Below are 57671 nucleotides of genomic sequence, written 5' to 3' on the forward strand. Positions count from 1 at the left end.
AGGCACCTGCCGGCCACGCACAATGAACGGGTCATCGCCGCGCTCACACCGTACGTGGCGGACGCGGCCCACGCGGTCCGGCTGGTCGGCGCGCTGCAACGTTCCCGGGAGCGGATCGTCACCACCCGCGAGGAGGAGCGCCGCCGCCTCCGCCGCGACCTGCACGACGGTCTCGGCCAGTCACTCAGCGGGATGGCGATGTCCATCAACATGGCCAGGCACTCCCTGCGCGTCTCCCCCGAGACGGCCGAGCGCATGCTCGGCGAGCTGCGCTCCGGGATGGACAGCGTCACCAGCGACATCAGACACCTGGTGTACGGCCTGCGACCGCCCGCCCTGGATGAGCTGGGCCTGGCCGGGGCGGTGGCGGAGATGGCGGGCCCCGGCGTCACCGTGGAGGTCAGGGGCGAGCCGACGGGGCTGCCTGCCGCCATCGAGGTGGCGGCGTACCGGATCGCGCAGGAGGCGCTGACCAACACCCGCAAGCACGCCGGCGCCACGACGGTGCGGTTGTCGCTGGAACGCGGCGAGGACTCCTTGAGCATCCGGGTGCACGACGACGGGGTCGGCGTCCCCGCGGAGCATCGCTCGGGGATCGGGCTGGCGTCGATGCGCGAGCGAGCCGCCGAACTCGGTGGGACATGCATGATCACGACACCTCCCGAAGGGGGCACCATGGTCGAAGCCGTACTTCCGGTGAACTTGAATGTGGAGATCTGACCACCGATGATTTCTTACAGCCTGCGAACGATGGTGAGTATTGCCCTATGACGTTGGCCCAGGTAGCTCTAGCCTTGCGCCTGCAATGCTGACATTTCGTGCTCTCGGACCGTTCCAGGCGCGCCACAACGGCACGCTGCTCGATCTCGGCGGCCAGCGCCAGATGGCGGTGCTGGCCCGGCTCCTCGTAGCCGGTGGCCGCGCCGTCCCGGTCGCCATGCTCATCGACGAGCTGTGGCCTGGCGAGCCTCCCGCCCAAGCCCTGTCGACCATCCAGGGATACGTGTCGCGGCTGCGGCGCGCCCTGGAACCCGGCCGCGCGCCGCGGGAGGAGGCCGAGGTGCTGGTCTCCGCCCCGCCGGGGTACGCGCTGCGCGCCTCCGCGGACCAGGTGGACACCTGGACGTTCGAAAACGCGGTCAAGACCGGTGGCGAGCCCGCCGAGGTGTGGGATCGCCTGGAGGCCGCCCTCGCGCTCTGGCGGGGTCCGGCCCTGGCCGAGTTCTCCGACCTGCCGTGGGCGGTGACCGAGGCGGGCCGGTTGGAGGAGCTGCGGCTGATCGCGGTCGAACGCCGTGCCGACGCGGGACTCCTCCTCGGCCACTCCGGCGCCCTGGTCGCCGACCTGGAGGCGCACGCCTCGGCGCACCCGCTGCGGGAGGAGGCCTGGCGGCTGCTCGCGCTGGCCCTGTACCGCAACGGCAGGCAGGGGGACGCGCTGGGAGCGCTCCGGCGGGCCAGGGGGATGCTCCGCGACGAGCTCGGCCTCGACCTCGGCGCCGCCCTGCAGCGCCTGGAGTCCGACATGCTGGCCCAGGCCGTTCACCTCGACCCGCCCACGGAGCCGGTCGCCACGCGTGCGGCGGAACCGGCGGCGCCGCGCGCGACGACCACCGAAGAGCGGGCACGGGCGCTGCCCGGGCTACGGATCGTGGTGGTGGACGACCAGGCACTGGTCCGCACCGGCCTGCGCGTGGTACTGGACAGCGAGCCCGGCTTCGAGATCGTCGGGGAGGCGGAGAACGGCGAGCAGGCGATCGCCGTGGTCCGGGAGACCGCTCCGGACCTGGTGCTGATGGACATCCAGATGCCCAGGCTGGACGGGCTGACCGCCGCGCGGCGGATTCTGGCCGACGAGACACCGCCGAAGGTCGTCATGATGACCACCTTCGGCACGGACGACAACCTCTACGCGGCACTGCGCGCGGGGGTGAGCGGGTTCGTCCTCAAGACGTCGGCGCCCGAGCAGCTCATCACCGCCATACGAGCCGCGCAGGCAGGGGACGCGCTGATCGATCCCGCCGTCACCACCCGCCTGATCGCGGCCTTCGCCGGGCGCACCAACCCGTCCGCGCCGCCCGGCCTGGCCGGTCTCGGCGACGCGGACCTCGACCTGATGAAGCTGGTCGCCAGAGGGCTGACCAACCGGCAGATCGCGGCGACCCTGGCGGTCTCCGAGCACTCGGTCTCGCAGTCGGTGGTCAAGCTGCTGGACCACCTCGGGCTGTTCGACCGTGCCCAGCTCGTCGTCACCGCGTACGAGTCCGGGCTGGTCAACCCCGGCGACGTGGGCAGATAGCGATGCACCCGCGGGCACGGGAGCACGGCCGGGTGCTCGACGGCGTCGGCGGCGTGCCCAGGCGGGCCGTCGACGCGCTCACCGTGACCGCGGGCCTCCCCATCGAGCCCGCCGTTCCGCTCGCGCGCGCCCTGCTGCGCTCGCCACGGCGGCTCGCCGCCGTGGCGATGGCCGTCCTCTCCGTTGGGCTTATCGCGGGCGGGGTGGTACTCCACCTCGATCTGCCGCCCGACTGGCAGCCGGAACCGACCATCGTGTCCCAGTTGGCAACGGGGCTGATGTTTCCCGTGGTGGGTGCCTTCCTGCTGGCCCATCGCTCGCGTCCGGCCACGGCATGGCTGATGTGCGTGGGCGGCCTGATGTGCGCTGTCAACTTCTTCTCCTCGTCGGCCATGTTCACCCTCGCGGCGGCGGGCGACCTGGCCGGCGCCGGCTACCTCCGCTGGTTCATGATCGCGGGAAGAACGGGTGCGTTCATGCTGGCGGTCCTGCTCCCGCTCTACTCCCCCGACGGCCGGCTGCCCTCACGGCGCTGGCGGCCGGTGCTGGTGGTCGCCGTGCTCGTGTTGGTGACGGACACACTGCTCAACCTCATCCGTCCGGCACCGGACCCGGCGAGCTACCCCTGGCCGCGGATCATCCCCAACCCGCTCGCAGTGGATGTCCTGGCTCCCTACAACCTGGCGGCACGCCAGGTGACCTCTTTCCTGATCTTGGCCCTCGTGGTCCTGGCGCTGGTCTCCCTGGTGCTGCGTTTCCGGCGGGCCGACCCCGTGCTGCGCCGCCAGATCGCCTGGCCGCTGTTCGCGTTCGCCGTCCACGTCGCCTGCCTGCTCGCCGGACCCGACTGGTTGCTGGCCTCCATGATCTGGGCCGGGCTGGTCCCCGTGGCCATCGCCTTCTCGGTGCTGCGCTACCGGCTCTACGGCATCGACACCGTGGTCAGCCGCGCCTTCGTCGCCGCCGGGCTGATCGCCGCGGTCAGCGTCATCTACGCGGTCGGCGCGGTCGCCGGACTGGCCCTGTCGGGATATGACCGGATCAGCGGCCTGGTGGCGGCCCTGCTCGCCGGAGTGATCTTCCATCCGCTCCGGCACAGGCTCAGGGGCCTGGTGGACCGGCTCATGTACGGCACGCACGGCGACCCGCGGGCGCTCGCCGCGCGCCTGGCCAGGGAGGTCCGCGAGACCGAGCCGACCAACGCGCTCGCCGCCGTCGCCGCGGTGGTCAAGGACGGGCTGAGCGTCACCGGGGTCGCGGTCGAGGTGTACGAGCCCGGCGCCAGGCAGATACAGGTCGGCCTGCTGGGCACGGCGCCACGCGGCGTACCGCTGGTCTGGCACGGCGAGCCGGTCGGGCTGCTGCTGCTGGGCTCCCCCGGCCCCCGCAGGTTCGCCGCGGCGCACAACGATCGCCTGATCGCGGTGACCGCGCCGTACGTGGCCGACGTGGTGCACGCGGTGCGGATGACCGCCGACCTGCAGCACTCCCGGGAGCGCATCCTCACCGCCCGCGAGGAGGAGCGCCGCCGCCTGCGCAGGGACCTGCACGACGGGCTCGGCCACGCGCTGACCGACATGGCGATGGCCATCAACATGGCCAGGATCAGCCTGCGCACCGCCCCCGACTCCGCCGACCGGCTCCTGGCGGAGCTGCGCGACGGCATGGACACGGTCAGCGAGGAGATCAGGGAACTGGTGTACGGCCTGCGACCGCCCACCCTCGACGAGCTGGGCCTGGCGGGGGCCGTACGGGCCCTCGTCCAGGAGGGCACGCCGCAGGTCGCCGTGGAGACCGAGGGCAACCTTTCCGACCTGCCCGCGGCGGCCGAGGTGGCCGCCTACCGCATCGCACAGGAGGGGCTCACCAACGTCCGCAAGCACGCTAAGGCCAGCTCCGCGGTCATCTCGCTGCGACTCGGTGAGGCGCTGGTGGTGCGTGTCCAGGACGACGGGCACGGGCTGCCCACCGGCCCCCGCTCGGGGGTCGGGATGCTCTCCATGCGCGAGCGCGCCGCCGAACTGGGCGGGACCTGCGTGATCGGGGCGGCCCCCGGCGGCGGCACGGTCGTGGAAGCCGTGCTGCCGATCGCAGCCGGCCACCTGTAAACCTTTTACCCCTCTCGGGGCTCTAACTCCGTTAGAGAATTGACCCGAGGAGATCTTCTTGAAGTACTGGGCACTGGCCGTCGGCGCCGCGTTCGCCGTGTCTGCCACCGCTGCTCCCGCGCTCGCCGGGTCCACCGGAGTCACCGCCCCCGCGACGGCATCACCTCGGACGACCTCATCCCCGGCGGCTCCCGTGGCGGGCGCCGTCTACTTCCGCCACGGCGGCAGCGGGGTCGAGGTGCTGACCCACCGGGGAGGCTGGAGTCGCCTGACCGCCGGAGACGGGGCGTTCTCCGGCCAGTTCGCGGTCGCACCCGACGGCGGCAAGGTCGCCTGGATCGACGACAAGAGCAGGCTGCACGTCAAGTCGGCCACCGGGGACAGGGTGATCGCCAAGAACGCCGCCTACGGCAGTCCCTGCCTGACCCCCGCCTGGACCGCCGACGGCAAGCGGATCGCCTATCCGGTGCGCGGCACGGCCACGGCCACGACCGTGGCCGTGGCCGGCACCGACGGCAAGGACTGGTTCAACGCCGGCAAGACCCTCGGCCCCTGTCACCTGACCTGGTCGGCCGATGGCAGGACTCTCGCCGGGTACGCGGGCGACGTCAACGGCGTCTACCTCCTGGACACCAGATGGCGCAGATCCAACCGCACTCCCGGTATCAAGCTCGCCAACCACGTGGAGAGCCTGTCGCCCGACAGCCGCAGGGTGGTGGTCAACGCCATCGGCGCGAACGCCCCGGGCGGTGACGGTTCCTGGCCCCTGTCGTTCTCCCCGTCGATCTACGACACCAAGACCGGGGCGAAGATCACCATCCCGGTCAAGGGGCGGCTACTGGGCGCGCGTTACCTGCGCGACGGCCGCCTGGCGGTCCGCGTCAAGGGCACGACCGCCAACACGATCGTGATCCTCTCCCACTCGGGCAGGGAGCTCCAGCGGGTGACCGAGCCCGCGAGGGCGAGGAACCTCGGGCTGCTCGGCATCCTCGACTGACATCTCTCCGCTGATCCCCGGGCACGTCCCAATAGGATGGGCGCGTGGCTCAACTCCGTATCGCCCTGGCCCAGAGCAACCCCGCCGTCGGTGACCTGGCCGCCAACACCGACAGGCTCGTCGAGTGGACCCGGCGCGCCGCAGACCGCGGCGCGCACCTGGTCGTCTTCACCGAGATGTTCCTGACCGGTTATCCCGTCGAGGACCTGGTGCTGCGTACCTCGTTCGTGGAGGCGTCGATCTCCGCGATCGAGGAGGCCGCGCGGCGGCTGGACGAGGCGGGACTCGGCGAGACCCCGGTGGTCGTCGGCTACGTGGACCGCGCGAGGCTCGCCCCGCGCGTCGGTCAGCCCAAGGGCGCACCGCTCGACGCGGCGGCGCTGCTGCACCGGGGCCGGGTGGTCGTCAAGACCGCCAAGCACCACCTGCCCAACTACGGCGTCTTCGACGAGTACCGCTACTTCGTCCGCGGCGACCGGCTGCCGATCTTCCGGCTGCACGGCGTCGACGTGGCGATCGCGGTCTGCGAGGACCTCTGGCAGGAGGGCGGCCCCGTCGCGGTGGCGGCCGAGGCCGGGGCCGGGCTGCTGGTGGTGCCGAACGCCTCGCCGTACGAGAAGGAGAAGGACGACGTGCGGCTGGCGCTGGTGGCCAGGCGCGCCCGCGAGGCCGGTTGCGCCCTCGCCTACGTCAACCAGGTCGGCGGCCAGGACGAGCTGGTCTTCGACGGTGACTCGCTCATCGTCTCCGCCTCCGGCGAGCTCATCGCGCGCGCGGCGCGCTTCTCCGAGGAGCTGCTGGTCACCGACCTGGAGCTGCCCGAGGCCAGATACGGGGGGCTCGGGGAGTTCCAGGTGGACGCCGGAGACAACAGCGTGATCACGGTGGAGCGTCTGGAGCTGTCGCTTCGCCCCCTGGAGCCGTACGAGCCGGAGCCCCCCACGATCTCCGAGCACCTCGACGACACCGCCGAGATCTACTCGGCGCTGGTCCTCGCGGTCCGTGACTACGTCGCCAAGAACGGCTTCGGGTCGGTCATCCTGGGCCTGTCCGGCGGCATCGACTCTGCGCTGACCGCCACGATCGCCTCCGACGCCCTCGGACCCGACCGGGTGCACGCGGTGCTGATGCCCTCCCGCTACTCCTCCGACCACTCGCTGAGCGATGCTCAGGAGCTGGTCGACCGGCAGGGGATCAACGCCAGGACCGTGCCGATCGCCGACATCGTCAGCGGCTTCGAGAAGGAGATCGAGCTCTCCGGCCTGGCCGCGGAGAACCTCCAGGCCCGGGTGCGCGGCATGCTCCTGATGAGCCTGTCCAACCAGCACGGCCATCTCGTCCTCACCACCGGCAACAAGAGCGAACTGGCCACCGGCTACTCCACCCTCTACGGCGACTCCGCGGGCGGCTTCGCGCCCATCAAGGACGTGCTCAAGACCCTGGTCTGGGAGCTGTCGCGCTGGCGCAACGCCCAGGCGGGCCGCTCGGGCGAGTTCCTGCACGGGTTCGCGGTGCCGCCGATCCCGGAGAACTCGATCGAGAAGGAACCCAGCGCGGAACTCCGCCCCGACCAGCGCGACACCGACTCCCTTCCCGAGTACGAGGTCCTGGACCGGCTGCTGGACGACTACGTCGAGAAGGACATGGGCTCGGCCGAGCTGATCGCCGCCGGACACGATCCCGCACTGGTCGCCCGGGTGATCCGCCTGGTCGACCTGGCCGAGTACAAGCGCCGCCAGTATCCCCCGGGCCCCAAGATCACCCCCAAGAACTTCGGCCGCGACCGCCGCCTGCCCATCACCAACCGCTGGCGCGAGAAGAGCTGACGAGGTCTGGGAACGTTTCTGGGTATCACACTCCCCTGCCAGGAGAATGATCAGTACAGTCGACAGGGTGCGTCATGTCGCGGGATGCGTTCTGTTACTTCTACTGGTGGCCGGCTGCACAAACAGCAGCCCCACCCTCGACGAGGCCGCCCAGGTGCTGGCCCAGGACATGAAGAAGCTCGAACCCTTCTATCCGACGACAAACAAGAAAACGGTCGACAGGACCGGCAAGGGGAACGATGATTTCTCAAACTGCTCAAAGAGCGATACCGCGCTTCGCCTGTATCAAATCAGCGGCGATTTCGGCGAAGACATTCAGTCCACACCTGCCGAGCGAGCCGACCTGTTTGGACGACCTTTACGTGACAAGATAAAAGAGATCGGCTACGAAATAGATCGAAATTCCAGCTGGGCACAGCCCGGCCGAAGCGTGGGAATACTTCGAAAGAACGATCCAGGAATCACCCTTATTGTTCTCGTACAAGCCTCCAAGCCTAATATAGAAATCATCGGAAAGACCGACTGCTTATCAGCGCCCAGCCCATTAGAGCGAGGTCTTCAATAGGTGAGCCCGCTCCCGGAGCTGTAACGCGTTCTGCCGTAGATTGCGTGCGGCACTCTGACATTGATCGGTGAGGCGAGCGATCTCTGACCGCTTTCGAACAAGGTCATCGTCAAAACGTTGAGCAGCAGGGCCCGCCCAAATCCGACCGTCACCAACCGAACTGGTCTTGATGCGATCAAGAAGCATTTCAAGATTCTTCATATAGCCATCAAACCTGTCAGCCAGCATTTCCTTCGCCTCAGCCTGGCGCATCAACTCAGTCGGCTCCATTATCACTACCCCCCACGTGCTTTGAGCGCGGACTTCAAGACCGGGGTCAACTGACCAGAGAACACTGCCCTGAGCTGACCTAGGTCGGAATCGCCGATAGCCGGATTCCCATGGAATTGGCGAGAAACATTGAAAGCGGATACTTGAGCGTCAACGAGGGCGTCGAAAAAGTCCGAGGCATCCCCCGCTCTCGTATCGTCGAAGAAGTCCTCGATGAAATCTTTCAAAGGATTCTTCTGAGTTATATCGAGCGCCTTGCCGAATGATGTATCACGTACTACGCCATTAATGAATTTACCACCGACCCCTGCAGTGAGAATATCCAGCGGAAGCACCAGAAGCTCTGTAATGATCTTATCGGTTTCATCTGCGGAAAGATCAGCCGCGTGTAGTCCACTGAACAACATCGACGCTAAGGCCCCCGATGTCACCGCTTTTCTATAGAAGCGATCACGCTGTTCCTGTCGAGCACCCTCCGTCGAGGCATCACCAAAAGGATGCTCTTTACCCAGGTCAAGGCTCCATAGAAACTTACCGTAGCCGTTCTTAAGCGGCACCAGCGCTCCAGGACTCTGCAATAACCCTCCAAAAAAACTGGCGATTCTTCCAGAGTCAACACCTTTCCACTCTTTACCTGCAGCGGCATCTACAACATCATCTTCTTGATTCCAGACCGCGATAAGTTCGGGAAAGTACTGTGAGATGTGTGTGGCGAGTATCTGGCCGACCGGAGACGGGGCGGACAGCGCAGGCCAGAAGTTCCTCCTGCTGTAGAGATCGATGATGTTGAGCCAGGAGTCACGGCGGAGGGTCGTGTCTCCCGCCCCCGGAGCCAGTGCCCCGTCCAGAGCGGTGGCGAGTAGTTGCTCGAAGTCCGTGCCTTCGAGACCGTTGACCACCTCGGGCCGTAACAGCAACGTCGCGTTCTCAGCTGAGACCAGAAATCGCTGGGTCGCTCCCACATCCTGGCTCAGCGCCTTGGCCAGCCAGTAGATGTTCCAATCCTTTCCCGACACGCGTGAGCCGCTGTACTGGAGCAGCTTGGCGCCGGCCGCGAGGACGAACTCGCGCGACTGTCGGGCCAGGCCGAGCAGTGCCGCCATGTCGCCTACGGGGAGGCCACCCAGGGCGTGGTCGCGCAGACCTCGGGGAAGGGTACCTGCCGCATCCGCCGAGGCGAACGCCTCGGCCAGCGGTTTCAGATCCTTGCCCGCCTTCTTCAGGTTCCCGGGGCTGTAACCGCGCGGGTCGTTCTGGTTCCGCGAGCTCACGGCGGCGAAGATCGCTCCGAAGGTGGCGCTGCCAAGCGTTGTCAGCAGCCCCGTCGAGTAGGCGGCGTCGATGGTCTTGCCCTGCCCCTCCCGGAGCGCCGCCTGGACCATCGCCCAGTTCTGAACGCTGGGATCCTTCAGATAGTCGTGCCATGCCGCCAGGGTCTGTTTTCCGGCGAGTGCCCCGGCTTGCTGGGACGTGGTGGCGTCACCGAAAGCGAATTCGGCAGTCTTGAGGCCGCTTTTCGGTGCTGTGTCCTCGACGCGCTCGATCGTCTGGGTCCGCCAGGTCAGGTCCCGCTGCGCCTCGTCGAGAAACCGTCCGACGTTGTCCAGTACCTCCGCACCGGGACCTGCCGGCCAGTTGATGCCCGCTTCGGCGATGGAGGCGGCCAGCGAGGGTCTCAACACCCGGCCCCGTTGCGCGGCATCGCCCATGGCGGTGATCAGGCGTCGCGCCCCCGCCGGATCAATGCCGACAAACTCCACCATTTCGCCTGGTCTCCTCGGATAGAGACGCTGGGATAACAAAGCCTCAACATGTTACCCCGACTTCCCTACAACCGAGAGTGTGAAGAAAACAGCGAAAACAGTTAGCAGACAAATCGGAAGTCAATTCAATGAGTTCCGAGGGAAGCTTCCGGTCGGGGCGACCGACAACTACTTTGAGTAGTGATTCAACTACAGCAGACAGCGGGAGACAGGAGTCCGCGATGCCCCCTTCGCGTGAGCTCGACAGCGCGTCCAGCCCACTCGCCTTCTTCGCCATGGAGCTACGCCGCCTGCGCGAGCAGGCCGAGCTGACACAGGAACAGCTCGCCCAGGAGATCTCCTACTCGACCGCGCTGGTCAGCATGGTGGAGACCGGGAAACGCAACCCGTCCCGCGACTTCACCAGACGTTGCGACGAGAGGCTCAACAGTGGCGGACTGCTCATGCGGATCTGGCCGCTGCTGGCCAATACCGCCTACTCCACGCAATTCCAACCCTGGTTGGAGATCGAACTCCATGCCCATGCATTACGGACCTGGCAGCCGCTTCTGGTTCCCGGACTGCTGCAGACCGCCGACTACGCCCGCGCGATCCTCAGCGCCGAGCCGGGGGTAACCGCCGAGCGGGTCGAGGAACTCGTCACCGGACGTTTGGACCGCCAGAAGGTACTGAGGAGAGAAAATCCGTTACTGCTCTGGGCGGTGATCGGCGAAGAGGCTCTACACCTCCGTATAGGCGGGCCAGAGGTCATGCGCGACCAAATCGCTGCACTGATCACCGCGACAGAGAATAATCACATCTCTGTACAAGTCGTCCCCAGAGGACTGGATGGCCCCAGTAGAGCGATTGTGGGCTTGGAAGGAGGATTCCTCATTGCCAGTGCCGAGGGCAGCCCGGATAGTGTATTCGTGGAATCCGCCGCCGCAGGACACGTCACAGACCACCCGCGGGACGTAACGGCGATCTGCAAACGTTACGAAGCGATCCGCTCGGAAGCCCTGCCCGTGCGGACCAGCGTTGACCTCTTAGCGAAGGTGGTAAAGGAATGGCAGCAGACCTGACCGGCGCGACCTGGCACAAATCCTCTCTTAGTGGTTCCAGCGGCAGTGACTGCGTCGAGGTGGCCGTCGTGGACGTCTCCGGCACGGACCACAAGGCGGATCTCGGCCCCCTGCACGTGATCCGCGACTCCAAGAATCCCGAAGGCCCCAAACTGTTCTTCACCCAGTCCGAATGGGACGCCTTCGTCGGCGGCGTCAAGCTCGGCGAGTTCGACCACTGACGAGCACGCGCGAGGCTCCCGGTGCACCGCGTACGGGGGGCCTCACCACGACACTCGTAGGGTCGGCAAGCTGGGGATTCCTATCGGTTCGCGCTGAGGTTCACATCGCGGCGCCGGGTCGCGGGTCAGGTGCGATAGGCCAATGTGGTCACGCTCGCCACGAGAGTAAAACGGGTTAGATCGAGAATTTTCCGGGGTTCCGGGGCCGAGGTGAGGAGGCATGTCCGGCGTCATCGGACCAGAACAGCTGCGATCTCTCGATCGCGGCCCCGTTGAGAGAGCGACGGATCTCAGGGTCACAGAGAGCCCCCTCGTGGACGCAGAGGAGTTTCAGCCGGGGCCGAGGCCTGCCAGGAGGTGGTCGACGATTTGTTCGGTCAGGTCGGGGGAGAGTTCGCCGCCCTCGCCCTCGGTGCGGATGTACCACATGACGGTGCCGACCAGGGTCGCCATCGCGATGCGAACGTCGAGGTCGGCCCGGAGTTCGCCGGTGGCGATGCCGCGCCGCAGCAGGGCGGCGATCGCCGCCCTGCGCGGCTCGATGGTCGCCTGGCGGATGCGCTCCACCAGACGCGGGTGCCGCTCGGCCTCGTTCATCGCGATGTTCATCACGCAGCGGCTGCGCGCGTCGCACGCGTCGCGCTGGAAGACTCGCATGTAGGTGATCAGATCCTCACGGACCGAGACGCCCTCCGGTGCGGGAAACGGCCTCTTGAGGGTCGCCAGCGCGTCGACGAGCAGGTCCTCCTTGTTGGACCAGCGTCGGTAGATGGTGGTCTTGCCGACCCCCGCGCGAGCTGCGATGCCCTCGATCGACAGTTCGGAGAGGCCGATGCTCTCCCCGATCAGATCCAGGGTCGCGTCGATGATGGCCTTCTCCGCCCTGGCGCTGCGGGGACGGCCCGCGGGGCGGGTCGTCTGAGCCGGGGCCGGCTGGACCTCGGCCATCTGGGTCTCGTCGGTGGTCGTCATCGCACACCTACACTACTGCCGGTTCCTTGTCGCGATCGATACCCTGCGGGGCGGGGGTCGCGGAGGACGTGCCGGGCAGCCACCTGAGCACCACCAGGGCTCCCACCAGCGCGATGGCCGCGGAGACGAGGGCGGTGATGTGCATGCCCTCGACGAAGGCGAGCTTCGCCGGTTCGATCAGCGCCGCACCTCGCTCGCCGAGGCCCTGGGCCACGCCGAGCGTTCCGGTCAGCGACTCCCCGGCGACGTGCCTGAGCTGCTCGGGCAGACCGGTCAGCGCGGGGGCGATCTGGTCGCGGTAGGTGGCCGAGAGCAGCGAGCCGAGAAGCGCGACCCCGAGCGCGCCGGCCACCTGGCGGACGGTGTTGCTCATGGCCGAACCGACACCCGCCTTCTCCCTGGGAAGCGCCTCCATGATCGCGGTCGTCGCCGGGGGCATGATGTTGGCCATCGCCGCGCCCTGGACGAAAAACACGATCTCCAGCACGAGGATCGGGGTGTGCTGGTCCATCAGCGAGTAGGAGGCCAGCGCGCCGGCCACGATGACCATGCTGACGGTGGCGGTCAGCCTGCCGCCGAAGCGCGCGGCCATCTGCTGGCTGAGCGGGGCGAAGATCAGCTGAGCGGCGGCGAAGGGGATCATCAGGGCGCCCGCCTGCAGCGCGCTGAAGCCCAGCACGATCTGCAGGTAGAAGACCAGGAAGAACATCGCGCCCATCATCGCGAAGAACACGATGCCGACCATGCCGACCGCGGTGGCGAAGCGCGGGTCGCGGAAGTAGCGGACGTCGAAGGCCGGGTGGTCGATGCGGCGCTCGTACCAGACGAAGACGCCGAGCACGACGACGCCGAGGATCGTCGGGACGAGCACCTCGGCGCTGGCGATCGTGGCCAGCTCGCCGCCCCGGATGATGCCGTAGGTGACGGCGACGAGACCGACGATGGAGAGGATCACGCCGACCGGGTCGAGCTTGGACGGGTGCGGGTCACGCGACTCGGGCACGACCAGGCTGATGAGCACCATGCTGACCAGCACGATCGGCAGGTTGATCAGGAAGACCGACCCCCACCAGAAGTGCTCGATGAGCAGGCCGCCGGTGATCGGCCCGATCGCCACGGCCAGGCCCACGCCGCCGGCCCAGACGCCGATCGCCTTGCCGCGCTCCTGCGGGGGGAAGACATTGGAGATGATGGCCAGCGTGGCCGGCATGATCGCGGCGCCGCCGATGCCCATGAACGCCCGGGCGACGATCAGCTGCATGGGGTCCTGGGCGTAGGCGCTGGCCAGCGAGGCCAGGCCGAACAGGACCATACCCACCATGAGCATGCGCTTGCGGCCGGTACGGTCGCCGATCACCCCGAAGGTGAACAGCAGGCCCGCGAAGACGAGCGTGTAGGAGTTGATCGCCCATTCCAGCTGGCTCTGGCTGGCTCCCAGGCCTTCCACCGGGTCGGCGATCGTCTTCAGCGCGACGTTGAGGATGGTGTTGTCGAGCACGACCGCCAGGAGGCTGAAGACCAGCACTCCCAGGATCTGCCACCGTCTCGGATGACCGAGCTGTTGTTCCATTGGGGGACCCCGTTTTCGATACGCCTAAGTTTCGAAATATCACCGTAGCGCCGGTTTTTTCGATACGCAACCGTAGCGTTTCGTATCTATCAGGACATGCACTGACATTCGGCCACGAACCGCCAGGGCAGAATGCCGTGTCCGGACCGGGACCGGATCCTGGCCGGGACCGGATCCTGATCTGGCCGGGCGCGATCCGGGCCGGAGCCGGGCCGGAGCAGAGGCCCAGAGCAGTGGTTCAGGCCGCGACCGGGAGCGGCTCCTTGATCGAGGTCTCGGTGCGCCGCCAGAACGGCGCGGCGGCTCCGACCATCAGCACGCAGACCAGCCCGGCGGCGGCGAAGGCCCAGCCGGGACCGGGGCCGTCGATGATCACACCCGCGATGGGCGCCGCGGAGGCGCCGCCGATCAGCAGCGCCGTACCGTGCAGTCCCATCGCCTCGCCGCGGGCCTCCGCGGGAACCCACCGGCTCACGGTGTCGATCGAGGAGGACAGGCCGGGAGCGCACAGCACGCCCGCCGGCAGCAGGGCCAGGACCAACCAGTGCCAGTCGCCGCCGACCAGCCCGACGGGGATGGTGAGCACCCCCATGGCTCCGATCAGGACCAGCGGCGAGCGTCCGCGAGGCAGCATTCCGTACACGAAGCCACCGGCCAGCGAGTAGGCGCACCACAGGGCGATCGCCAGCCCGATCCACGCGGTGTCGCCGCTCCGCTGCATCGTCGCCACCATGGACAGCTCCGTGGCGGCCAGCACGAAGGTCGCCGCGACGACGGTGCCGAGCAGTCCGAACATGCCCGGGGTGAGCCACTGGCGGCGCGCGACCCTCCGCACCGGTTCACGGAGCTCCTCGGCCGAGCGGACGGGCGGGTTCAGCACGATCAGCATCATCCCCGAGACGACCAGACCTGCCGCGACGATGCCCATGGTGGCGATGCTGCCGAGGGTGGTCACCCCCGCGATCGCCAGGGCGGGGCCGGCCATGTAGGAGAGCTCCACGATCATGGAGTCGAGGGAGAAACCCATTCTGCGCTGCTCGACCGGGACCAGCGCGGTAAGGCACTGCCTGATCACGCTGAACACCGGGAGAGCGAGAAGGCCCGCGGGCACCGCGGCCGCGAGCAGTACCGGGAACGGCAGCGCCCACGCGACGGACCAGAAGACGAGCTGGGCGAGCGTGGTCACCGCCAGCACCGGGCGCAGGCCGTGCCTGTCGACGAACCTGCCCGCCAGGGGTGAGCCGACGGCCATGCCCACGGTGCTCGCCATGGTCACCAGACCGGCTGCGCCGAAGCCGAGGCCGAGTCCGCCGGGGTCGACGACGTGCATCGTCAGCGTGATGGCGACCGCGGTCGAGGGAATGCGGGCGAGCAGCCCCACCAGCAGCAACGACCGCACACCTGGGAGTGCCAACAGGCGGCGGTAAGGCTCTACAGCCATTGTGATTACTTACCTCCGTCAGCATTGTGCCGTACCCCCCCGACACTTCCGCCACCGGATTTACCTCGGAGGGTGTGCCGTACGCCACCCACACCCCCACCGTCGGATTACCAAACCGGTCGGGTCTGTTGAACCTGCCGAACGCGTGCAATCATCGGAACCGTCCGGGGACGCCATCAGGGGCGCCTCGAGACTTCACTGGAGGTCCCATGTCCTCTTCCGCCAACAGCCTGCCGACCTCTCTCTACGGCGGCCAGGCCGGCCGAAGGATCACCGTGCGCGACGTCGCCGCCGCCAAGGAGCGCGGCGAGCGGTGGCCGATGGTCACCGCCTACGACGCGATGACCGCCAGGGTCTTCGACGAGGCCGGCATCCCCGTGCTGCTCGTCGGCGACTCGGCGGCCATGGTCGTGTACGGCTACGACTCGACGCTGCCCGTATCGGTGGACGATCTCATGCCGCTGACCGCGGCCGTGGTGCGTGGCTCCTCCCGCGCGATGGTCGTGGCCGACCTGCCGTTCGGCTCCTACCAGGCCTCTCCCCAGCAGGCCCTGGAGACGGCCGCCCGGTTCATGAAGGAGGCCGGCGCCCACGCGATCAAGCTTGAGGGCGGGCGGAGGGTGCTCCCCCAGGTCGAGGCGCTGGTCTCGGCGGGCATCCCGGTGATGGCCCACCTGGGCCTGACCCCCCAGTCGGTCAACGCGTTCGGCGGCTACCGGGTACAGGGCCGCGGCCAGTCGGGTGACGAGCTGATGGCCGACGCCAAGGACCTGGAGTACGCCGGAGCATTCGCCGTGGTCCTGGAGTGCGTTCCCGCCGAGCTGGCCGAGCGGGTCACCTCGTCCCTGTCGATCCCGACGATCGGCATCGGTGCCGGGCCCGGCACCGACGCGCAGGTCCTCGTCTGGCAGGACCTGATGGGCCTGACCGCCAGCCCGGCCAAGTTCGTCAAGAAGTACTTCGACCTGGCCCACGAGATGGACAGGGCCGTGCGCAGCTTCGCCGACGAGGTGGCGACCGGCGCCTTCCCCTCCGCCGAGCACAGCTACCGCTGACGGACCTCGCCGCTCCGGCGCTCCGGGAAACCCTGACGGCGCCGGGGCGTTTCGGGTGCGGCGTGGCGAGGTCAGGCAGGCGTGGCGAGGTCAGGCAGGCGTGGCGAGGTCAGGCAGGCGTGGCGAGGTCAGGCAGGCGTGGCGAGGTCAGGCAGGCGTGGCGAGGTCAGGCGAGCGTGGCGGGGTCGGTGTTGGCACCGCATACGACCACGGCCACCCGCTCCCCGGGAGCCGGGGTGTAGACGCCGGACAGCAGGGCCGCGTACGCGGCGGCGCCGGCGTGCTCGGCGGCGATCCGGTGGTTCCGCCACATCTCGCGCCGCGCCTCGACGATCGCCTCCTCGGAGACCAGAAGGCTCCGTACCCCCGCCGCGCCCGTGATCTCACAGGCGATCTCGCCCGCCCGGCTCGCGCCCAGGGCGTCGGCCCCCACCCCGGTGACCTCGACCCCGACCGGCTCACCGGCCTCCAGCGCCCGGTGCAGGGTCGGGATGAGCTCGGGCTCGACGGCGACCACGCGAGCCCGGCCGTCGAGGGCGACGGTGATCCCGGCGACGAGCCCGCCGCCGCCGACCGCGACGAGGACCGTGTCGACTCCCCCGGTCTGCTCCAGGATCTCCAGGCCGACCGTGCCCTGCCCCGCGACCACCTCCACCTGGTCGTAGGCGTGCACGTCCAGGGCACCGGTCTCGGCCGCGCGCTTGACGGACGCCTCGTAGGCGTCGGCGTAGACGGCACCGATCTGGGTCACCCGCGCGCCCAGCGCGCGCAGACCGGCCACCTTCACCGGGCTGGACACCGTCGGCACGAAGATCTCCGCCTGGACGCCGAGACTCCGCGCCACATACGCCACCGCCAGGCCGTGGTTGCCCCCGCTCGCCGCGATCAGCCCGGCCTCGGGGATCTCTCCGCTGGACAGGGCCCGGTTGAAACCTCCTCGCGCCTTGAACGACCCCGAGTGCTGCAGCCCCTCCAGCTTGAAGAACAACCCCGGCGACATCTCGACCACCGGTGTGCGCCGGACGTACCCCGCGATGCGCTCGGCGGCCCGTTCCACGTCCCCGATCGACACGCTCACGCGCGCCCCCTTCCCAGAAAGCGGCTCGGAAAGTGGCCGCCCCTGCCCTCCCGGCGGCCCCGTTGCCGCAGTCTAGGAGACGCCATGGACATCGTCAGAAGAGCGCCTGCTCGAAGTCGGCCCACAGGTCCTCGATGTGCTCGATGCCGACCGCCACCCGTACGGTGCCCTCGCCGACTCCGTGCCGGGCGAGCTCCTCGGCCGTCAGGGAGCGGTGGGAGGTGGTCGCGGGGTGCAGGACGAGCGTCTCGACACCGCCGAGGGACGGGGCCAGCAGGGCCAGCCGCACCGAGCTCATGAACCGCTCGCCCGCCGCCCGGCCTCCGGTCAGGTCGAAGGAGAAGACGCCTCCGAAGTCGGGCAGCAGCTTGGCCGCCAGCGCGTACGAGGGGTGCGAGGGCAGGCCCGGCCAGTGCACGACGGAGACCGCGGGGTGGTCGTTCAGGCGGGTGGCCAGCTCGCGGGTGTTGAAGCAGTGCCGCTCCATCCGTAGCGGCAGTGTCTGGATGCCGCGCAGGGTGAGCCAGGCGGCGAACGGGTCCGCAGTGGCGCCCAGCTTGACGTTGAAGGCCCACACCTCGCGGTACAGCTCGTCGGAGGCGAAGACGGCGATCCCGCCGAGCACGTCGGTGTGACCGCTCAGATACTTGGTCGTGGAGTGCACCACGATGTCGGCCCCGTGCTCCAGCGGCCGGCACAGGATCGGTGAGGCGAAGGTGTTGTCGACCACGGAGACGAGTCCGGCCTCGCGTGCCGCGGCGCACATGCCCGGCAGGTCGGCGACCTGGGTCACCGGGTTGGCGATGGTCTCCAGGTAGACGAGCTTCGTCTCCGGCCGCACCGCCGCGCGCAGCGCCGCCGGATCGTCCTCGGGGACGTAGGAGACCGAGATCCGGAAGCGCCGCTCCAGATCGTTGATCATCGAGGCGGTGCCGCCGTAGAGCGCCTGCTGCGCGATCAGGTGATCACCGGGCTCCAGCAGCGCGAACAGCACGGAGTTGATGGCCCCCATCCCGGAACCGGTGGCCACGGCGCCGACACCGCCCTCCAGGCCGGCGACGGCCTCCTCCAAGGAGCGGACCGTCGGGTTCGACAGGCGCCCGTAGACGAAGGCCCCGTCCGGGCGGCCCATCCCGTCGGCGAAGACGGCCGGGTCGTCGAAGACGAAGCCTGAGGTCTGGTAGAGCGGCACCGCGATGGGGCGGCTGCCGTTCAGCGGCGGTTGAGGGAGGTGGACGGTACGGGTTTCTGGATGAAAATCGGCCATAAGACAAGAATGTTCGGTTAACCGACTGTTTGTCAGATCCGGTTGGTGCGATGTTCGTCATCAAAAGCACGAATCCCCCGACCCGGGACGCCGGTTAGGCCACCTCGACGGCCTCTGGCTCTCGGCCACGCGTGCGCGACCACCTGACGAGCGCCATCGCCAAGACCGGCGCCCGCAACAGGATCAACACCAACAGGACCGACACCATCAGGACCGACACCGTCGGGACCGACACCGTCGGGATCGCCGAGGATGCCGGCTGGATCCGACCGAGGCCACCTCGCCCGCGCACACCGGGAGCGCCGATCACGACCGGCGCCAGGTGGCTTTCCCTCAACCCCGGTGCCGCAGACTTACGGAGCAGCCGAAATCGTCAGATGACCGGCCGTCGCGCTAGATGTCGGTGACGCGCAGGCCGGCGTGGGCCTTGTAGCGGCGGTTGATCGAGATGAAGTTGGCGGTCATCGCCTCGACCTGGTGGGCGTTGCGCAGGCGACCGCCGTACACGCCGCGCATGCCGGAGATGCGGCTCGCCAGCGCCTGGACGGTGTCGGTGGCCGCACGGTCGTCGCCCAGTACGAGCACATCCAGGTCGATCTTGTCGACCTCGGGGTCCAGCAGCAGGACGGCGGAGACATGGTGGAAGGCGGCGACCACCCGGCTGTCGGGCAGGACCGCGGCCGCCTGCTGGGCGGCGCTACCCTCCTCGACCGCGAGCGCGTAGGCGCCCTGCTTGTCGAAGCCGAGCGGGTTGACGCAGTCGATGACGACCTTTCCGGCCAGCTCGGCACGGAGAGACTCCAGCGTGGAACGGTGCCCGTCCCAGGGAATGGCCACGATCACCACGTCGGCCTCGGCCGCCACGGTCGGGTTGTCGGCGCCGCGTACCGATCCGCCGATGCTCGCCGCCGCCTGCTGAGCCCGCTCGGCGCTGCGTGAGCCGATCAGCACGCTGTGCCCGGCGAGGGCGAACCGCCGCGCCAACCCCTTGCCCTGGTCACCGGTCCCGCCCAGGATCCCGATCGAGATTCCGCTCACGTCTGGAATATCAGTGCTCACTCACCGCTCCTCATCGTCCCCGACCCCTCAGGATCGGACTCCATCGACCATATCGTCTGCCCGGAATCCTCTCAGGGGCGCATTCCCGGGATCATCGCAGGGTATCTGGGGCACGATGGTCCGCATGGACGCTGGGTCGGTGACACTGCTGCGCGAGATCCTGGCTTCGACGGGCTGGGTCGAGCGGACCCGCGAGCTCGGCCTCGCCCTGCGCGCGACACGCTCGGTCGGCGGGCTGCTGGTGGTCGGCACGCCCGAGGAGGAGCCCTGGCACCTGACCGCGCATCTGAGCGACGAGGCCAGGCTCTCCGGGCTGCCCCAGCTCGCCCCGACACTGGTCCGCTGGGCGCCCACCCCCGGCGCGCCCGCGCACCTGCGGGTCGGGCTGGAACGGATCCGGCAGGCCGGACGGGGCGAGACCCTGTTCGTGGTGGCCGAGGAGCGCGCCCCCGAGGCGCTGCTGGAGCGGGTAAGCGACGCCCGCAGGACCGGTACGACGATCCTGGCCCTGGACGGCGGTGACACGGAACTGGCTGGCCTGGCCCACGACGCGCTGACGATCCCGGAACGGGCCCCCTTCTCCTTCGACGGGGCACAGCACCTGGTGAGCATGGCCGCGGGCGAGGTCGAGCGGCGCCTCGGCCTGCGTGACCGCCTGGCCAGGCTGCTGGAGCGGGTCAGCGGCCCACAGGTCGCCGACTAGGTGCGACGTTCCTCATCGGAAGCACGGATCCACACCGGCCCAGGAGGCCGGACAGGCCGCCCTGACAGCCTCAGGTTTTCGGCCGCGCGTCGTGCCCTCCTTTGAGGAACGGAGCACTCTTTGAGGAACGGAGCACTAGGCACACCGATCACGGAGGTCGGGTGAGGGAGGGTCTCCGGGTTCGGTGCGGGGCCTTCGCCCGTTCGGCCTCAGTCGTCGTCCTCCCAGGCCTGATCGTCCTTCTTCCAGTCCTCGTTCCGATCGGCCGCGGTCTTCAGCGCGTTGGCCGCGGCCTCGCGCGTCGGATACGGCCCCATCCGGTCCTTGTTCGGGCAACCCTCGTCGGGTTCGACGGCCATGTGCTTCAGGCAGAACCACCATTGGTCACTCATGCCGCAATCCTGCCCGGTGGGAAGCGCAACTAGACTGTGGGACCATGACGACACTGCTCCAGCCCGGGCGGATCTCTCCCATCCGCAAGGTTCCCTCTCACATCCAGCGGCCGGAGTATGTCGGGAGGAAATCCCCGAAGACCGGAGAGGCCGACGTCAAGACCCCCGAGATCATCGAGCGGATGCGGGTCGCGGGCAAGCTGGCGGCCCAGGCGCTCGAAGAGGTCGGCAGGCACGTGGCGCCCGGCGTCACCACCGACGAGCTCGACCGGATCGGCCACGACTTCCTCTGCGAGCGGGGAGCGTATCCCAGCACGCTCGGCTACCGGGGATATCCCAAGTCGCTGTGCACCTCGATCAACGAGGTGATCTGCCACGGCATCCCTGACGACACCGTGCTGCGCGACGGCGACATCGTCAACATCGACATCACCGCCTTCATCGGGGGCGTGCACGGCGACACCGACGCCACCTTCCTGGTCGGCGACGTCGACGAGGAGTCGCGACTGCTGGTCGAGCGCACCCGCGAGGCCACCAACCGGGCCATCAAGGCCATCGCCCCCGGCCGGCAGCTCAACGTGGCCGGCCGCGTGATCGAGGCCTATGCCAAGCGGTTCGGCTACGGCGTGGTCCGTGACTTCACCGGCCACGGCATCGGCACCACGTTCCACTCGGGCCTGATCGTCCCTCACTACGACGACCCGTCGCTGACGGTCACACTGGAGCCGGGCATGACGTTCACCATCGAGCCCATGCTGACGCTCGGCACCATCGACTACGACGTCTGGCCCGACGGCTGGACCGCCGTCACCAAGGATCGCAAGCGGACCGCCCAGTTCGAGCACACCATCCTGGTGACCGAGACCGGCCACGAGATCCTGACACTTCCCTGACCCCTTCGCTCAGGGGTCGCGCCCCCACCCGAAGGCCGGACGCGGAATCCCGGCGGGTCCCCTTCTCGCGAGACCCCTCCCTATGGGTCCCCTTCTCGCGAGACCCCTCCCTATGGGTCCCCTTCTCGCGAGACCCCTCCCTATGGGTCCCCTTCTCGCGAGACCCCTCCCTATGGGTCCCCTTCTCGCGAGACCCCTCCTCGCGGAAGCCCTCCCTGCGGGACCCCTCCTTGCGAGCCACCTCCTCGCGGGACCCCGGCGGTTCCGGGACGCGCTCCGCCGCCGTACCGCTAGTCCTGGCGGGGCACCACTCCGGTGACCGTGGTTCCCGCGCCGGGAACGCCGTTGACGCTGAGCGCGCCGCCGACCTGGTCGAAGTGGGCGTGCATGGCGGTGATGCCCCGGCCCTCGGCCTGGCCGAAGAAGCCGATGCCGTTGTCACTCACCGTCATGCGCAGACCGCTGCGGCCGAGGGTGACGGCGACGGCCACGACATGCGCGCCGCTGTGCCGCTCGACATTGGTGAGCGCCTCCGCGAGCGAGGACATCACCGCCCTGGTGATCCCGGCCGGAACGTCGCCGGTGGGCAGCGCCCAGATCTCGACGGTGATCCCGGTGTGCTCGGACCATTCGGTGAGATACCCCTCCAGGGCCTGGGCCAGCCTCCGGCTCCGGCCCTCACGTATGCGCAGTTCCTCGGACACTGCTTAACCTTCCTGATGCACATTGCAGCCACCGGCCCCCCGACCGGATATGTGGCTGGGCGTGGCGCGCGATGACGAAGCGCTGCGCCCGCTGCGGTGAGCACGAGCTCCCCTGAAACACCAGGCTACCTGGAGATGTTTCGTACCGGGGCTGGAAGATAGCAGGCCGTGGCTGTCCGGCTATTTAACGCCGTCGCGCTTGTTGAGTTTGGCCAGGTACTCGTTGTAGGCGTCGAGTTGGGCGTCGCCGCTGCCGCCGGTGCGGGCCGCGGCGGCGTCGGCTCGGCGGTCGGCTCGGCGGGCTCTGCGGTCGTCGGCGCGCCACCACTGGAAGGCCAGGGCGAGAAGCACGATGAGCGTCGGGATCTCGCCGAACCCCCAGGCGATGGCGCCGCCGGTCTGCTGATCCTCGACCGCGGAGGCGCCCCATGTCCGGCCGAGCTGGTCGTACCAGTCGGAGGCCAGCACGGTGGTCATGCTCATCAGCGCGATGCCGAAGAACGCGTGGAACGGCATGGTCACGAACAGCAGGATGAGCCGGGCCACGTGCGGCAACTGGTAGGGAGCCGGATCGACACCGATGATCACCCAGAAGAACAGGGAACCGCTGAGCAGGAAGTGCACGGTCATCACGATGTGGCCGAGGTGCTCCTCCATCGCGGCGGCGAACAGCGGGGTGAAGTAGAGCGCGTAGGTGGAGACGATGAAGATCGCGGTAGCGATCGCCGGGTGGGTGACGAAGCGGACGAACCTACTGTGCAGGATCGTGGTCAGCCACTCGCGGGGTCCTCGGTCGCCCCTACGTGCGGCGGGCTTGAGGGCGCGCAGGGCCAGGGTGACGGGCGCACCGAGCACCAGGAAGATCGGCACCATCATCGACAGCGTCATGTGCTCGGCCATGTGCGCGCTGAACAGCACCTTGGCGTAGCGGGCGACGCCGCTCTGGGTGGCGATCAGCAGGATCAGCACGCCGGTGAACCAGGCGGCCGTACGGCCCTTGGACCAGGAGTCGCCACGCCGGGCGAGCCGCACGACACCCGCGAGGTAGAGACCGGCCAGCAGGGCGATGAGCGTGCCCGAGAACAGGTCGAACCACCACAGCGAGACCAGGTTGGCCAGCGAGATCTCCGGCGGCATGGTGTAGCCGAGCACCTCGAAGGCCCTGTCGACGGGCAGGACCACCGGGGGCGGCGCGGTGCGGGAGAGCGCGACGGCCAGCCCGATGGCCGCGAACATGACGACGATCTCGCCGGTGGCGAAGCGGATGAAGGTGCCGGAGCCGCCCGCGGCGAGCAACGGCAGGGTCCGCCTGCGGTGCCACCAGCCGACGGCGCCGAGCAGCGCGAACGCGGCGGTCTTGGCCAGCAGCAGCAGGCCGTAGGCGGAGGTGAGGAGCTCGGAGACCGAGGTGAGCCTGGCCAGGACGCTGAACAGGCCGGACAGCCCCACTCCGATGAAGCACCACAGTGCCAGGGTCGAGAAGCGGGCGGCGGCGATCTCCAGGTGCGACTGCCGGCGCAGCGCGTGCGCGCAGAGCACGCCGAGGCCGCCCACCCAGAGTGCGAGGACGACGAGGTGGACCGCGACGCCGGTGGTGGCCAGGTCGTGGTTGGGTGAGGAGGCGGAGTGACCGGTCAGCGCGGGCGGGAGCAGGGTGACCAGCGCGAGGATGAGCAGGCCGCCGGCCGCGCCGGCGGTGATCGCCCCTCGGGCGAAGAGCGCGATCGCGACCGAGAAGAGCACGACCAGGGTCAGCGCGATGCCCTGGGAGACCTGGCTGGCGAAGCTGGTGAGCTCGTTGCCGCCGAGCACGTCGGCCACCGGCATCCCGAACGCCTCGGAGAGGCTGAACACCATCGTGGCGGCGGCGGCCCCGGCCCAGGCGAGGGCGATCCAGGAGGCGGCCTTGACGTAACCGAGGGCGGGCTTGCCCAGCAGGCCCTTGTCGTTGGGGAGCAGGATCGTGGCGGCCAGGAGCGTGCCGACGGTGAGCACGCCCGCCGCGTCCATCGCCAGCTTCGCCAGCGGCAGCCCCCAGCGGGTGAAGGCTCCCTGGTCGGGCAGACCGGGGATGATGCGCGGGGTCGCGGCGCCTCCGGCGATCATGGCGATCACCAGGGCGACGGCGGCCGCCCCCGCACCCGCCAGGGCGAGCTTCACGGCCCGGGCGTTCCCCGGCGTCTCGCTCTGCGCCGTCTGCGCCGTCTGCGCGGCCCGCGCGGGCCCGCTCATGGCCGCTTCTTGTTGCGCATGCTGAAGAACAGTCCGATACCGACGCCGGTCACGCCTCCGACGATGATCCACATCCAGCCGGGCACGCCCTGCGAGGATTCGGGCCCCTCGTCCCTGAGCACGGCGGCCGGGCTGAGCGCGGCGACCGGCGTGCGCTCGGCCGAGGTCTCCGCGGTGACCGGGCTTTCGGCGGCCGCCGGAGACTCGGAGGCGGCCTCGGACGGCGACGGTGACGGCGACTCCGACGGGGAGGCGGAGCCGAGCAGGGTGAAGGGAATCTCACCCTCTATCGGGTGGCCGTCGGAGGAGACGACGCGGTAGGCGATGACGTAGTCACCGGGGGGGAGATCTCCCTTGACCTTCTGGGTCACCACCGCGCCGTCGACGACGGGTTTGCCGTCCTGGTGGTTCTCGTCTCCGGAACGTACGACGACGTTCGGGAAGCGCACCGAGGCGGTGAACGTCAGCTTCACCTCCTCCAGGCTTTCGACCTTGGCGCCCTTGGCCGGGTCGCTGCTCTTGAGCCGGTCATGGGCGAGGGCCGGCGAGGCGAAGGCCGTGCCGAGAACGAGGGCGGCGAGAAGCGCGAGGGCGACCGCGACAGGGGAAGTCTTCATGGCAACCCCAAGGCTACCCAGGTGACCACGCGGTCTCGCCCCCTGTCCGATCTGTCTTCGGCGCGGGCCTTCCGTCCCGACCTTCCGCCCCGGCCTACAGCCCGACGCAGGCCAGCGCCCGCTTGTAGGCGTCGACGCTCCGGTCCGGTTCGTCGATCCGCTCCAGGACCCGGGCGGCGGTCAGCCAGGCGTGGGCGCTGGAGCGGGTCTCCGGCACCTGCTTCAGGCATTCCGCCCCGGCGAGCAGCTCCTGCGAGGCCTGTTCCTGCAGGCCCAGCTCCGCGAGGGTCTCGCCGTGCAGCAGACGGGCCTCCGCCTGCATGAACTTCGGCATGCCGTCGAGCAGGTCGCAGACGAAGCGCATGTGTTCCTCGGCCCGCTCGGGCCGGGCGAGCAGCAGCTCCGCCCGGACGAGGTTCATCGCGCAGCGCATCTTGTCTATCGAGCTGGCGGAGCTCTCCGCCAGTTCCTTCTCCACCTTCAACAGCACGTCGCGCCAGGTCTCGGCCTCCATGGGCCGCACGATCAGCAGGACCTGGGCGTAGTCGCTGCGCAGCCGGGCCAGCCGGCGCGCATCGCCGTACTCGGACTGGATGGCCAGGGCACGCTCGACATGTGTGACCGCCTCGTCGGCGTGACCGCTCTCGACGGCGACGATCGCGGCGCCCCAGTGCGCCAGGGTGAGCGCCTGCGGGCTGCCGAGGAGCTCGGCGGCGGCGATCATCTCAGCGGAGAAGTGGCGGGCCCGGAGCAGGTCGCCGCGGTTGAAGTAGGCGGCGAGGAGCTGACTGCCCAGCCGCATCAGGCTGTCGGTCCAGACCGGCCGGACCGCGCCGGTGAGAATCTCCTCGGGGACCTGCACCGCCCGGGCCAGGTCTCCGTTCTCGCGGTAACAGCGTGAGAGCGCCACGGCCACCGCGACGTGACGCTCGGGGCTCATGGCCGCCGCGTCGTTCTCGCGCAGCCCGTTGAGCAGGGCGATCGCCTGGTTCAGGTCTCCGCAGGCCTCGGTCGCGAGAGCCAGGCCGTACTCGGCGTCCTGCCTCATCTGGGGCAGACCCGCCAGGCCGCTGTCGGCGAGGAGCTCGGCGTAGCGGGTGCGGGCCTCGACGACCTCGCCGTTGTCCATGGCCAGCCGCGCGTAGCTGAGCGCGAGCTCGATCTCCTGCATCTGCTCGGCCGTGACACCATTGATCAGATACGTAAGGGAACAGTCGAGTTTTTCGGCCAGAAGCTCCAGTACCGCAGGGGTCGGAGTACGCTTGCCACTCTCGATGAGAGATACGTAACTGTCCGACAGTTCTGGATGGGCGAGCTGCGCTTGGGAAAAACCGCGTTGCCGACGGACGGTTTTGATGCGCTGCCCCACCAAGTCTTGACCAGTCACGTTACCCCTTGAAAGATATCATTTGAGCAGCAGAACCTACGACAGGAGTCTCCCCGTGCGCCGACGTCTTGCCTTGTCTGCCCTCGCCATGCTATTTACGGCTGCTTTTGCCGTCACTGGCAATGCTACGACCGCGAGCGCTGATTCGTCTGCCCCCCCGAAGGACACCGGCAAGTATTCTTTGCAGACGAGTGCCGCCCAGGCCTACCTGGGCTGGGGCTTCCCGGACTGACCGACGGCTCAGCCCGCCGGAAAGACCGGGAACGGAAAGAACCCCTCCCGCCCTCGTGGAGAGCTTCCAGCCAGCAAGCCCCTCCACCCGGAGGAACCGGTGCGGCCCGCATCGGCGTGAGCGTACGGGCATCCGGCCTGCGCGTTCCACCAGACGGGATCTGTGGGTGGCCGCCGGGCCGGGATCCAGAACCCTTCCGCGAAAGACCATCACTCTTCACGGAGGATCCCGGCCGAAGGCAACGCCTACATATAGATCCCATTACATCTGTATAGATTTCATTGCAGGTCACGGCTCGAACCGAGAGGGCCGGCGGCACCCGCCTGCCTCCTCTCATCGGTCACGCCTTTCCGTCTGTCTTCTCTCGCCGACCGGCCCGCAGGCCGGTCGGCCGGTCGGTCGGTCGGCTCGCAGGCCGGTCGGCCGATCGGCTCGCAGGCCGATCGGCTCGCAGGCCGATCGGCTCGCGAAATTCGTGCCGTCACCTCCGCGCCGCCGGCCGGTCCGCGGGATTGCCGGCTCACGAAACCCATGTCGCCGTCCTCCGCGTCGCCGACCGCGTCTCTCGGCCCCCTCGTTTTTAAACCAGCCATTACCCTAAGAAATACATTGAACTAATCCGCTATCAAGTCAATGTCCTAAACCGGTCAGCCGACTTCCCCGAAGGCGGAGCGGCCCTGTCCACTTCAGGCGAGGGAAGGCCCCGGGGGAAGCCGGGAGCGCGACCCGCCCGGAGAGAAGTCACGGGACGGCCCGGCAGGACGGAGGGATGATCGGTGGACGACTCCCCTTCACGCGCGTACGACGGCGGATCCACCGCGTGTGCCACGCACCTCCCCTTCCGCATCGCGAATCGCCTCGGAAATCCGTCGGATTCCAGTCTGAGAACGGCGTCTCCTGCCCGGAGAAACACATGTGTGTTCTAGCAAGCGCATTCATGAGGGGCACATGACCCATTCTTTCCTGCCCTCTCCCTCGGCGGGCGGAAGAGACCAGAGCCGTCCACGGCCCCCGGCCGGATGATGCCCGCTGAGGACCACGAACCCGTGAGACGCCGCCCCGACCACGCGCACGCGGCCGGGCACAACCATAAGAGTCGCTAACGACCGTGCCCCGCCTTCCCCCGTGTCTGCCATGTCCGGCCCCGGCCCCGGCTGATGTACTACCGGAGTGAGCGGCATCGAAACACGGCAGAGCCTGGGCGTCGGCGAGAGCGTCCTGCGTCCCGACGGGACGCTGAAGGTCACGGGTGAGTTCGCCTACTCCTCCGACCTGTATCTGGCGGACATGATCTGGGGGGTCACCCTGCGCAGCCCGCACCCGTCGGCGTGGATCCGCTCGATCGACGTCGGCCCCGCGCTGGCCATGCCCGGCGTGTACGCGGTGCTCACCCACGAGGACGTGCCGGGCGAGAAGTTCTACGGGCTGGACCACAGGGACCAGCCGGTGCTCGCCGTCGACCAGGTCCGCTACCAGGGCGAGCCGGTCGCGCTGGTCGCCGCCGACCACCCCGAGCGCGCCAGGCGTGCGGCCGAGGCCGTCATCGTGGAGTACGAGGTCCGCGAGCCCGTCACCGACCCTCGCCGGGCCGCCTTCGACGCCTCCTGTCCCGCGGTCCACGAGCGCGGCAACGTGCTGCGCCACCAGCCGGTCCGGGTCGGCTCGGTGTTCGAGGCCCCCGTGGTCGTCACCGGCGAGTACGAGGTCGGCATGCAGGACCAGGCCTTCCTCGGCCCGGAGTCCGGGCTGGCCGTACCCGCCGAGGACGGCGGGGTGGACCTGTACGTCGCCACCCAGTGGCTGCACGCCGACCGGGGCCAGATCGCGCCGTGCCTGGGACTGCCCGAGGAGAAGGTGCGGCTCTCGCTGGCCGGGGTGGGCGGCGCGTTCGGCGCCCGTGAGGATCTGTCCATGCAGGTCCACGCGTGCATGCTGGCCCTGCGCACGGGCCGCCCCGTGAAGATCGTCTACAACCGCGAGGAGTCCTTCTACGGCCACGTCCACCGGCACCCGGCCAGGATGCGCTACGAGCACGGCGCCACCCGCGAGGGCAGGCTGCTCTACGTCAGGGCGGAGATCCTGCTGGACGGCGGCGCCTACTGCTCCACCTCCCCGGCCGTGGTCGGCAACGCGGCCTCGCTGGGGGTCGGCCCCTACGAGGTGGACAACGTCTGGATCGACGCCTACGGCGTCTATACCAACAACCCGCCCTGCGGGGCGATGCGCGGTTTCGGCGCGGTGCAGGCCTGCTACGCCTACGAGTCGCAGATGGACAGGCTGGCCGAGGCATGCGGGATCTCCCCCGTCGAGGTCAGGATCCGCAACGCGGTCTCCCAGGGGTCGAGGCTGGCCACCGGGCAGGTGGTCGACTCGCCCGCGCCGCTGGCCGAGATGCTCACGGAACTCGCCGCGATGCCGCTGCCCGCCGCGCCTGACGCCCCGGAGGGCACGGGCCGGACGGACCTGCTGAACATGCCGGGCGGCGTCTCGCAGACCACCCACGGCGAGGGCGTGCGGCGCGGAGTCGGCTACGGCGTGGGTATCAAGAACATCTGCTTCTCCGAGGGCTTCGACGACCACTCGACCGCCAGGGTGCGGGTGGAGCTGATCGGCGGGGAGCCGCACGTCCTGGTGCACACGGCGGCGGCCGAGGTGGGACAGGGGCTGCTGATGGTCCAGGAGCAGATCGCCAGGACCGAGCTGGGGATCGACACGGTGACGGTCGCGCGGGCGGACACCTCCGTCGGGTCGGCCGGATCCTCGTCGGCGTCCCGCCAGTCCTACGTCACCGGCGGCGCGGTCAGGGCGGCCTGCCAGGCCGTACGGGAGCGGCTGGACAAGCTGCGGGCCGACGGATCGTCGCTGGTGCGGGCTCTGGAGCTGGCCGGGGCCGTGGAGGAGACCAGGGAGTACCGGCACCGGCCCACCTTCCCGCTGGACCCGGTCACCGGGCAGGGCGACTCCCACACCCAGCTCGCGCTGTGCGTGCACCGCGCGGTCGTGGACGTGGACGTGGAGCTCGGCCTGGTCAAGGTGGTGGAGCTGGCCGCGGTCCAGGACGTGGGCCGGATCATGAACCCGCTCGCGCTGGAGGGCCAGATCCACGGCGGCTCGGCCCAGGGGCTGGGGCTGGCGCTCATGGAGGAGATCCAGGTCCGCGACGGGCTGGTGCGAAACCCCTCGTTCACCGACTACCTGATCCCCACCATCCTCGACATGCCGCCGATGCGGGTGTCGATCCTGGAGAACCCGGACCCGCACGCCCCCTACGGCCTGCGCGGCGCGGGCGAGCCGCCCACCCTCTCGTCCACCCCGGCCGTGGCCGCCGCGGTAAGGGCCGCGACCGGCCTACCACTGCCCCGGGTGCCCATTCGCCCCCATGACATCGCCCTGAACGGGTAGGAACCGGCATCCCACCCCGCACGAACCTGTTTGGCAGGTTGCTCACCATGACATCGCCCTGAGCGGGAGGAATCGGCATCCACCTGTTTGGCAGGTTGCTCACCATGACACCGTCCTGAGCGGGTAGGAACCGCGCATCCCCTCCATCTCCGGAGGGGAATCCATGGATCGCTTCTTCGAGCTTTCGGCCAGGGGCACGACGGTCGGCCGCGAGATCCGTGGCGGGATAACCACATTCATGGCGATGGCCTACGTCATCCTGCTGAACCCGATCATCCTGGGCGGGGCGACGGACGTCACGGGGGCCAAGCTGTCCATCCCGCAGCTGACCACGTCAACGATCCTCGCGGCGGCGGTGAGCACGCTGCTCATGGGAGTGATCGGCAACGCACCGCTCGGGGTCGCGACCGGGCTCGGGCTGAACGCGGTGGTCGCCTACCAGGCCGCGCCGCACATGACATGGGCCCAGGCGATGGGGCTGGTGGTGCTGGAGGGGCTGGTGATCGTGCTGCTGGCCGTATCCGGGCTGCGACAGCTCATCATGAACTCCATCCCGCTGGCGCTGAAACACGCGATCAGCGTGGGGATCGGCATGTTCATCACGCTGATCGGGCTGGTGGACGCGGGTTTCGTCGGCAGGGGTACGGGGTCCCCGGTCCAGCTCGGTACCACCGGGCACCTGACGGGCTGGCCGGTGGCGCTGTTCTGCCTGGGGCTCCTGGTGATGATCGTCCTTTTCGTGCGCAATACCCGGGGCGCCATCCTGATCGGCATCGTGGTCACCGCCGTGCTCGCCCTCGTGGTCGACACGTTCACCACCGTCCCGCCGGAGCTCTGGGGTGTCGTGGTCCCCCAGATGCCGGAAGCGGTGGTCGGGGCACCCGACTTCGGGCTGGTCGGCCAGGTGGACCTGTTCGGCGGATTCGCCCGCGCCGGCGCGGTCACCGCCATCGTCGTGCTGTTCACGCTCGTGCTGTCGGGGTTCTTCGACGCGATGGGCACCATCATCGGGGTGAGCGACGAGGCCGGCCTGGTGGACGAGCAGGGCCGGGTGCCCCGGCTGGGGGCGATCCTCACCGTGGACGGCGTGTCCGCGGCGATCGGGGGTCTCACGAGTTCCTCGGCGAACACGGTGTTCGTGGAGTCGGCGGCCGGGGTCGGAGAGGGGGCCAGGACCGGCCTGGCGGCCATCGTCACCGGCGGCCTGTTCTCGCTGACCCTGCTCTTCACACCGGTCGCCACCGTCGTCCCCGCCGCCGCGGCCGCGCCCGCGCTGGTCCTGGTGGGCGCGCTGATGATGACCCAGGTCAGGAAGGTGCCCTGGGAGGATCTGACCATTGCGATCCCCGCGTTCCTGACGATCGTGCTGATGCCTTTCACCTACAGCATCACCAACGGCGTGGGCGCAGGCGTGATCTCCTACACCGTCATCCAGGCGGCACTCGGCCGGGCGGGGAGGCTCCCGGGGCTGCTCTGGGTGGTCAGCCTGATCTTCGCGGTCTACTTCGGCGTCGACGGCATCGGAACGCTGTTCTTCTGAGACGACCCGCTCTGGATCGCGCGGAGCCGCTCTCAGGACCTGTCATTCAGCTCGCAGGCGATGCCGTCCTTGTCTCCGTCGATGTACCAGTCGTACTCCTGGTGAATCCCCTTGTGGTACGGGCCGTATCCGTTGTCGTTCGCCTCCTTGCAGGTCCGGTACTTGGGGTTGGGGTTTCCCTCGCCTGACGTGGCCGGAGAGGTGTTCGTGGTGCTGGGGTTGGTGGCAGTCGGGTTCGTTCCCGCCTGGCCAGTTCCCGCTTGGCCCGTTCCTGTTGGGTTCGTGGTGTTGGGGTTGGTGGCAGCCGGATTTGTTACCGTCTGACCCGTTCCTGTTGGGTTCGTGGTGTTGGGGTTGGTGGCAGCCGGATTTGTTACCGTCTGACCCGTTCCTGTGGGATTCGTGGTGTCCGGGGCGCCATTGGCCGGCGGGGTCACGGGCTGGCCGGGCTGCGAGTCCGTAGACGGATCGGCCGGTGGGGTGAAGACCGACGTGTCGTTCGGCTGAGGATCGGCGGTCGATCCCGTATCGGTGCCACTTGAGCCGAGCAGCCGGACGACCATCGCGTCCGCCTGCTCCTTGGTGAAGGAACCGGCGATGCTCAGGCTGTCGGCGGTGATCGCCTGGGCGACCCGGGGAGCCGCCACCACCTTCTCCCCCACGATGATCGCGATCTGCTGCCTGACCGGGTCGCCCTCCTTGACCAACTCCTCGGTCAGGTCGTTGATCTGCTCGCGGAAGGCAGGCGCGAACGCGATCCTGACCGAGTAGGTGCCGTTCTTCTCCTGGATCGTCTCGATCTTCCGCACGGCGTTCACGGTGACCCCTGCGGCGACCGCGTAGCAGTTCTGCCCAAGGTCGTCGGGGTAGGTCTCCGGAAGCGTGCAGACTCCGGCCTTCGCCTCGGTCACCGGGGCGAAGTGGATGGGAACCGCCAGCCGGCTGGGCGGCTTGGCGCCGAGTGGCATGTCGGGGTTGCGGGTCATGAGCACCGCGATGGTGCCGAGCACGCCGGTGATCAGTACGACGAAGACCAGGGTGGTCACCAGGATCGCGGTCGTGACCCGGCTCGCCCTGGGCACCCCGGGCACCCCGGGCACCCCCGGCACCCCGCTCGGCGCTCCTCCGGCCTGCCTGCCACCGGCCTCCGGCACGCCCGCTCCTGGCCCACCCACCCCCGGAACGCTCATCCCGGGGCCGCCCGGCCCCGGCACGCCCACCCCAGGGCCGCCGGACCCCTGGCTGCCGGGACCCTGGCCCCCCTGACCACCCGGCCCCCGGCCGCCCGGACCTGGGCCACCCGGGCCGCGATCATCGAAACCCGGACCGGCGAACCCCGTATCACCACCGGATCCCGGACCACCGGATCCCGGACCACCGGATCCCGGACCACCGGATCCCGGACCGTCGTAGCCGGGATCGCCGGGCCTTGAAGCAGCGGGGCCGGAATCGGCCGGACCGGAACCGCCGACACCAGGACCTCCGGGGCCCGGTTCGGCAGAGGGCTCGGCGCCCGGTTCCCAGGGGCCACGGGCGTGGCGTCCGGACGAGGCACCGGGGCGCTCGGGCGGCGTGAAAGCTTCACGGCGCTCAGACGGCGTAAAAGCGTCACCGCGCTCAGACGGTGTGAAGGCGTCGTAGGAGGATGAGGGTCCCCATGGCGCGCCAGCGGGCTCGTCAGGCCCGGCCGGAGGTCCCTGCGGTACGGGCGGCCCACCCGGCCCCGCGTGCATCCCCATCGTCATATCCCCGTATTCCTCGCAGCTGTTCGCGGCGAGCCTACCGATCAGCGCGGGGAGCCGGTAACCCCGCAAGTCAGGATGTATACTGATGGGTCGAGCGTCGACGACCGCTGACTGAATGCCACCGGTGCTGCCCCGTTCCTGCCACCTTGCGCGTGATTGCTCCCTTTCGGGGAACGCAACGTGAAGAAGAGGACACGCGCCCACCCTGGAGGAGCCGTGAAGATCTCTGTTCCCAGCGAGGTCAAGAACCATGAGTACCGGGTGGCCCTGACTCCCGCCGGAGTCCACGAGTTCATCCGGCACGGTCATGAGGTCTTCGTGGAGAAGGACGCCGGGGTGGGGTCCGCCATTCCCGACACCGACTTCCAATGCGTGGGCGCGACCATCCTGGACTCCGCGGACGACGTGTGGGCCGAGGGCGACCTGGTGCTGAAGGTCAAGGAGCCTGTTCCCGAGGAGTACCACCGGATGCGCAAGGGCCAGGTGCTCTTCACCTACCTGCACCTGGCCGCGTCGGCGGCCTGCACCCGGGCCATGCTCGAATCGGGGATCACCGGCATCGCCTACGAGACGGTGCAGAACGCGAACGGCTTCCTGCCTCTGCTGGCCCCCATGTCCGAGGTGGCCGGACGGCTCGCCCCGCAGGTGGGCGCCTACCACCTGATGCGCCAGGGCGGTGGGCGAGGTGTGCTGATGGGCGGGGTTTCGGGCGTGCACGCGGCCAGCGTGGTCGTGATCGGCGCCGGAGTCTCCGGTATGAACGCCGCGGTCATCGCACTGGGCATGCAGGCGGAGGTGCTGCTGCTGGACCGTGACATCGACAAACTCCGCCAGGCGGACATGATCTACAGGGGCCACTGCAGGACCGTCGCCTCCACCGCGTACGAGATCGAACGGGCGGTGCTGGACGCGGACCTGGTCATCGGCGCGGTGCTGATCGCGGGTGCGAGAGCTCCCAAACTGGTCGACAACGATCTGGTCTCGCGGATGAGGCCCGGCTCGGTCCTGGTGGACATCTCCATCGACCAGGGCGGCTGCTTCGAGGACTCCCGGCCCACCACACATGACCGTCCGACGTACCGGGTGCACGGCTCGGTGTTCTACTGCGTGGCCAACATGCCGGGAGCGGTCCCGCACACCTCGACGTACGCCCTGACCAACGTGACGGTCCCCTACGCCCTCGCGATCGCCGACCTGGGCTGGCGGGAGGCCCTGCTGGGCGACCCCGCGCTGGCCCTGGGCCTGAACACGCACGAGGGGCACCTGACCAGCCGGCCCGTGGCCGAGGCTCACGGGCTGGAGGCGGTGCCCCTGGAATGGGCGTTGCGGGCCTAGGTCGCGGGCCTGGGATCGCGGGCCTAGGTCACGGGCCTAGGTCACGGGCCTGAATCGCGGGCCTAGGTCGCGGGCCTGGATCAGGATCTGGTCAGGGCGCCGGGGTGCTGCTGGGTACCGGGGCGTCGGTGGCCGGGGCGCTCTGGCTGGGCGCCGTGGACGGCGCGGTCGCCGGGATGGGCGTCTCGGCGGCGGTGGTGCCCACCCCGCCGCTGCAGGAGGCGCCGAGCTCGGGGGTATCCGGGCCGTTCTTGTACTTGGTGATGAACTTGGGCAGGCGCGGGTCTTCCACACTGTCCAGCTTGAGCTGCTTGTTCCAGGAGCTGGCCACGACCTTGGAGGGCAGCTCCGGGTACGGGCTCAGCAACATGTAGTCCTTGGAGGCCAGGTCCTTCAGCGTGTCCAGCTCGGCCTTGGGCAGGTCGGGCCGGTAGGTGATCCACACGGCGCCGTGCTCCATGGAGTGGACGGCGGTCTCGTTGTTGATCGGCTGGTCGTAGATACCGCAGTTCTGCCAGGCCGGGTTGTGCTCACCACCGAGCGGAGGGCTCTCCTTGTACACCACCTTGGTCTGGGTGTGCTGGCTGCCGACGTACTTCGCGCTGGTGACGTTGTCCAGCGAGGTCACGGCCCGCTCGTTGACCATGTAGAAGGCGACGAGCCCGACGAGCAGAACGATGACGAGGCCTCCGGCACCCCACATCAGGAATGCCGTTCTGCGCTCCTTGCGCTGCTGCTCCGCACGCATCCGGGCGAGGTGCTCCCGCCTCGCCTGCGCCTTTTCCTTGGTCATCAACCCTCCAGCCAGCAAACAACTCCGGGTCACCCTATGCCCTACCGGCGTATGTGGAGAATAAAGGGCTCATAACACGTGATAGAGCGACGATTCGCAGCAGTGGGTACGCTGGGCAGGCAATGGAAACTCCGATTAAAGACAGCGCAAAGACCAGGCGCGGCGTGGCGCTCGGCATCCTGCTCGGCTGCCTGATCGTGGCGGCCACGCTGCTGTTCGTCGTGGGCAGGACGGCGACCCCGACCGACGCCTCGTCGGAGGCGGGATTCGCCCGCGACATGTCCGTCCACCATGCCCAGGCCGTCGAGATGTCCTTCGTCGCCAGGGACGGGAGCAAGGACGAGGCGCTCCGGCGGCTGGCCTATGACATCATCGTCACCCAGACGGCCCAGCGCGGCATCTTCACCGGCTGGTTGCAGCAGTGGGGGTTGAACCAGGCGACCGAACGGCCGGTCATGGCGTGGATGGCCGGTCACGGCGGCCACTCTGTAACGCCGGGCGCGTCCGCGGCGATGCCCGGTATGGCCACCGGCGACGAGCTCAAAAGGCTCCACGAGGCCACAGGCAAGGACCAGGAGATCCTCTTCCTGCAGCTCATGATCCGCCATCACGAGGGCGGCGTGCAGATGGGCCGGGGGCTGCTAAAACTGTCCGACCGCGACGAGGTGGCCACCATGGCGCAGCACATCGTCAACGGTCAGACAGGTGAGATCGAGTTGATGACCGATATGTTGCGGCAGCGCGGCGCCCAGCGGCTGCCTTCCATCCTTTAATAGCGTCGGCGCGTCCCTGTGCGGCCGGTCTCCGGCCAGGGCAGCATGGAGCCAACCTGGCCGGAGGAAAGAGAATGGTGAACGACGAGCCGGAGAACCGCCTGGAGGTGAGCATCTCCGCAGAGGTAGAAATGGGGCAGTACGCCAACTTCGCCTCCGTGTGGCACACCCAGGATGGGTTCGTCCTGGACTTCGCGGTGATCACCAGACCACCCCAGCTGGCCAACGACCCCTCCTCGGGGCAGCACTTCGTGAGCGTGCCGACCCGGATCGTCAGCCGGATACGCATCCCGCCTAGCCAGGTCTTCGAGCTGATGAAGGCCCTCGAACAGCAGCTGACCGCGTACGAGCACGAGACGGGTCAGAAGAACTGAGCCCGGCCCGCCGGTGTGGCGGATCCGGTCCGGCGCGTCCCGAGCCCCGGGAGTCCCGCTCGCCGGAACCTGGGACGCGGCCTGGCCGTCCTCGAACTCAGCAGGCTCCGAACTCAGCAGGCTCCGAACTCAGCAGGCTCCGAACTCAGCAAGCGAAACCCGGCTTCAGGCCGCCTTCATGGCAGGCCGATGGCCTGCCGGGCCCCGGCCAGCAGGCCGGCGGTGCGCCGGGTGGCCAGCGCCGCCCCGTCCGCCAGGAGCCGCGACAGCTCGGCCTGGTCCGCCGAGAGTTCGGCGTAGCGCTCCTGGACAGGCCGCAGCATCTCCACCACCGCCTCGGCCGTGTCCCGTTTGAGCGCGCCGTACGATCCGTACGAGAGCGACTCGATCGGCCGGTCCGAGCAGGCGGCGAGCAGGGTGAGCAGGTTGGAGACGCCGGGCTTGTCCACCGGGTCGTGGCGGACCTCGGTGCCCGAGTCGGTCACCGCCCGCATGACCTTGCGCCGGATGTCGGCGGGAGGGTCGAGCAGATAGACGGTTCCCGCAGCCGAGCCGTCCGACTTGCCCATCTTCGAGGTGGGATCGCTCAGGTCCATGACCCTGGCGGCTACCCGCTGGTGCACCGCCTCGGGCACCGTGAAGACCTCGCCGTACAGGCGGTTGAACCGCAGGGCCAGGTCCCTGGTCAGCTCCACGTGCTGGCGCTGGTCCTCCCCCACGGGTACCACGTCCACCTGGTGCAACAGGATGTCGGCGGCCATCAGCGCGGGATAGGTGAGCAGCGAGAGCCGCACCTCCTCCTGGCTGGCCGATTTCTCCTTGAACTGGATCATTCGCCGCATCTCGCCGAAGTAGGCGGTACTCTCCAGCAGATAGGCCAGCTCCGTGTGCGCGGGCACCTGCGACTGGATGTAGACCAGAGAGCGGTCCATACCGCAGGCGAGCAGCAGGGTCGCCGCCTCGCGGGTGCGGACGCGGAGCCGCTCCGGGTCATGCTTGATCGTCAGGGCGTGCAGGTCCGCGACGGCGTAGACGCAGTCGGCCTCGTCCTGGAGCCGCACGGCGGGCATGATCGCGCCAAGCAGGTTGCCCAGCGTGAGGTGGCCGGTCGGTTTGAAAGCGGTGAAGACGCGCTTTGTCATGGTCACTCCTTGTGGAAGAGGGACCGTCGCGCACCGGCCGTGCGGGAAAAGCAAGAACGACCGCCGGTGAACGGCGGCCGTTTCTGTGCACAGTCGGGACTGGCTAGCGGATCCGCCTCTCAGCGGCCCGCCACAGACCCAAACCGTGCTTGCTCATACCGGCGAGTATAGACACTGCCCCTCGGTTCTCTCGCCTGCTACGGCAGGATTCGCGGGACCATGCCCAGTTCCTACTACGGCAGGATTCGCGGGACCATGCCCAGTTCCTACTACGGCAGGATTCGCGGGACCATGCCCAGTTCCTACTACGGCAGGATTCGCGGGACCATGCCCAGTTCCTACTACGGCAGGATTCGCGGGACCATGCCCAGTTCCTGCGCCACGGCGGCGGCGAACGCGTCCACGTCGGCCTCGGTGGTGTCAAACGCGGTCATCCAGCGGACCTCGCCGGTGGCCTCGTTCCAGGTGTAGAACCGGAAGCGCTTCTGCAGGCGCTCGGTCACGTCCCTGGGCAGGATCGCGAAGACCGCGTTGGCCTGCACGGGGCGCGGGATCTCCACGCCGGGCACGTCCCGCACCGCCTCGGCGAGCCGCTGGGCCATGGCGTTGGCGCTGCGGGCGTTGCGCAGCCACAGATCACCCGCCAGCAGCGCCTCGAACTGCACCGAGACGAACCGCATCTTGGAGGCGAGCTGCATGGCGCTCTTGCGCAGGTAGCGCAGGCCCCGGACCGCGCCGGGGTTGAGCACCACGACCGCCTCGCCGAACATCAGGCCGGCCTTGGTACCGCCGAAGGAGAGCACGTCCACGCCCGCGTCGGTGGTGAACGCGCGCAGCGGTACGTCCAGCGCGGCGGCGGCGTTGGTGGCACGGGCGCCGTCGAGGTGGACGACCATGCCGAGATCGTGGGCGTGCTCGCAGACCGCCCTGATCTCCTCCGGCGTGTAGAGCGTGCCCAGCTCGGTGGTCTGCGTGATCGACACGACCCTGGGCTGGGCCCGGTGCTCGTCGCCGAAGCCCCACGCCTGCCTGTCGATCAGCTCGGGCGTGAGCTTTCCGTCGGGGGTGGCGACCGGCAGCAGCTTGAGCCCCGCCGACCGCTCGGGGGCGCCGCCCTCGTCGGTATGGATGTGCGCCGACTCCGCGCAGACCACCGCCTCCCAGTGGGCGGTCATCGAGCGGAGCGCGACCACGTTGGCACCGGTGCCGTTGAACATCGGCCAGGCCTCGGCCGTGGGGCCGAAGTGCCTTTTGAAGATCTCCTGCAGCGCCTCGGTGTAGACGTCGTCGCCGTACGCGGTCTGGTGGCCCCCGTTGGCGAGCGCGATCGCCTGGAGGATCTCCGGGTGTACCCCGGCGTAGTTGTCGCTGGCGAAGCCCTTCACCAGCGGGTCGTGCCTGCGGATGGCGTCCGTCACGTGGTCTTTCCCCCTTGCTCGGCGCCCGGCCGCCTCACGGCCGGGCGTCGCCTTACTTCTTCGTGGCCGCCGTACCGATCCCGGCGACCGCCCTACCGGCCCAGGCAGCCGCCGTATCAGTCCCGGCGACCGCCGTACCGGTCCCAGCGACCGCCGCACCAGCCCAGGCAGCTGCCTGTACCGGTCCCAGCGACCGCCGTACCGGCCCCGGCGGCCGGTTCACGGCCGTTTCACCCTGCGGTGAGGTCGATCCGGGTGCCGTTGGCGTCGCTCTCCCACAGCCTGTCGATCGCCTCGGCGAGGTCGTCGACGTCCGTGAAGCCGGGGAACCTCCGCTCCGGGGCGGCCGCGCGCATGCCGTCGTGCACGAGTGCCTTGACGACCAGGATGTTCGCGGTGGAGTCGGTGTCCTTCAGCGCGTCGGCGAAGGCCAGGGTCCACGCCTCGGAGGCGGCCTTGGCCGTGCCGTACACCGCGTCACCCTGACCCGGGTGCGCGGCCGTCTTGGCCGAGACGATGGCGAACCGGCCACGCTCACTGGCCTTGAGCAGCGGTTCGAAAGCCAGTGTGACGTGCTGCAGGGTGCGGATCAGCAGATCGTGCAGGAGCGCCCAGTCGTCCAGCGACGTCTCGGCGAAGGTCTTGGACCCGCGCCAGCCGCCGACCAGGTGCACGATCCCGTCCAGGTGACCGTGCTCGGCCGCCACGTCCCGCGCGAGCTCCTTGACGGCGTCGAAATCGAGCAGGTCGACCGCCAGGGTTCCGTCGGCACCGCTCCTGTCGACACCGATCACGGTGTGGCCCTGTCCGGTGAACCTGCGGACGACGGCCTGACCGGCGGGGCCGGCCGCACCGGCGACGAGAATGATCATGCTCGGATGCCCTTCGTGGAGTCGATGACATCTGTGAGCTTACGACGCAGGGCCTCGTAGAACATGCTCAGCGGGAACTCGTCGGACAGCACCGCGTCGACCACGGCCTTGGGGAACCCCTCCACCGGGAGGGCCTCCACCCCGCGGGCCCAGACCGAGGCGGGGTGCGGCTCGACGTAGGTGGCGACCAGCTGGTGGGCGGCCAGCCAGTGGGCGAGCTTGGAGCGGTCGATGCCGTCCCGGTAGAGCTTCTCGACCTCACCCCGCAGGTCGGCCACGCCGTCGGCGAGCCGGTCCCAGTCGACGCTCAGCCGGTTGTCGGTCCACCTGACGATGTCGTTGCGGTGCAGGTACGCGAAGAGCAGCTGCCCGCCCAGGCCGTCGTAGTTACGGACCCGGTCACCGGTGATCGGGAAGCGGAACAGCCTGTCGAAGAGCACCGCGAGCTGGACGTAGCGGGCGTGCGGCACGCCCTCCTTCTCCAGCTTCACCGCCTCGCCGAACGCGGTCAGGTCGCAGCGGAGCTCCTCCAGGGAGTACAGCCAGTACGGCATCCGCTGCTTGATCATGAACGGGTCGAACGGCAGGTCGCCGTGGCTGTGCGTGCGGTCGTGGATCAGGTCCCAGAGCACGAAGGTGTCCTGGGCCAGCTCCTGCGAGGCGATCAGCCTGGCCGCGTCCGGCGGCAGCGCCAGCTTGAGCATGTCCGCCGCCGCCCCGCTCACCGCGCGGAACCTGGCGGCCTCACGGTCGGCGAAGATGCCGCCCCAGGTGAAGCGGGCCGGGGTCTGGCGGACCGCGACGGTCTCCGGGAAGAGCACCGCGGAGTTGGTGTCGTAGCCGGAGGTGAAGTCCTCGAAGGCGATCGGCACGAACATCGGGTTGTCGTAGCGGGTCCGCTCCAGCTCGGCCAGCCACTCGGGCCAGATCGTCCGGATCCACACGGCCTCGATGTGCCGGAAGGTGGTGCCGTTCTGGGTGTACATCGGGAAGAGCACGAGATGCTCCAGCCCGTTCACCCTCTGGGCGTCGGGGTGGAAGGCGTCCAGCGAGTCGAGGAAGTCGGGCACGCCCAGGCCCTGGTCCGCCCACTTGTACAGGTCGGCGACCACGGCGGCCAGGTAGGCGGCGTCGTGCGGGAAGCGCGGCGCGAGCCGCTCGACGTGCCGGGCGATCTCGGCGACCAGCTCTGCGGCCCGCTCGTGGTCGCCCCCGGCCTCGATCGAGCCGTCCTTGGCCTGCATCGGCCGAAGCTCCTCGACGGCCCGCTTCAGGTCCTCGAAGAGGGCTCGGGCCTCGGACTCCCTGGTCGCCGCCGGGGAGGGAACGCGGGCGACCCAGGTGACGAGGTTGCCCCAGAGCACGGCGTGGTCGTAGTCGCCGATCGAGTCGTCGCCGAACAGGTCGGAATCGGCGACGACCACCACGCGGCCCTCGCCGTGCCGTACGGCCACCGCCAGCGGGCGGCCCGCGGGGGTCGCGGTGGGCGAGGTCTCGAACAGCACCGCCGCGTCCTCGGGGGCGGTGAGCACTCCGGCCCGGTAGAAGCAGGCGCTTCGCACCCCGGCCAGTAGGTCCTGCCCCGCGACGTCGACGTTCCGGGGGGCGCCCATGACCCAGGCGGCCACACCGTTGTGCGCGTTCTGCGGATCGTGGACAAGCGTGTGCTCGACGCCGACGCCGAAGCGCGCGAGCAGCTCGGTGAGGTTGCTGCCGTACTTCTCCTGCTCGTACTCGGCCAGCACGACCAGCCCACCGCCGCCCGCGACGTACTCCTCGATCGCGTCCAGCTCCTCGACCGGCAGAACGGGGCTGCCCAGCCCGGTGGTCCGCTCCCAGCGCTCGGCGGAGGGGTGCGCGATCACCAGCACGTCCCGCACGCTCAGCAGGGCCGGGGTGAGCGGGCCCTCGGTGTGCGCGTCCACGGTGTGCCCCAGCCTGCGCAGCAGCCGCGCGGCGCGCGCGTAGCCGCTGTCGTCGGGATGGCCGGGATTCATCGTCTCGGCCACGTCCCGCCGGATGGTCCACGACTCGCTGTGAGCCTCGTCGAACAGTACCCGCGGAAGAGCCTTCACGATAAATCCTCCTTCAAGCAAGAGCTAACAACGGAAAATATACACAATCCATCCCCTTTTTGACGAATCTCTTACGGATGGGGCTTTCTGGAAGGTCGGGACCTCGCGGGGGCGGAGTCAGCCCTCACCTCGGTCCGAGCGGGCCCTTCCGGCCCGTCGAGCCCAGTAACAACCTCATGTCCACGCGTCCCGCTCCCGCAAAGCTCGTCCCCGACGATCGCTCTTACGAGACGGACGCTAGGAACCCGCCCTTGCGAGCCCCTGAGAGACAGGTTGGGGCCGACGGCAGAACCACCCGGCCGGGTGGAGAACGGCGGGCATGACTGAGAAACATGGGGCGACAGGCTCCAGCCCGAGGCGCCGACGCGGTCGCTCACACGGGCGCGGCGGGACCGGCGGATCCGGCCACCGGCAACACGGAAGGGGCCCTGCTAAATGGTGTCGTCGGTGCGGACCCAGTGGGTGAACGCCGACCACTCGGCCGGGGTGAACACCAGCGCCGGACCCGCCTGATCGGTCGCGTCCACGGATGTGGTGTACGAGCATCCGAATCCGGTAAGCCGGTCACGGTGGAAAAGCGCGGCGTCGTCCGTGGTGAAAAGCGCGGCGAGGGTGGTGGAGTGGTTGGGGGCCGCTCACCGGTGTCGCCTCGTGCGGGATGGAAGGTCAAAAGCGCGCCGAGGGTGGTGGAATGGCCCAAGACCGCCCATCGGTACAGGTCCGCCGCGGTGCGGCAGGATTCCGGGGCCGCTCCTCGCCGCCGCCTCGTGCGGGGCTCTCGCCGTGCGGGGCTCACGCCGTGCGGGGTACGAAGGTCCGCGGGGCGTCCGGTCGGGGGTCGCCCTCGGCCGGGCGTAGGGACGAATCGGGCCTTCCACCACGAAAAGCGGCCCACCCAGGGGGGCGGCAGTGGCGCCTTCCATGATCGGGGTGAATCCGCACGCCCCCAGCGTGCCAACTCACCCAGATCATGGAAAATCCCCGATCGTCACCACCACGGCCCCGCCTCCACGCCCGCCATGACCCGCTTTGCCCCCTCCCGAAGGCTCCACCGGCCCGCCCCCGGTCACCCACACCCGCCAACGCCCGCCACCACCCCGCACGACGCGACACCGGTGAGCGGCCCCCAACCACTCCACCACCCTCGCCGCGCTTTTGACCTTCCACCCCGCACGACGCGACACCGACGAGCGGCCCCACACCACTCCACCACCCTCGCCGCGCTTTTCCCCACGGACGACGCCGCGCTTTTCAACGGCGATCAGCCAGGCGCGACGCAGGTACCGATCTCAAACACTCGTACACCACCTGCGCGGACGCGACCGCCTGATCCTTGCTGTCCCGGACACCGACCCGGCCACCGGACAACTTCGCGACCTCCACGCACTCACCGCCGTTACCACCGGAGAACGGCGACTTCACCCACGTGGCCTCACTCAGTTCGTGGTCCACCGGTTTCCTCGTCTCCTGCGGCAGTCGGTGAACAGGCCCCCGCACCTGGGTGCCGGGGCCTGACATGCTGCGGATCGTCGTGGAACTAGACGGTGTCGTCGGTGCGGACCCAGCGGGTGAACGCCGACCACTCGGCCGAGGTGAACACCAGCGCCGGACCCGACTGATCCTTGCTGTCACGAACACCGACCCGACCACCGGACAACTTCGCGACCTCCACGCACTCACCGCCGTTGTCGCCGGAGAACGGCGACTTCACCCACACGGCCTCACTCAATTCCTGATCCACCGGTCCCTCATCTCTGCGATCAGCCCTAGCGATGTCCGCTGCGGGAGGGCTTCTGCCTTAATCGCCTCGTATTTGATCGTGATGTCCGCCACTTCATTGGGCCGATCGCTGACGTGGCCCTGACTAAAAGACCTGTGGTGCTGCATGCCTCGAAGGGAAGGATCTGAATCGTGACGTGTGGTCGGCACGCCATCTCAAGAAGGTAATCGAGTTGGCCCGCCATGGTCGGCCTACTCCCGACGAGGCGGCTCAGAATCCCCTCGTCGAGGACAACCCAGAGCATGGGCGGATCCTCCCGCTCCAGGATGAGCTGACGGTCCAGCCGGGCAGCCAGGTCTCGCTCCACACTTTCCGCTGAGGCCCGAGGGCCGCCACTGAAGATCGACCGAGCGTAGTCAGCCGTCTGGAGCAGCCCCGGCACGAGAAGTGGCTGCCAGGTTCGCAGGCTCTCGGCGGCTTGCTCTATCTCAGCCCATGGCCGGAACCAGGCCGGTAGTTGGGCTGCGACGTTGTCGATCATCTCCTTGATGCGGATGAGTGCCCCGCCAACTCCCAGGGCTTCGTCACATCGCTTGACGAAATCCTCGGTCGGCGGGCGGCGGCCGGTCTCGACCATGGAGACCGTGCCCAGCGAGTATCCGATCAGCTTGGCCAGCTTCTCCTGGGACAGACCTGCCTCCTGGCGGTATCGGCGGAGCTCGAAGCCGAAGAAGGCGACCGGTGACGTGGTGGGATCGAGCACCTTGGCCTGTGGCATGGGACATCACCTCGGTTTCATCTACGGTTTCACCAGAACCGTTGAATACGAACCGCATCTGTTTGACTACTGACTGTAGCCCAGTAATGCGATGCTGCACAGACATATTCGGAACCCGGCCGTCTGAGCAGGTGACAATGAATCCCGCGAGTGGCTTCTGGCAGAAATATCCGGATGACGAATCCGAGGTCCTCGGGAAGGCGTATCTCAAAATCGATCCCGCGTCCGCGGCAAAGGCCCGCGGGTATGTCCGGGAATGGATCGGTGCCGACCATCCGGCGTACGAGAACGTGCGGCTGGCGACTTCCGAATTGGTGACGAACGCGATTCTGCACGCCAAGCGGAGACGTCCCGACGATCTGATAATGCTCGCGCTCACCCGGCGGGCGGATTCCCTCTGCCTGGAGGTCCTGGACCCGGGTGGCGGCTCCTGGCGGCTCCTGGCAGCCCCGGGCGCCCGGAACCGTACCGGCCGACGGGGAGTCCGGGCGCGGCCTCGACATCGTCGATGAGATCTCCCGGCAGCGCTGGGGAGTTCACGACCGGGGAGATCTCGGCCGTACCGTGTGGTGCGCGATCGACCAGGCACCTCCATGCGAGTGATCGTGACCATCACCCGCGAAGGGGTCAGGATCAGCGCCCCGGGACAGACAGGCATCCTGCTCGGCTTCGACGCCTGGGACGCGTTCCTGCACCGAGCCAGGAAAGGCTGGTTCGGCCAGGAAACGGATGGCAGGAGAACACCCGGCGACCGGATCGGATGCGCACCCCACCGTACTTTCTCAAAAGAGGGTGGCCGCCCCCGCCGATGACCACCGGGGCACCGTCCTGACGCATCGATGACATCTTCGCGTTCACCGGCCCGGAAAGCGCATTGGAACGACGACGCGAATCACCCGGGCGCCGGATCACGACGGATACGGATTCCGGGACCGCCTTTCAGAGTGCCCGCACCGTTGATCGACGTTTTCCGCGGCACGCGACCGATTAGCGGGTCGCGCACCGAAGCCGCCCCGTCACCCTTCCCCGCGTACGTCACATTCGGCCTCGTCCCCGACCCCGCCCGCGGCCCCACCCGTGGCGAAAGGCACGGCCCCGGCCCCTTGAGCACATTCACGCTCGTGATGTGGAGATCATTCAGCTGCGCTTCGAGATCGGGCAGGCCCGTCTCCGGAGTGCCCGGGGGCACTGACACCGATCGACACAGGAATGATCGGCTCCGGCCTCCTCGGGGTGCCTCAGACGGCCACCAGACTCCAGACTCACGTAAAGTATCGAACCCATCACAAAGGGTAGAACCGGGAGGAAAGGTGCGAATCGCGACACCGCGAAGTTCTCCGGGGGGGAAAATGCTTGCACGGAGTACCCGATCCCTTGCCGTCCCGGCAGCGGCGCTGCTGGCCGTGACCTTGGTGGGTGGCTGCGGCGGTGACAGGCCGACCACCCTGAAGCCCGAAGCCGTGGTGGCCACGACCGCACCACCCGCCGCCGTTCCACCGGCCGCCGAAGGCGCTCCGCAGGGCGCGGAGGCCGACCAGGAGTATCCCTCGAACGACTGCCCGGCCACCGGCAACGTCAAGAGGTTCGCCAAGACCCGCTTCGCGCTGCACGCGGGCCTCGCGCTCGGGGCTTTCTACCGCTACATCTACAAACCGCTGCGGAGCGGGGGCTTCAAGACTGGAGCGGAGAAGCGGAAGCGGACCTTCGTGAAGGCGGCCGTGGCCGGTCTCTTCGCCGTTCACGAGCTGAAGGTCGCCAAGCGTTTCGCCCTGGCCAACCCGACGTTGTGCAAGGGCGTCACAACGGTCACCGCCAGCTTCGACAGGCTGACCTCCAAGCTGAAGAACGGCACCGCCACCGAGGCCGACCTCAACGCCAGTAAGAACGCCTTCACCGACCTACAGCAGAAGGCGACACAGAACGGCTTCGGCTTCAAGGAGAAGAACGTCACCGTTCCCGGCGCGAGCTGAGAGCGCTACCGCCCCCGAGTCCGAGAGGCCCTCGCGGGTGACAGCGGAGGCAGCGGGCTCGGCGTCTGGGGCCGCGATGGGAGCGGCGTCCGGTTAGGAAGGCCGGAGGATGGAAGGCCGGAGGTGTGCCAATGACCGACGCCTTTGGCGGTCACGGCAGACAACTCAGGTCAGGCCCGGATCAGACCTCAGATCAAACCTCAGATCGGGACTCAGATCGGGACTCGGATCAGACCTCAGATCAGGCCGAGGGAGAGCATCGCGTCGGCGACGCGCTTGAAGCCGTCGATGTTGGCGCCGGCCACGTAGTTGCCCGGCATGCCGTACTCCCTGGCGGTCTCCAGGCAGCGGCCGTGGATGTCCTTCATGATCTCCTGGAGGCGGCGCTCGGAGAACTCGAAGGTCCACGAGTCACGGCTGGCGTTCTGCTGCATCTCCAGCGCGCTGGTGGCCACACCGCCCGCGTTGGCGGCCTTGCCGGGCCCGAAGGCGACACCCGCCTCCTGGAAGATCCGGATGCCCTCCGGCGTGGTGGGCATGTTGGCGCCCTCGCCGACCGCGATGCACCCGCCGCGCACCAGCGACTCGGCGTCCTTGCCGGTGATCTCGTTCTGGGTGGCCGACGGCATCGCCACCTCGCACGGCAGCTCCCAGATGCTCCGCCCCGCCACGAAGGACACGTTGCCGCCGTGGCGCTTGGCGTAGGCGTCCATCCGGAGGTGCTCGACCTGCTTGACCTGCTTGAGCAGGTCGAGGTCGATGCCCTTCTCGTCGACGACGTACCCCGAGGAGTCGGAACAGGCGATCACCTTGCCGCCGAGCTGCTGCACCTTCTCGATCGTGTAGACGGCGACGTTGCCCGAGCCGGACACGATGACGCGTTTGCCCTCGAAGGAGGTGCCGCGTGCCTTCAGCATCTCGTCGACGAAGAACGCGCAGCCGTAACCGGTCGCCTCGGTGCGGACCTGGGCGCCGCCGTAGCTGAGCCCCTTTCCGGTGATCACCGCGGACTCGTACCGGTTGGTGATGCGCTTGTACTGGCCGAACAGGTAGCCGACCTCGCGCTGGCCGACGCCGATGTCCCCGGCCGGGACGTCGGTGTACTCACCGATGTGCCGGTAGAGCTCGGTCATGAAGCTCTGGCAGAAGCGCATGATCTCGCGCTGGGAGCGGCCCTTCGGGTCGAAGTCCGAGCCACCCTTGCCCCCGCCGATCGGCAGGCCGGTCAGTCCGTTCTTGAAGATCTGCTCAAAGCCGAGGAACTTGACAATGCCCAGGTACACCGAGGGGTGGAAGCGCAGTCCACCCTTGTAGGGCCCGAGCGCGCTGTTGAACTCAACCCGGAATCCACGGTTGATGTGGACCTCACCCTGGTCGTCCTCCCACGGCACCCGGAAGATGATCTGCCGCTCCGGCTCGCAGATCCGCTCAATGATCTTGGATTCGGCATACTCGGGATGCTTACCGAGGACCGGCCCTATGCTCTCCAACACCTCACGAACAGCCTGGTGGAACTCGATCTCACCCGGGTTGCGGCGCAGGACACTGTCGTAGATCGAGTCCAGTTTTTCGTGCAACATCATTTATCTTTCTGATCGCCGACCACACACTGTGGTCCAGACCTTACGAGACGCACTTCTCACACCTTTCACCGGCCTGCGGTGAGAACTTCTTACCCCGCGAGAGGGACCCCGGATCAGCCCGGCGACGGACGACCCGGCGGGGACCCACCGCCTACCTTCCTGGTTAAAAGGCCGCCACGGCCCCCGCAAAGGCAGGAAGAACCATGTTCAAGGACTCGGCCGATTTCCGGCGCATCGCCTCGGGTGTACTGCTGATCGTCGCCCCACTACTCCAGGCCGTCGCTGTCATCCTCGACCCCGGCACCTGGGGTGACGAGCGTGAGGCGGTCAGTTTCGGGGAAAATCCCGCCCTCGCCCAGGTCCAGTCGGTGATGTACCACTGGGCCTACCTGCTGATGGCCCTGGTGGCCCTCAGCCTGCTGCACGTGATGCGCCGCCGCGCGGTGGTCTTCGGCCACATCGTCGGCTCGCTCACCGTCCTCGGCTACATCAACCTGTCGGGCCTGCTGCTGACCGACCCGGTGGAGTGGTGGCTCGGGCAGCGGAACACTCCTGAGCAGGCGCAGCGGATCCTCGACGAGATAATGGGCCTGCCCGGCGTCGTCGTCGGGTTCCAGATGCCCTGGCTGTTCTTCGCCATCTTCGGCCTGCCCGTCCTGCTGATCGGCGTCTGGCGTGCGGGATTCGCGCACTGGTGGGTGCCACTCGTCGTCGGCGTCGGCTACGGTGCCTCGCTGCTGGTCCCGTACGGTCCGGTGACCGTCCCGATGTGGGCCGCCCCCGCGGTCGCGCTGGGCTGGCTCGGCGTCAAGATGATCCGGATGAGCCGCGAGGAGTGGATCTCCTACTACCCGACCGCCGCCCCCGGCCGCACCACGCCCGACTCGTACGCGAACACCACCGCCTGAGCGCGGTCCCGCAGATGGAGCTTCATCAGCACCCGCGCCACATGGGTCTTGACCGTGGCCTCACCGACGAAGAGCTTTCCCGCGATCTCGGCGTTGGTCAGGCCGCGGGCCAGGGAGCGCAGTACCTCCAGCTCGCGCGGGGTGAGGTCGGCCAGCTGCGGCGGGGGCGCGGGATCATGACGGCCCGCGAAGGAGGCGATGACGCGGGTGGTGACGGCCGGGTCGAGCAGGGCGTCCCCGGCGATGACGACGCGGATGGCGTCCACCAGCTGCTCCGGTGGCGAGACCTTGAGCAGGAACCCGCTGGTCCCGGTGCGGAGCGCGGCGTAGAGGTTCTCGTCGGTGTCGAAGGTGGTCAGCATGACGATCTTCGGCGGTTCCGGCTGGTCCATGAGCTTCCTGGCGGCGGTGAGGCCGTCCATGCGGGGCATCGAGATGTCCATCAGCACGATGTCGGGTTTGGTGCGGCGGACCACGGCGATGGCCTCGACCCCGTCGGGGGCCTCACCGACCACCTCCATGCCTGGTTCACTCTCCACGACGAGCTTCAGCCCGGCGCGGACCATCGCCTGGTCGTCGGCGATCACGATGCGGATGCTCACTTCTTCTCCTTCTTGCCAGGCGGCTCGGCGCCTCGTTCATGGTTCCGTCCGTCAACCGGCTCATGCGATCGGCTCACCGGCCGGTACCTCCGGCGAGATCGGCAGGGACGCGTGGGCCGGAAGTCGTGGGCGACCACATCGCGCGGCTCGCGAGCGATGCGGGCTCCTTCCCTCACGGCGACCTCGACGGCCTCGGCGGCCTCGCGTTTCCTGTCACGTTCCAGACGCTCGTGCTCGGCCAGGTGGCGTGCGCGAGTGGCATAGGCGTGCAGGGCGAGGCCGATGACGAGCGCCTGGCCGCCCCACCACAGCTCGGGCGTCTCGGTCGCGCCGTACTCGGTGGCGACGGTGAACGCCTCCAGCGTGCCGAGGGCGATGATCGCGGCACCGATCAGCAGGCCGGACTTCGGCACCGCACGCAGGCTCCGAAGGGGGGAGAAGAGAACCACCATGCGGGGAGACTAAAGCTTGGTGACCGTCTTGCCCATAGGACAAAACGCCCGAACAAGCCGATCGCAAGTGGACCACAAGTCAACGGATCAGAACACCGGGAATGAGACGCTCCGCACGAATCGATTGGCGGTCGCGTCGTCGCACCTGCCGGGCGCGCAGAAATAGATGATGAGGGCCGGCTCACTCGGCCGCTCGACGACCCAGCCGGTGAATTCGAGCTGGCCGCCGCGCTGCGGATCGGCGATCGTCCCCTGCAGCCGTACGGCCGACTGCCCGCCCACGCTTACCTGGACGACCTGGGAGAAGACGCTGACCGTGCCGGGAAGCGAGGACTGCATGGTCTCCTGCAGCTGCTTGGCGCCGCTGCGCGGGTCGAGCGTGTCGAGCGTCTGCGCGTAAAGGCCGACGGCGTCCTGGGGATCGTCCTTGATGATCTCGTTCACGGTCGCCCAGTCGGCGGTGACGGGCGTGGCGAACAGCGCCCGGAACTGCTCCACTCTCGGCGAGACCACCACGAACACGTCGGCGTGCGGTTGCAGGGTCCAGGCGCCGGGATACTGGAAGGCGACCGGCACCGCGGCCGAACCCTTGGACGCCACCCAGGTGTCGCCACCGCGCAGGAACATCGCGAGCATCGCCACCAGCGCGACGATCGCCGTGATCGCCACGGCCGCGCCGATGAGGATGCCCTTCCCACCTGATCCGGACCTGCTCGGCTCTCGCCGCCTCGTGGGCACCGTCGGTGCGGCGGGGGGAGCCTCGGTGAGCTGGTACGACCGGTCGGCACCACTGATCGCGTCACGCAGCGCGGCGACGAACCGGCCGCAGGTCTCGTAGCGCTGCTCGGGCGACTTGGCCAGGGCCCGCGTCATGACGCCGTCGACCTCGAGCGGCAGCTCGGGGCGGAGCGTGGTGAGTGGGGTGGGGGTCTCGGCGAGGTGCGCCCAGAGCAGGGCGATCTCGTTGTCGCGCTGGAAGGGCAGCCTCCCGGCCAGTGCCTCGTAGACCACGCAGGCCAGACCGTACTGGTCGCAGCGGCCGTCGATGTGCTCCTTGTTGATCTGCTCGGGCGACATGTAGCGGGGGGTGCCGATGAACTGGTTGGTCTGGGTCAGCCCAGAGATCGAGGTGCGGTGCTTGGTGATGCCGAAGTCGGTGAGGTAGGCGTGGTCGCCCTCGGTGTGGGCGGCGATCAGGATGTTGGCCGGCTTGACGTCGCGGTGGACCAGGTCGTGGGCGTGCGCGGTGTCGAGCGCGGCGGCCACCTGGGCGAAGATGCGGTTGACCTGGCTGACCGGCATAGGGCCCCGGTCGTAGAAGAGCTTGCGCAGGTCGGGGCCGTTGACGTAGCGCATCGCGATGTAGAGGGTGCCGTCGTCGGCGGTGTCGGCCTCGTAGATCGGGATGATGTTGGGATGGTCGATGCTCGCGACGGTGCGCGACTCCAGCACGAAGCGCTGGCGGAACCGGTCGTCCTCACCGAGGAGCGGGTTGAGGATCTTCAGTGCCACCCGGCGGTTGAGCCTGGGGTCGAGCGCGAGGTAGACCACGGCCATGCCACCCTTGCCGATGATGTCCTCGATCTGGTAGCCGGCCACCTCCCGGCCGATCAGCGCCCTGTCGTTCACGGACATCACGTCTTGGTCGGCTGGCCGCAGTAGCCGCAGAAGCTGTGGGCGGGGCCCAGCCGCATCCCGCAGCCCGTGCAGTACTTCTGCATCGCGGCCTCGCCGACGGTGGAATCCGGTTTCGTACCGGGACCGCGCGCCACCAGCACCGGCTGGCCGGGCGAGGTCGAGGAGACCTTGGGCAGCGCCGGGAAGGAGCGGCCGACCACGATCGTGGAGTCGGCCTGCTCCTCGAAGACCGATCGCGCCTGCATGGGCGGTGGTCTCAGGGTGGGGGGCAGGGTCTCGGCGACCGGGCCCGGCTCCGGTTCCGGTTCGGGGCCGGAGAGTCTACGGCGCCAGAGCAGGACCGCGGCGGCCAGCACGACCAGCACCAGCAGGCCGCCGGCGACGAGGAACGGCCACAGGGGTACGCCCCCGGGCGTGTCCGTGGAGGCGGCCGCCGTCTTGGCGCCCTTGTCCTCGGCGGTGCCGCGCTTGGCCTGGGACGTCTTCAGGTGCGCGGCGGCCACGGTGTGGCCGGGGTAGAGGTCCAGCACCCGCTGGAAGGCGGGGACGGCGTCACCGTAGTAGTGGGTGTGGAAGCGGGTCAGCGCCTGCTCGAAGGCGGCGTCGATCGTGCCGCGGGCGGGCGCGACGTCCGCCTCGGCCAGGGCCTTGGCGACCTCGCGGATGCCGATCATCCGGGCGTCCTTGCCTCCACCGAGCAGCAGGCCGACGACCTCGCCCTTCTTGTCCTCGATCACCGGGCCGCCGAGCAGCCCCCTGTCGACAAGGGCGCCCAGCTTCTCCGGCTCGTTGACCTTTTTCTCCGGGTCCTTGAACTGCCTGCCACCCTCACCGGCGCCGCCCGCCCGCAGGTGGGCGATGTCGACGGTCTCCGGCAGGTTCGCGGCGGGCCGCCCGGTGAATCCGGCGACCGCCACCGGCGAGCCGTCCTTGGCGGGTACCTCGGCGGCGAGCGGGGCGGTGGGCAGGCCCGCGCTCCCGTCGGCGCGGCCGACGGGCCTCAGCACCGCCGGGCTGTCGGGCTTGTCACCGAGGCGGACGATCTCGGCCCTGAACCCCTCCTTGTCGGCGGGGGAGATGTTGGGGAAGACCTTGATCTCCGGGGTGACGTCCACGATGCAGGTGGCGGTGGGCCGCTTGGGCGGGTAGCACTCCTGCAGGTGATGGTTGAGCCGGTCGTCCTTGAGCTTGTGCCGCTCGAAGTCCACGGGGATCTTGACCTTGTGGTGCTCGGCGAAGATCTTGTTGGCGGCGTAGATCCGGACGTCGCGGTCGCTCTTGATCACCTGGGTGAGGGTGACCATGCCCCCGTCGGGGTTGATCACGGTTCCGGTGCCGCTGCCGATCGGCACCTCGTAGGAACGCTCCACGTGGATCAGTTCGCCGAGGTGGTCCAGGAGCGTGATGTCGATGCGTGCCGTGGCCTCGATCCTGACCACCGCGGGGGTCACCAGGTCGGTGATCCCGCTGGGGTGCTCGTGAGCCAGGGCAGGTGCCACCCCGGCGACCGCCAACAGGAGGCCTCCGAACACTGCCAGCGCCGAACCGAACCGCCGCATCGCCACTCCCTACAGGAGATAGGACAAGGGTCGCAAACCAGAGTGAATAAGTGAACCGCTCAAGCCTTGGGGCTTGACTTTTCTTTCCACCGTTACCTGCACATGGTCACGAGACGGGTATCTCCGCCATCACCATTCGGGCACCGTTCACGCCTTTCGCCATGCCCACCCCCGCTGCGGACAGTTATGCGAAGTCTAATCCCGGCCGGGCCTCGGCGCGACAATGTATATCGCGCGGGGACCAGCCCACTCATCCCGCCCAGCGGTCCGTGGCCACGGCGAATCCAATGGGATGACAGCCCCATATTTTGATAATTCACTCTAAAGTGGAATAAAAGGGATAAAGCCGCCATTGCTTCTCATGTGTCAGTGGAGGCTTCTCTCGTACCCGGACGGACGGCCCGCGAGTTCGAAAACGCGAGGAGACCCGGCGCCGGATACCCCCCACGGCGCCCTCACCGACTACGGCGTCACCCTCGGGGACGACGGCACGGCCCTGCGTACGGAGAGCTGAAATACGCGGGTCCGGACGGGCGTCCCCGGTGAAGGGGGGCCGTCCGGACCCGCGGAGGGCTTGCCTCGCTCAGCCCCGAGGCTGCAGCAGCACGGCGGGATCGAAGGAAACCTCAAAGGGGGCGAAGAGGGTCGCGACCTCTCCCGCGTCGTGCCTCTCGGCGGGTTTGTACTCGTCACCGGCGAGTTCGTGGACGTGAACGGACGGACCATCGGACAGCTCGATCCGCCAGTAGACGGGAATGCCCGCGGCCGCGTAGGCGGCCCTCTTGAGGTGGCGGTCCCGCGCCTGGGTGCTCGGGCTGACCATCTCGACGGCGAGGAGGATGTCGCGCGGCGCGAACATCAGCTGCGTCTCGTCGACGGTCTTCGTCGGCACCACGACGAGGTCGGGGATGAAGAAGTCGCGGTCGCTCGCCCGGAGGTTGACATCCGGTAGTGGTTCGAACTCAGGTGGTGCGACGCCTTCGAGAATTACGAGAAGGCGAGCGATCGCACGCTGATGCAGGGGGATAGGAGAGGGACTCACCAGCAGGCTCCCATTGAAGAGCTCGTAGCGGTTCCCGTCGTCGGGAAACTTGAGCAGGTCGTCGACAGTGAACGGCGGCTCTCCTTGGAGAACCGTCCGCCTGGTCGTCGGCTCCGTTGTTGCCATCGCGGTCACCTGCTCAGTATCGGGAGTCTGGCCCTCGCCCACATGCTACTTCTCGCGATTCCCTTACTTCAGGTAGTCAACACGTCACGTTTTGCCCACTGGTGGGCGCCCCGGTGGACGGCGGTGTGGACGGCGCGGGCGATGCGGGCGCCCCAGATGGAGCGGGGGCCGCCGAAGAGTTCTTCCGGGCCGTGCTCGGGGGCCGCCACGCAGACGGCGTCGGAGGCGGTTCCCGTGCAGGGGAAACCGGCCTCCAGCAGGGCCTGGGTCTTGGCCTCGGTCACCGTCATGACCGCGTTGACCAGTGCGGCGTCACTCATCGCGACCGGCACGGCGACGATGATGTTGATCGTTCCCGGCAGGTACACGGGGGCCAGTTCGGGGTCTGGGACGCCTTCGGGAGCAGCCGCCCAGGTGGGGACGCGCAGGCCGACGGTCGCCATGGCCTCCACTCCCCCGTCGTCGGCCCAGGTGAAGTGGTCGACGGACGCGGCGGTGAGCATGCCGACGCCGGGTCCCGGCGGGGCGAGCTCCAGCAGGTGCTCCACCGGATCCATCCGCGAGTATCCGCCGACCACCTGCGCGTTGAGCGCCCAGGCGGCCGGGCCGATGCCGCCGCCGACCATGGCCGAGGAGATCGCCCGCCACCCGGGGCCGAACTCCCACAGCAGCGAGGCCAGCCGGGCCCCGTCCTCCTCGCGGTGACTCAGCCTCGGGGAGGCTCCGTGCGAACCTCGGCCCCGATCGAATGCGTCCGCTTGAACCTCGGACCCGCTCACACACCCTCCGGACGGGCCTTGCACCTGATCAGGAACGTTCAGACGAACCTCGGACCCGGTCAAGAACGCTCCAGGTGAACCTCGGGCCTGCCGCCGGGGCCGGTGACGACGCGGACGCGGGCCTCGAAGTGCTCGCCGATCAGCTCCCCGGTCAGCACCTCGGCCGGGGTGCCGGAGGCGGCCACCCGGCCGTCGGAGAGCAACATCATCGAGTCAGCGTACTGGCCGGCGAGGCTCAAATCATGCAATGTCGTGACGACGGTCAGCCCGTCGGCCAGCCGGAGCCGGTCCACGAGCTCCAGCACCTGCTGCTGGTGTCCCAGGTCGAGGGCGGTGGTGGGCTCGTCGAGCAGAAGCACCGGGGCCTGCTGGGCCAGCGCCCTGGCGAGCACCACGCGCTGGCGCTCGCCTCCGGACAGATGACCGAGCCGCCGGGTGGCGAGGGACGACAGGTCCAGACGTTCCAGCACCGACGCGGTCACCTCGCGATCGCGACGGCCCTCGCGGCCCAGATAGGGGATGTACGGGGTGCGTCCGAGCAGGGCGTAGTCGAACACCGTCATGTCGACCGGCAGCGCCGGGGACTGCGGAGCGTAGGCCAGCAGCCTGGCCCGGTCCCTGTGCCGCAGCCGTCTGATCGGCGCGTCGTCGACGAGCACCTCGCCCTCGCAGGGCAGCACTCCTGCCAGGGCTCGCAGCAGCGTGGACTTGCCCGCGCCGTTGGCACCGATGACGGCCAGCCAGCCGCCGCCTTGGACGTCGAGCCCGACGCCGGACAGGATGGTCCGCCGGTCCAGCAACACCGACAGGTCACTCACCGCGAGGCGGCTCACCGCGTCTCCCCTCGTACCACGGTCACGTCTCCACCCGGCGGGTCATCCGCAGTACGGCGACGAAGAACGGCGCGCCGAAGAAGGCGGTCACCACCCCGATGGGCAGTTCGGCCGGGGCGAGCACGGTCCTGGCGATCAGGTCGGCGAGGACCAGGAAGGCGGCCCCGCCGATCAGCGAGATCGGCAGCACAATCCGGTACGACGCCCCGGCCAGGCGGCGGACCACGTGCGGCACGACGATGCCGACGAAGCCGATCAGCCCGCTGACCGCGACGGCCGCCGCGGTGGCCAGGGAGGCGGCGAACAGCACGACGAGGCGGACCCGGGCGGCGTTCAGGCCGAGGGTGACCGCCTCGTCGTCGCCGACCGAGAGCACATCGAGCAGCCTGCCGTGCAGCAGCATGACCAGCACCGAGACGGCCGCGTACGGGGCCACCAGCGCCACCTGGCTCCAGCCGCCGCCGACGTTGCCAAGGATCCAGGAGTAGATGCGCTGCAGCTCCTCCACCCTGAGCTGCTGCAGGAACGTCTGGATGGCGGTGAGGAAGGACGTGACCGCCACGCCCGCGAGTACCAGCGTGGCGGTGCCGCCGCCCCGGCCCGCCGCGCTGCCCAGCGCGTAGGCGAGCAGGACGCCGCCGACGGCGCCGGCGAAGGCGGCGGCGGGGATGCCGATCGCCTCGCCGTCGCCCCTGGTGAAGACGATCGCCGCGGTGGTCGTCAGACCGGCGCCCGCCGCCGCTCCCAGCAGGTAGGGGTCGGCCAGCGGGTTGCGGAAGACACCCTGGTAGCCGGCTCCGGCGACGGCCAGCAGGCCGCCGACGATCGCAGCGAGCAGGACCCTGGGCAGCCGAAGCTCGACCAGGAGGCTCGACTCGACCGGGGCCAGCCCCGAGTCCGCCGAGACGAACGGCAGCCAGTCGAGCAGCTGGAGCAGCACGCTGGTCGGCGCGATGTCCGCGGCGCCGACCAGCAGCCCGGCGAGCATGCTCGCCAGGAGCAGAGCCAGGGCCAGGACCGTCACCGCCGGGCTGAGCCGGGCCGCCTGCCCGTCCGTGCCGCCACCGGGAGCGCCGGAGGAGCGGGGGAGATCTGTCAACTAGCTGGCCGCGGCCTTCTGAACGGCCTCTCCGACCTGCTTGGCGAGATCCACGACGCGCGGCCCCCAGCGGGAGGCGATGTCGTCGTCGAGGAGGATGACCCGGTCGTTCTTGATGGCCGACAGCTTGGACCAGCCCGGACGCTTGGCGAGGGTGTCCTTCGACTGGCCGCAGCACTTGGTGTCGGCCAGGAAGACGAGGTCGGGGTCGGCCTGCGCGACGAACTCGGCGGAGAGCTTGGGGTAGCCGCCCGCCGCGTCGGGGGCCTTGTCGGCGATGTTGGTCAGGCCGAACAGCCCGTAGATCTGGCCGATGAAGGTGGCGGAGGTCGCCGCGTAGGGGGTGACGTCCAGCTCGTGGTAATAGGTGAGCTTCGTGTCCTTCGGTGCGGCGGCGGCGA

51 protein-coding genes and 1 pseudogene (2 of these 52 only partly in view) are annotated in these 57671 nt (G+C 68.8%); 20 read left to right on the forward strand and 32 right to left on the reverse strand.

The features are described 5' to 3' along the window. The 6 genes from OIE13_RS18785 to OIE13_RS18810 all read left to right on the forward strand — a co-directional run. A protein-coding gene (locus tag OIE13_RS18785) for a sensor histidine kinase (RefSeq protein ID WP_326828462.1) crosses the window boundary here: on the forward strand, positions 1 to 720 show its end. It extends 1203 nt beyond the left edge of the window; only the last 720 of its 1923 coding nucleotides appear in the window; its start codon lies beyond the left edge, outside the window; the stop codon is at positions 718 to 720. A gap of 85 nt (positions 721 to 805) precedes the next feature. After that, positions 806 to 2299, forward strand: coding sequence for a BTAD domain-containing putative transcriptional regulator (locus OIE13_RS18790; protein ID WP_326828463.1), 1494 nt, complete (start codon positions 806 to 808; stop codon positions 2297 to 2299). Positions 2300 to 2301: 2 nt separating this feature from the next. After that, on the forward strand, positions 2302 to 4407 hold the full coding sequence (locus OIE13_RS18795) for a sensor histidine kinase (protein ID WP_326828464.1): 2106 nt from the start codon (positions 2302 to 2304) through the stop codon (positions 4405 to 4407). Positions 4408 to 4465: 58 nt separating this feature from the next. Continuing rightward, a complete protein-coding gene (locus OIE13_RS18800) occupies positions 4466 to 5404 on the forward strand; it encodes a TolB family protein (protein WP_326828465.1) in 939 nt (312 codons plus the stop codon). 44 nt (positions 5405 to 5448) lie between these two features. Continuing rightward, complete coding sequence (locus OIE13_RS18805; protein WP_326637997.1) at positions 5449 to 7230, forward strand: NAD+ synthase; 1782 nt, start codon at positions 5449 to 5451, stop codon at positions 7228 to 7230. 67 nt (positions 7231 to 7297) lie between these two features. Further along, positions 7298 to 7795 (forward strand): hypothetical protein, encoded by a 498-nt coding sequence (locus tag OIE13_RS18810; protein WP_326637995.1) that lies wholly within the window; start codon positions 7298 to 7300, stop codon positions 7793 to 7795. Between the two features lie 275 nt (positions 7796 to 8070). Here OIE13_RS18810 and OIE13_RS18815 read toward each other — a convergent pair whose 3' ends face one another. Next, entirely contained in the window at positions 8071 to 9828 is a 1758-nt protein-coding gene (locus tag OIE13_RS18815) for a hypothetical protein (RefSeq protein WP_326637993.1), read from the reverse strand. A 221-nt stretch (positions 9829 to 10049) separates the two neighbouring features. On the opposite strand from OIE13_RS18815, the gene OIE13_RS18820 reads away from it, so the two are divergent. After that, on the forward strand, positions 10050 to 10889 hold the full coding sequence (locus OIE13_RS18820) for a helix-turn-helix domain-containing protein (protein WP_326637991.1): 840 nt from the start codon (positions 10050 to 10052) through the stop codon (positions 10887 to 10889). Continuing rightward, the gene (locus OIE13_RS18825; protein WP_326637990.1) at positions 10874 to 11110 is read left to right on the forward strand and encodes a DUF397 domain-containing protein; all 237 of its coding nucleotides are present in this window, start codon (positions 10874 to 10876) and stop codon (positions 11108 to 11110) included. The genes OIE13_RS18820 and OIE13_RS18825 overlap by 16 nt, the downstream gene beginning before the upstream one ends. A 330-nt stretch (positions 11111 to 11440) precedes the next feature. On the opposite strand, the gene OIE13_RS18830 is transcribed toward OIE13_RS18825, so the two are convergent. The 3 genes from OIE13_RS18830 to OIE13_RS18840 form a co-directional block, all read right to left on the reverse strand. Continuing rightward, positions 11441 to 12082, reverse strand: coding sequence for a TetR/AcrR family transcriptional regulator (locus OIE13_RS18830; RefSeq protein WP_326637988.1), 642 nt, complete (start codon positions 12080 to 12082; stop codon positions 11441 to 11443). A 7-nt stretch (positions 12083 to 12089) separates the two neighbouring features. After that, positions 12090 to 13652 carry an MFS transporter gene (locus OIE13_RS18835; protein ID WP_326637986.1) on the reverse strand — a complete coding sequence of 521 codons (1563 nt, stop codon included), beginning with the start codon at positions 13650 to 13652 and terminating at the stop codon, positions 12090 to 12092. Positions 13653 to 13890: 238 nt separating this feature from the next. Beyond that, positions 13891 to 15093, reverse strand: coding sequence for an MFS transporter (locus OIE13_RS18840; protein ID WP_326637984.1), 1203 nt, complete (start codon positions 15091 to 15093; stop codon positions 13891 to 13893). Between the two features lie 209 nt (positions 15094 to 15302). Here OIE13_RS18840 and panB point away from each other — a divergent pair, with 209 nt between their 5' ends. Further along, the gene (gene panB / locus OIE13_RS18845; RefSeq protein WP_326637983.1) at positions 15303 to 16148 is read left to right on the forward strand and encodes a 3-methyl-2-oxobutanoate hydroxymethyltransferase; all 846 of its coding nucleotides are present in this window, start codon (positions 15303 to 15305) and stop codon (positions 16146 to 16148) included. Between the two features lie 166 nt (positions 16149 to 16314). Here the strand turns inward: panB and OIE13_RS18850 are convergent, their stop codons facing one another. The 3 genes from OIE13_RS18850 to npdG all read right to left on the reverse strand — a co-directional run bounded on the left by OIE13_RS18850 (position 16315) and on the right by npdG (position 19552). Then, complete coding sequence (locus tag OIE13_RS18850) at positions 16315 to 17226, reverse strand: threonine/serine dehydratase (protein ID WP_326637981.1); 912 nt, start codon at positions 17224 to 17226, stop codon at positions 16315 to 16317. Positions 17227 to 17320: 94 nt separating this feature from the next. After that, on the reverse strand, positions 17321 to 18493 hold the full coding sequence (locus OIE13_RS18855) for a trans-sulfuration enzyme family protein (RefSeq protein ID WP_326637979.1): 1173 nt from the start codon (positions 18491 to 18493) through the stop codon (positions 17321 to 17323). 393 nt (positions 18494 to 18886) lie between these two features. After that, the gene (gene npdG, locus OIE13_RS18860; RefSeq protein ID WP_326637977.1) at positions 18887 to 19552 is read right to left on the reverse strand and encodes an NADPH-dependent F420 reductase; all 666 of its coding nucleotides are present in this window, start codon (positions 19550 to 19552) and stop codon (positions 18887 to 18889) included. A 124-nt stretch (positions 19553 to 19676) separates the two neighbouring features. Between npdG and OIE13_RS18865 the strand changes: the two genes are divergently transcribed. Then, positions 19677 to 20255 (forward strand): hypothetical protein, encoded by a 579-nt coding sequence (locus OIE13_RS18865; RefSeq protein WP_326637976.1) that lies wholly within the window; start codon positions 19677 to 19679, stop codon positions 20253 to 20255. 209 nt (positions 20256 to 20464) lie between these two features. Here the strand turns inward: OIE13_RS18865 and OIE13_RS18870 are convergent, their stop codons facing one another. Then, the gene (locus OIE13_RS18870; protein ID WP_326637974.1) at positions 20465 to 20647 is read right to left on the reverse strand and encodes a hypothetical protein; all 183 of its coding nucleotides are present in this window, start codon (positions 20645 to 20647) and stop codon (positions 20465 to 20467) included. Between the two features lie 44 nt (positions 20648 to 20691). On the opposite strand from OIE13_RS18870, the gene map reads away from it, so the two are divergent. Continuing rightward, positions 20692 to 21540, forward strand: coding sequence for a type I methionyl aminopeptidase (gene map, locus OIE13_RS18875; RefSeq protein ID WP_326637972.1), 849 nt, complete (start codon positions 20692 to 20694; stop codon positions 21538 to 21540). Positions 21541 to 21830: 290 nt separating this feature from the next. On the opposite strand, the gene OIE13_RS18880 is transcribed toward map, so the two are convergent. The 4 genes from OIE13_RS18880 to OIE13_RS18895 all read right to left on the reverse strand — a co-directional run bounded on the left by OIE13_RS18880 (position 21831) and on the right by OIE13_RS18895 (position 26480). Beyond that, positions 21831 to 22244 carry a sensor histidine kinase gene (locus OIE13_RS18880; RefSeq protein WP_326637970.1) on the reverse strand — a complete coding sequence of 138 codons (414 nt, stop codon included), beginning with the start codon at positions 22242 to 22244 and terminating at the stop codon, positions 21831 to 21833. A 180-nt stretch (positions 22245 to 22424) separates the two neighbouring features. After that, on the reverse strand, positions 22425 to 24476 hold the full coding sequence (locus OIE13_RS18885) for a bifunctional copper resistance protein CopD/cytochrome c oxidase assembly protein (RefSeq protein ID WP_326637968.1): 2052 nt from the start codon (positions 24474 to 24476) through the stop codon (positions 22425 to 22427). Then, on the reverse strand, positions 24473 to 25093 hold the full coding sequence (locus OIE13_RS18890; RefSeq protein WP_326637967.1) for a copper resistance CopC family protein: 621 nt from the start codon (positions 25091 to 25093) through the stop codon (positions 24473 to 24475). Before OIE13_RS18890 ends, OIE13_RS18885 begins: the two co-directional genes overlap by 4 nt. A gap of 94 nt (positions 25094 to 25187) precedes the next feature. Continuing rightward, positions 25188 to 26480 carry a helix-turn-helix domain-containing protein gene (locus OIE13_RS18895; protein WP_326828466.1) on the reverse strand — a complete coding sequence of 431 codons (1293 nt, stop codon included), beginning with the start codon at positions 26478 to 26480 and terminating at the stop codon, positions 25188 to 25190. A 1402-nt stretch (positions 26481 to 27882) separates the two neighbouring features. On the opposite strand from OIE13_RS18895, the gene OIE13_RS18900 reads away from it, so the two are divergent. Both OIE13_RS18900 and OIE13_RS18905 read left to right on the forward strand, forming a co-directional pair. Then, complete coding sequence (locus tag OIE13_RS18900) at positions 27883 to 30114, forward strand: xanthine dehydrogenase family protein molybdopterin-binding subunit (RefSeq protein ID WP_326637966.1); 2232 nt, start codon at positions 27883 to 27885, stop codon at positions 30112 to 30114. 163 nt (positions 30115 to 30277) lie between these two features. After that, positions 30278 to 31654, forward strand: coding sequence for an NCS2 family permease (locus OIE13_RS18905; protein ID WP_326637965.1), 1377 nt, complete (start codon positions 30278 to 30280; stop codon positions 31652 to 31654). A 32-nt stretch (positions 31655 to 31686) separates the two neighbouring features. Here OIE13_RS18905 and OIE13_RS18910 read toward each other — a convergent pair whose 3' ends face one another. Further along, the gene (locus OIE13_RS18910; RefSeq protein ID WP_326637964.1) at positions 31687 to 32808 is read right to left on the reverse strand and encodes an excalibur calcium-binding domain-containing protein; all 1122 of its coding nucleotides are present in this window, start codon (positions 32806 to 32808) and stop codon (positions 31687 to 31689) included. Positions 32809 to 33615: 807 nt separating this feature from the next. On the opposite strand from OIE13_RS18910, the gene ald reads away from it, so the two are divergent. Next, the gene (gene ald / locus OIE13_RS18915; protein ID WP_326637963.1) at positions 33616 to 34734 is read left to right on the forward strand and encodes an alanine dehydrogenase; all 1119 of its coding nucleotides are present in this window, start codon (positions 33616 to 33618) and stop codon (positions 34732 to 34734) included. Positions 34735 to 34825: 91 nt separating this feature from the next. Here ald and OIE13_RS18920 read toward each other — a convergent pair whose 3' ends face one another. After that, positions 34826 to 35527 (reverse strand): DUF3105 domain-containing protein, encoded by a 702-nt coding sequence (locus OIE13_RS18920; protein ID WP_326637962.1) that lies wholly within the window; start codon positions 35525 to 35527, stop codon positions 34826 to 34828. 122 nt (positions 35528 to 35649) lie between these two features. On the opposite strand from OIE13_RS18920, the gene OIE13_RS18925 reads away from it, so the two are divergent. Then, on the forward strand, positions 35650 to 36300 hold the full coding sequence (locus OIE13_RS18925; RefSeq protein WP_326828467.1) for a DUF305 domain-containing protein: 651 nt from the start codon (positions 35650 to 35652) through the stop codon (positions 36298 to 36300). A 74-nt stretch (positions 36301 to 36374) separates the two neighbouring features. Then, positions 36375 to 36674 (forward strand): DUF3467 domain-containing protein, encoded by a 300-nt coding sequence (locus OIE13_RS18930; protein WP_326637959.1) that lies wholly within the window; start codon positions 36375 to 36377, stop codon positions 36672 to 36674. Between the two features lie 176 nt (positions 36675 to 36850). Here the strand turns inward: OIE13_RS18930 and trpS are convergent, their stop codons facing one another. From trpS to OIE13_RS18970, 8 genes are all read right to left on the reverse strand, one after another. After that, on the reverse strand, positions 36851 to 37816 hold the full coding sequence (trpS, locus tag OIE13_RS18935; protein ID WP_326637957.1) for a tryptophan--tRNA ligase: 966 nt from the start codon (positions 37814 to 37816) through the stop codon (positions 36851 to 36853). A 341-nt stretch (positions 37817 to 38157) separates the two neighbouring features. Further along, entirely contained in the window at positions 38158 to 39234 is a 1077-nt protein-coding gene (locus tag OIE13_RS18940) for a threonine aldolase family protein (RefSeq protein WP_326637956.1), read from the reverse strand. A 230-nt stretch (positions 39235 to 39464) separates the two neighbouring features. Then, positions 39465 to 40106: an SDR family NAD(P)-dependent oxidoreductase gene (locus OIE13_RS18945; RefSeq protein WP_326637954.1), complete on the reverse strand. Its 642-nt coding sequence runs from the start codon at positions 40104 to 40106 to the stop codon at positions 39465 to 39467. After that, positions 40103 to 42181 (reverse strand): DUF6421 family protein, encoded by a 2079-nt coding sequence (locus OIE13_RS18950; protein ID WP_326828468.1) that lies wholly within the window; start codon positions 42179 to 42181, stop codon positions 40103 to 40105. The genes OIE13_RS18945 and OIE13_RS18950 overlap by 4 nt, the downstream gene beginning before the upstream one ends. Before the next feature lie 431 nt (positions 42182 to 42612). Continuing rightward, the gene (locus tag OIE13_RS18955; protein ID WP_326637950.1) at positions 42613 to 42708 is read right to left on the reverse strand and encodes a DUF397 domain-containing protein; all 96 of its coding nucleotides are present in this window, start codon (positions 42706 to 42708) and stop codon (positions 42613 to 42615) included. Positions 42709 to 43432: 724 nt separating this feature from the next. Next, positions 43433 to 43699: a DUF397 domain-containing protein gene (locus OIE13_RS18960; RefSeq protein WP_326637948.1), complete on the reverse strand. Its 267-nt coding sequence runs from the start codon at positions 43697 to 43699 to the stop codon at positions 43433 to 43435. A 19-nt stretch (positions 43700 to 43718) separates the two neighbouring features. Beyond that, complete coding sequence (locus tag OIE13_RS18965; protein ID WP_326637947.1) at positions 43719 to 43922, reverse strand: DUF397 domain-containing protein; 204 nt, start codon at positions 43920 to 43922, stop codon at positions 43719 to 43721. A 25-nt stretch (positions 43923 to 43947) separates the two neighbouring features. Then, positions 43948 to 44679 carry a helix-turn-helix domain-containing protein gene (locus tag OIE13_RS18970; RefSeq protein ID WP_326637945.1) on the reverse strand — a complete coding sequence of 244 codons (732 nt, stop codon included), beginning with the start codon at positions 44677 to 44679 and terminating at the stop codon, positions 43948 to 43950. Between the two features lie 137 nt (positions 44680 to 44816). On the opposite strand from OIE13_RS18970, the pseudogene OIE13_RS36745 reads away from it, so the two are divergent. The 3 genes and pseudogenes from OIE13_RS36745 to OIE13_RS18980 form a co-directional block, all read left to right on the forward strand. Continuing rightward, positions 44817 to 45080 (forward strand): annotated as a pseudogene (locus tag OIE13_RS36745) (ATP-binding protein); the annotation flags it as partial. A gap of 19 nt (positions 45081 to 45099) precedes the next feature. After that, a complete protein-coding gene (locus tag OIE13_RS18975) occupies positions 45100 to 45282 on the forward strand; it encodes a hypothetical protein (RefSeq protein WP_326828469.1) in 183 nt (60 codons plus the stop codon). 746 nt (positions 45283 to 46028) lie between these two features. After that, on the forward strand, positions 46029 to 46649 hold the full coding sequence (locus tag OIE13_RS18980; protein ID WP_326828470.1) for a hypothetical protein: 621 nt from the start codon (positions 46029 to 46031) through the stop codon (positions 46647 to 46649). 236 nt (positions 46650 to 46885) lie between these two features. Here OIE13_RS18980 and gdhA read toward each other — a convergent pair whose 3' ends face one another. After that, complete coding sequence (gene gdhA / locus OIE13_RS18985; RefSeq protein ID WP_326647018.1) at positions 46886 to 48229, reverse strand: NADP-specific glutamate dehydrogenase; 1344 nt, start codon at positions 48227 to 48229, stop codon at positions 46886 to 46888. A gap of 206 nt (positions 48230 to 48435) precedes the next feature. On the opposite strand from gdhA, the gene OIE13_RS18990 reads away from it, so the two are divergent. Continuing rightward, on the forward strand, positions 48436 to 49140 hold the full coding sequence (locus OIE13_RS18990) for a hypothetical protein (RefSeq protein ID WP_326637940.1): 705 nt from the start codon (positions 48436 to 48438) through the stop codon (positions 49138 to 49140). Here the strand turns inward: OIE13_RS18990 and OIE13_RS18995 are convergent. The 9 genes from OIE13_RS18995 to OIE13_RS19035 form a co-directional block, all read right to left on the reverse strand. Further along, complete coding sequence (locus OIE13_RS18995) at positions 49080 to 49742, reverse strand: response regulator transcription factor (protein WP_326637938.1); 663 nt, start codon at positions 49740 to 49742, stop codon at positions 49080 to 49082. The genes OIE13_RS18990 and OIE13_RS18995 overlap by 61 nt on opposite strands. Next, entirely contained in the window at positions 49739 to 50194 is a 456-nt protein-coding gene (locus tag OIE13_RS19000; protein WP_326637936.1) for a hypothetical protein, read from the reverse strand. Before OIE13_RS19000 ends, OIE13_RS18995 begins: the two co-directional genes overlap by 4 nt. 87 nt (positions 50195 to 50281) lie before the next feature. Beyond that, entirely contained in the window at positions 50282 to 51829 is a 1548-nt protein-coding gene (locus OIE13_RS19005; RefSeq protein WP_326637934.1) for a serine/threonine-protein kinase, read from the reverse strand. After that, positions 51829 to 53391, reverse strand: coding sequence for a S1C family serine protease (locus tag OIE13_RS19010; RefSeq protein WP_326828471.1), 1563 nt, complete (start codon positions 53389 to 53391; stop codon positions 51829 to 51831). The genes OIE13_RS19005 and OIE13_RS19010 overlap by 1 nt, the downstream gene beginning before the upstream one ends. 583 nt (positions 53392 to 53974) lie before the next feature. Further along, positions 53975 to 54559: a Uma2 family endonuclease gene (locus OIE13_RS19015; RefSeq protein ID WP_326637931.1), complete on the reverse strand. Its 585-nt coding sequence runs from the start codon at positions 54557 to 54559 to the stop codon at positions 53975 to 53977. 68 nt (positions 54560 to 54627) lie between these two features. Further along, on the reverse strand, positions 54628 to 55269 hold the full coding sequence (locus tag OIE13_RS19020; protein ID WP_326647017.1) for an adenosylcobinamide amidohydrolase: 642 nt from the start codon (positions 55267 to 55269) through the stop codon (positions 54628 to 54630). Between the two features lie 128 nt (positions 55270 to 55397). Further along, the gene (locus tag OIE13_RS19025; protein WP_326637930.1) at positions 55398 to 56171 is read right to left on the reverse strand and encodes an ABC transporter ATP-binding protein; all 774 of its coding nucleotides are present in this window, start codon (positions 56169 to 56171) and stop codon (positions 55398 to 55400) included. 22 nt (positions 56172 to 56193) lie between these two features. Further along, positions 56194 to 57159 (reverse strand): FecCD family ABC transporter permease, encoded by a 966-nt coding sequence (locus OIE13_RS19030; RefSeq protein ID WP_442811746.1) that lies wholly within the window; start codon positions 57157 to 57159, stop codon positions 56194 to 56196. Positions 57160 to 57270: 111 nt separating this feature from the next. Further along, positions 57271 to 57671: the end of an ABC transporter substrate-binding protein gene (locus OIE13_RS19035; RefSeq protein WP_326637929.1), read on the reverse strand. The gene runs 559 nt beyond the window's last position; 401 of the gene's 960 nt are visible here — the last part of the coding sequence; its start codon lies off the right edge, out of view — the gene reads right to left on this strand; its stop codon occupies positions 57271 to 57273.

The organism is Streptosporangium sp. NBC_01810, from assembly GCF_035917355.1.
Taxonomy (GTDB): Bacteria; Actinomycetota; Actinomycetes; order Streptosporangiales; family Streptosporangiaceae; genus Streptosporangium.

Bases quoted from the DNA above. Each gene is read 5' to 3' on its own strand.
- OIE13_RS18790 (WP_326828463.1), top strand. From the start codon at position 806: ATGCTGACATTTCGTGCTCTCGGACCGTTCCAGGCGCGCCACAACGGC.
- OIE13_RS18795 (WP_326828464.1), top strand. From the start codon at position 2,302: ATGCACCCGCGGGCACGGGAGCACGGCCGGGTGCTCGACGGCGTCGGC.
- OIE13_RS18815 (WP_326637993.1), bottom strand. From the start codon at position 9,828: ATGGTGGAGTTTGTCGGCATTGATCCGGCGGGGGCGCGACGCCTGATC.
- OIE13_RS18820 (WP_326637991.1), top strand. From the start codon at position 10,050: ATGCCCCCTTCGCGTGAGCTCGACAGCGCGTCCAGCCCACTCGCCTTC.
- OIE13_RS18825 (WP_326637990.1), top strand. From the start codon at position 10,874: ATGGCAGCAGACCTGACCGGCGCGACCTGGCACAAATCCTCTCTTAGT.
- OIE13_RS18830 (WP_326637988.1), bottom strand. From the start codon at position 12,082: ATGACGACCACCGACGAGACCCAGATGGCCGAGGTCCAGCCGGCCCCG.
- OIE13_RS18835 (WP_326637986.1), bottom strand. From the start codon at position 13,652: ATGGAACAACAGCTCGGTCATCCGAGACGGTGGCAGATCCTGGGAGTG.
- OIE13_RS18840 (WP_326637984.1), bottom strand. From the start codon at position 15,093: ATGGCTGTAGAGCCTTACCGCCGCCTGTTGGCACTCCCAGGTGTGCGG.
- panB (WP_326637983.1), top strand. From the start codon at position 15,303: ATGTCCTCTTCCGCCAACAGCCTGCCGACCTCTCTCTACGGCGGCCAG.
- OIE13_RS18855 (WP_326637979.1), bottom strand. From the start codon at position 18,493: ATGGCCGATTTTCATCCAGAAACCCGTACCGTCCACCTCCCTCAACCG.
- OIE13_RS18865 (WP_326637976.1), top strand. From the start codon at position 19,677: ATGGACGCTGGGTCGGTGACACTGCTGCGCGAGATCCTGGCTTCGACG.
- OIE13_RS18870 (WP_326637974.1), bottom strand. From the start codon at position 20,647: ATGAGTGACCAATGGTGGTTCTGCCTGAAGCACATGGCCGTCGAACCC.
- map (WP_326637972.1), top strand. From the start codon at position 20,692: ATGACGACACTGCTCCAGCCCGGGCGGATCTCTCCCATCCGCAAGGTT.
- OIE13_RS18885 (WP_326637968.1), bottom strand. From the start codon at position 24,476: ATGAGCGGGCCCGCGCGGGCCGCGCAGACGGCGCAGACGGCGCAGAGC.
- OIE13_RS18890 (WP_326637967.1), bottom strand. From the start codon at position 25,093: ATGAAGACTTCCCCTGTCGCGGTCGCCCTCGCGCTTCTCGCCGCCCTC.
- OIE13_RS18905 (WP_326637965.1), top strand. From the start codon at position 30,278: ATGGATCGCTTCTTCGAGCTTTCGGCCAGGGGCACGACGGTCGGCCGC.
- OIE13_RS18920 (WP_326637962.1), bottom strand. From the start codon at position 35,527: ATGACCAAGGAAAAGGCGCAGGCGAGGCGGGAGCACCTCGCCCGGATG.
- OIE13_RS18925 (WP_326828467.1), top strand. From the start codon at position 35,650: ATGGAAACTCCGATTAAAGACAGCGCAAAGACCAGGCGCGGCGTGGCG.
- OIE13_RS18930 (WP_326637959.1), top strand. From the start codon at position 36,375: ATGGTGAACGACGAGCCGGAGAACCGCCTGGAGGTGAGCATCTCCGCA.
- trpS (WP_326637957.1), bottom strand. From the start codon at position 37,816: ATGACAAAGCGCGTCTTCACCGCTTTCAAACCGACCGGCCACCTCACG.
- OIE13_RS18945 (WP_326637954.1), bottom strand. From the start codon at position 40,106: ATGATCATTCTCGTCGCCGGTGCGGCCGGCCCCGCCGGTCAGGCCGTC.
- OIE13_RS18960 (WP_326637948.1), bottom strand. From the start codon at position 43,699: ATGTCAGGCCCCGGCACCCAGGTGCGGGGGCCTGTTCACCGACTGCCG.
- OIE13_RS18970 (WP_326637945.1), bottom strand. From the start codon at position 44,679: ATGCCACAGGCCAAGGTGCTCGATCCCACCACGTCACCGGTCGCCTTC.
- OIE13_RS18980 (WP_326828470.1), top strand. From the start codon at position 46,029: ATGCTTGCACGGAGTACCCGATCCCTTGCCGTCCCGGCAGCGGCGCTG.
- gdhA (WP_326647018.1), bottom strand. From the start codon at position 48,229: ATGTTGCACGAAAAACTGGACTCGATCTACGACAGTGTCCTGCGCCGC.
- OIE13_RS18990 (WP_326637940.1), top strand. From the start codon at position 48,436: ATGTTCAAGGACTCGGCCGATTTCCGGCGCATCGCCTCGGGTGTACTG.
- OIE13_RS19000 (WP_326637936.1), bottom strand. From the start codon at position 50,194: ATGGTGGTTCTCTTCTCCCCCCTTCGGAGCCTGCGTGCGGTGCCGAAG.
- OIE13_RS19005 (WP_326637934.1), bottom strand. From the start codon at position 51,829: ATGTCCGTGAACGACAGGGCGCTGATCGGCCGGGAGGTGGCCGGCTAC.
- OIE13_RS19010 (WP_326828471.1), bottom strand. From the start codon at position 53,391: ATGCGGCGGTTCGGTTCGGCGCTGGCAGTGTTCGGAGGCCTCCTGTTG.
- OIE13_RS19015 (WP_326637931.1), bottom strand. From the start codon at position 54,559: ATGGCAACAACGGAGCCGACGACCAGGCGGACGGTTCTCCAAGGAGAG.
- OIE13_RS19030 (WP_442811746.1), bottom strand. From the start codon at position 57,159: ATGCTCGCCGGGCTGCTGGTCGGCGCCGCGGACATCGCGCCGACCAGC.